General features: G+C 46.9%; 49 protein-coding genes, 6 pseudogenes, 1 riboswitch and 1 other annotated feature (1 of these 57 only partly in view). Of the genes and pseudogenes, 29 read left to right on the top strand and 26 right to left on the bottom strand.

The genetic code is table 11. The annotated features are described in order from the left end of the window. The 5 genes and pseudogenes from LBPC_RS00555 to LBPC_RS00530 form a co-directional block, all read right to left on the bottom strand. Positions 1–718: the start of a heavy metal translocating P-type ATPase gene (locus tag LBPC_RS00555; protein WP_003662151.1), read on the bottom strand. It extends 1142 nt beyond the left edge of the window; only the first 718 of its 1860 coding nucleotides appear in the window; the start codon lies at positions 716–718; its stop codon lies beyond the left edge, outside the window. Positions 719–1026: 308 nt separating this feature from the next. Further along, the gene (locus LBPC_RS00550) at positions 1027–2322 is read right to left on the bottom strand and encodes an adenylosuccinate synthase (protein ID WP_003662153.1); all 1296 of its coding nucleotides are present in this window, start codon (positions 2320–2322) and stop codon (positions 1027–1029) included. A gap of 229 nt (positions 2323–2551) precedes the next feature. Continuing rightward, positions 2552–3607, bottom strand: a complete 1056-nt coding sequence (locus LBPC_RS00545; protein ID WP_003662155.1) for an amidohydrolase family protein — start codon at positions 3605–3607, stop codon at positions 2552–2554. Positions 3608–3749: 142 nt separating this feature from the next. Further along, positions 3750–7308 (bottom strand): annotated as a pseudogene (locus LBPC_RS00540) (ABC transporter permease). Between the two features lie 10 nt (positions 7309–7318). Beyond that, positions 7319–8023 (bottom strand): ABC transporter ATP-binding protein, encoded by a 705-nt coding sequence (locus LBPC_RS00530; RefSeq protein ID WP_003562702.1) that lies wholly within the window; start codon positions 8021–8023, stop codon positions 7319–7321. 129 nt (positions 8024–8152) lie between these two features. On the opposite strand from LBPC_RS00530, the gene LBPC_RS00525 reads away from it, so the two are divergent. The 4 genes from LBPC_RS00525 to LBPC_RS00510 all read left to right on the top strand — a co-directional run bounded on the left by LBPC_RS00525 (position 8153) and on the right by LBPC_RS00510 (position 12874). Next, entirely contained in the window at positions 8153–8758 is a 606-nt protein-coding gene (locus LBPC_RS00525; protein ID WP_003662164.1) for a TetR/AcrR family transcriptional regulator, read from the top strand. 102 nt (positions 8759–8860) lie between these two features. After that, positions 8861–9730: a MurR/RpiR family transcriptional regulator gene (locus tag LBPC_RS00520; protein WP_016377027.1), complete on the top strand. Its 870-nt coding sequence runs from the start codon at positions 8861–8863 to the stop codon at positions 9728–9730. Between the two features lie 236 nt (positions 9731–9966). Continuing rightward, entirely contained in the window at positions 9967–10896 is a 930-nt protein-coding gene (murQ, locus tag LBPC_RS00515) for an N-acetylmuramic acid 6-phosphate etherase (protein WP_003662168.1), read from the top strand. Continuing rightward, a complete protein-coding gene (locus tag LBPC_RS00510) occupies positions 10883–12874 on the top strand; it encodes a glucose PTS transporter subunit IIA (RefSeq protein ID WP_003662170.1) in 1992 nt (663 codons plus the stop codon). The genes murQ and LBPC_RS00510 overlap by 14 nt, the downstream gene beginning before the upstream one ends. A gap of 466 nt (positions 12875–13340) precedes the next feature. Here the strand turns inward: LBPC_RS00510 and LBPC_RS00505 are convergent, their stop codons facing one another. The 12 genes from LBPC_RS00505 to LBPC_RS00450 form a co-directional block, all read right to left on the bottom strand. Beyond that, positions 13341–14504 (bottom strand): hypothetical protein, encoded by a 1164-nt coding sequence (locus LBPC_RS00505; RefSeq protein ID WP_003577321.1) that lies wholly within the window; start codon positions 14502–14504, stop codon positions 13341–13343. A 65-nt stretch (positions 14505–14569) separates the two neighbouring features. After that, the gene (gene dnaB, locus LBPC_RS00500; RefSeq protein WP_003562690.1) at positions 14570–15958 is read right to left on the bottom strand and encodes a replicative DNA helicase; all 1389 of its coding nucleotides are present in this window, start codon (positions 15956–15958) and stop codon (positions 14570–14572) included. Positions 15959–16200: 242 nt separating this feature from the next. Further along, positions 16201–16656: a 50S ribosomal protein L9 gene (rplI, locus tag LBPC_RS00495; protein WP_003562688.1), complete on the bottom strand. Its 456-nt coding sequence runs from the start codon at positions 16654–16656 to the stop codon at positions 16201–16203. A 15-nt stretch (positions 16657–16671) separates the two neighbouring features. Then, positions 16672–18678: a DHH family phosphoesterase gene (locus tag LBPC_RS00490; protein WP_003572989.1), complete on the bottom strand. Its 2007-nt coding sequence runs from the start codon at positions 18676–18678 to the stop codon at positions 16672–16674. Between the two features lie 311 nt (positions 18679–18989). Beyond that, the gene (locus LBPC_RS00485; RefSeq protein WP_003562682.1) at positions 18990–19289 is read right to left on the bottom strand and encodes a hypothetical protein; all 300 of its coding nucleotides are present in this window, start codon (positions 19287–19289) and stop codon (positions 18990–18992) included. Between the two features lie 86 nt (positions 19290–19375). After that, positions 19376–19963: a phospholipase A2 family protein gene (locus tag LBPC_RS00480; RefSeq protein WP_003662172.1), complete on the bottom strand. Its 588-nt coding sequence runs from the start codon at positions 19961–19963 to the stop codon at positions 19376–19378. A 422-nt stretch (positions 19964–20385) separates the two neighbouring features. Further along, positions 20386–21252, bottom strand: a complete 867-nt coding sequence (locus LBPC_RS00475) for a DMT family transporter (protein ID WP_003662174.1) — start codon at positions 21250–21252, stop codon at positions 20386–20388. Beyond that, on the bottom strand, positions 21245–21658 hold the full coding sequence (locus tag LBPC_RS00470; protein WP_003572982.1) for an NUDIX domain-containing protein: 414 nt from the start codon (positions 21656–21658) through the stop codon (positions 21245–21247). Before LBPC_RS00470 ends, LBPC_RS00475 begins: the two co-directional genes overlap by 8 nt. 287 nt (positions 21659–21945) lie before the next feature. Beyond that, positions 21946–22323: a hypothetical protein gene (locus LBPC_RS00465; RefSeq protein WP_003562673.1), complete on the bottom strand. Its 378-nt coding sequence runs from the start codon at positions 22321–22323 to the stop codon at positions 21946–21948. Positions 22324–22518: 195 nt separating this feature from the next. Further along, positions 22519–23577, bottom strand: coding sequence for an aspartate-semialdehyde dehydrogenase (locus LBPC_RS00460; protein WP_003662178.1), 1059 nt, complete (start codon positions 23575–23577; stop codon positions 22519–22521). A gap of 3 nt (positions 23578–23580) precedes the next feature. After that, positions 23581–24588, bottom strand: a complete 1008-nt coding sequence (gene dapF / locus LBPC_RS00455; protein WP_003662179.1) for a diaminopimelate epimerase — start codon at positions 24586–24588, stop codon at positions 23581–23583. 1 nt (position 24589) lies between these two features. After that, positions 24590–25969 (bottom strand): aspartate kinase, encoded by a 1380-nt coding sequence (locus LBPC_RS00450; RefSeq protein WP_016365269.1) that lies wholly within the window; start codon positions 25967–25969, stop codon positions 24590–24592. A 435-nt stretch (positions 25970–26404) separates the two neighbouring features. Further along, positions 26405–26584, top strand: a riboswitch (Lysine riboswitch). A gap of 98 nt (positions 26585–26682) precedes the next feature. On the opposite strand from LBPC_RS00450, the gene lysA reads away from it, so the two are divergent. From lysA to LBPC_RS00410, 8 genes are all read left to right on the top strand, one after another. After that, a complete protein-coding gene (gene lysA, locus LBPC_RS00445) occupies positions 26683–28029 on the top strand; it encodes a diaminopimelate decarboxylase (protein ID WP_003662183.1) in 1347 nt (448 codons plus the stop codon). 10 nt (positions 28030–28039) lie between these two features. Further along, a complete protein-coding gene (gene dapD, locus LBPC_RS00440; RefSeq protein ID WP_003572973.1) occupies positions 28040–28744 on the top strand; it encodes a 2,3,4,5-tetrahydropyridine-2,6-dicarboxylate N-acetyltransferase in 705 nt (234 codons plus the stop codon). 7 nt (positions 28745–28751) lie between these two features. Continuing rightward, positions 28752–29903 carry an N-acetyldiaminopimelate deacetylase gene (locus tag LBPC_RS00435; protein WP_003604079.1) on the top strand — a complete coding sequence of 384 codons (1152 nt, stop codon included), beginning with the start codon at positions 28752–28754 and terminating at the stop codon, positions 29901–29903. A gap of 160 nt (positions 29904–30063) precedes the next feature. Beyond that, the gene (locus LBPC_RS00430; RefSeq protein WP_041091311.1) at positions 30064–31482 is read left to right on the top strand and encodes an IS5-like element ISLrh3 family transposase; all 1419 of its coding nucleotides are present in this window, start codon (positions 30064–30066) and stop codon (positions 31480–31482) included. Positions 31483–31616: 134 nt separating this feature from the next. Then, on the top strand, positions 31617–32522 hold the full coding sequence (gene dapA / locus LBPC_RS00425; protein WP_003572968.1) for a 4-hydroxy-tetrahydrodipicolinate synthase: 906 nt from the start codon (positions 31617–31619) through the stop codon (positions 32520–32522). Next, positions 32519–33286, top strand: coding sequence for a 4-hydroxy-tetrahydrodipicolinate reductase (gene dapB / locus LBPC_RS00420; RefSeq protein ID WP_003662186.1), 768 nt, complete (start codon positions 32519–32521; stop codon positions 33284–33286). The genes dapA and dapB overlap by 4 nt, the downstream gene beginning before the upstream one ends. Before the next feature lie 149 nt (positions 33287–33435). After that, complete coding sequence (locus LBPC_RS00415) at positions 33436–33705, top strand: hypothetical protein (RefSeq protein WP_003597024.1); 270 nt, start codon at positions 33436–33438, stop codon at positions 33703–33705. Continuing rightward, the gene (locus tag LBPC_RS00410) at positions 33668–34066 is read left to right on the top strand and encodes a type II toxin-antitoxin system PemK/MazF family toxin (RefSeq protein WP_003662188.1); all 399 of its coding nucleotides are present in this window, start codon (positions 33668–33670) and stop codon (positions 34064–34066) included. Before LBPC_RS00415 ends, LBPC_RS00410 begins: the two co-directional genes overlap by 38 nt. A gap of 174 nt (positions 34067–34240) precedes the next feature. Here the strand turns inward: LBPC_RS00410 and LBPC_RS00405 are convergent, their stop codons facing one another. Further along, positions 34241–35128, bottom strand: coding sequence for a helix-turn-helix domain-containing protein (locus LBPC_RS00405; RefSeq protein ID WP_032775429.1), 888 nt, complete (start codon positions 35126–35128; stop codon positions 34241–34243). Between the two features lie 384 nt (positions 35129–35512). Here LBPC_RS00405 and LBPC_RS00400 point away from each other — a divergent pair, with 384 nt between their 5' ends. The 7 genes and pseudogenes from LBPC_RS00400 to LBPC_RS00370 all read left to right on the top strand — a co-directional run bounded on the left by LBPC_RS00400 (position 35513) and on the right by LBPC_RS00370 (position 40718). After that, positions 35513–35827: a hypothetical protein gene (locus tag LBPC_RS00400; RefSeq protein WP_003662190.1), complete on the top strand. Its 315-nt coding sequence runs from the start codon at positions 35513–35515 to the stop codon at positions 35825–35827. 78 nt (positions 35828–35905) lie between these two features. Then, a complete protein-coding gene (locus tag LBPC_RS00395) occupies positions 35906–36592 on the top strand; it encodes an ATP-binding cassette domain-containing protein (RefSeq protein ID WP_016383813.1) in 687 nt (228 codons plus the stop codon). After that, a pseudogene (locus tag LBPC_RS16230) lies at positions 36589–36867 on the top strand (ABC transporter); the annotation flags it as partial. The gene LBPC_RS00395 and the pseudogene LBPC_RS16230, both read left to right, overlap by 4 nt. 111 nt (positions 36868–36978) lie before the next feature. Further along, positions 36979–37899: an IS30 family transposase gene (locus LBPC_RS00385; protein WP_025375985.1), complete on the top strand. Its 921-nt coding sequence runs from the start codon at positions 36979–36981 to the stop codon at positions 37897–37899. Positions 37900–37904: 5 nt separating this feature from the next. Beyond that, positions 37905–38558: pseudogene (locus tag LBPC_RS00380) on the top strand (ABC transporter); the annotation flags it as partial. A 4-nt stretch (positions 38559–38562) separates the two neighbouring features. Further along, positions 38563–39795, top strand: coding sequence for a hypothetical protein (locus LBPC_RS00375; protein WP_003662202.1), 1233 nt, complete (start codon positions 38563–38565; stop codon positions 39793–39795). Between the two features lie 200 nt (positions 39796–39995). Further along, the gene (locus LBPC_RS00370; protein ID WP_003662204.1) at positions 39996–40718 is read left to right on the top strand and encodes a hypothetical protein; all 723 of its coding nucleotides are present in this window, start codon (positions 39996–39998) and stop codon (positions 40716–40718) included. On the opposite strand, the gene LBPC_RS00365 is transcribed toward LBPC_RS00370, so the two are convergent. Together LBPC_RS00365 and LBPC_RS00360 are read right to left on the bottom strand one after the other, a co-directional pair. Continuing rightward, on the bottom strand, positions 40702–41076 hold the full coding sequence (locus LBPC_RS00365; RefSeq protein WP_003577294.1) for a hypothetical protein: 375 nt from the start codon (positions 41074–41076) through the stop codon (positions 40702–40704). The two genes, LBPC_RS00370 and LBPC_RS00365, sit on opposite strands and share 17 nt — an antisense overlap. 121 nt (positions 41077–41197) lie before the next feature. After that, a complete protein-coding gene (locus LBPC_RS00360; protein ID WP_032781125.1) occupies positions 41198–41776 on the bottom strand; it encodes a TetR/AcrR family transcriptional regulator in 579 nt (192 codons plus the stop codon). Between the two features lie 158 nt (positions 41777–41934). Between LBPC_RS00360 and LBPC_RS00355 the strand changes: the two genes are divergently transcribed. After that, positions 41935–43764 carry an MFS transporter gene (locus LBPC_RS00355; RefSeq protein WP_016365985.1) on the top strand — a complete coding sequence of 610 codons (1830 nt, stop codon included), beginning with the start codon at positions 41935–41937 and terminating at the stop codon, positions 43762–43764. A gap of 116 nt (positions 43765–43880) precedes the next feature. Here LBPC_RS00355 and LBPC_RS00350 read toward each other — a convergent pair whose 3' ends face one another. Both LBPC_RS00350 and LBPC_RS00345 read right to left on the bottom strand, forming a co-directional pair. Next, positions 43881–44063: a hypothetical protein gene (locus LBPC_RS00350; RefSeq protein WP_003662210.1), complete on the bottom strand. Its 183-nt coding sequence runs from the start codon at positions 44061–44063 to the stop codon at positions 43881–43883. A gap of 637 nt (positions 44064–44700) precedes the next feature. Beyond that, positions 44701–45840: a hypothetical protein gene (locus LBPC_RS00345; RefSeq protein ID WP_025376335.1), complete on the bottom strand. Its 1140-nt coding sequence runs from the start codon at positions 45838–45840 to the stop codon at positions 44701–44703. 336 nt (positions 45841–46176) lie between these two features. Here LBPC_RS00345 and LBPC_RS00340 point away from each other — a divergent pair, with 336 nt between their 5' ends. The 8 genes and pseudogenes from LBPC_RS00340 to trpA all read left to right on the top strand — a co-directional run bounded on the left by LBPC_RS00340 (position 46177) and on the right by trpA (position 53090). Further along, positions 46177–46890 (top strand): uracil-DNA glycosylase family protein, encoded by a 714-nt coding sequence (locus LBPC_RS00340; RefSeq protein WP_003662216.1) that lies wholly within the window; start codon positions 46177–46179, stop codon positions 46888–46890. Positions 46891–47003: 113 nt separating this feature from the next. Next, positions 47004–47282, top strand: a binding site (T-box leader). 269 nt (positions 47283–47551) lie between these two features. Then, on the top strand, positions 47552–48577 hold the full coding sequence (gene trpD / locus LBPC_RS00335) for an anthranilate phosphoribosyltransferase (RefSeq protein WP_003572950.1): 1026 nt from the start codon (positions 47552–47554) through the stop codon (positions 48575–48577). Continuing rightward, positions 48574–48705: pseudogene (locus LBPC_RS16225) on the top strand (indole-3-glycerol phosphate synthase TrpC); the annotation flags it as partial. The gene trpD and the pseudogene LBPC_RS16225, both read left to right, overlap by 4 nt. 107 nt (positions 48706–48812) lie before the next feature. Then, complete coding sequence (locus LBPC_RS00330) at positions 48813–49811, top strand: IS30 family transposase (RefSeq protein ID WP_016377049.1); 999 nt, start codon at positions 48813–48815, stop codon at positions 49809–49811. Beyond that, positions 49810–50475: pseudogene (gene trpC, locus LBPC_RS00325) on the top strand (indole-3-glycerol phosphate synthase TrpC); the annotation flags it as partial. The gene LBPC_RS00330 and the pseudogene trpC, both read left to right, overlap by 2 nt. Before the next feature lie 27 nt (positions 50476–50502). After that, positions 50503–51102 carry a phosphoribosylanthranilate isomerase gene (locus tag LBPC_RS00320; protein ID WP_003662224.1) on the top strand — a complete coding sequence of 200 codons (600 nt, stop codon included), beginning with the start codon at positions 50503–50505 and terminating at the stop codon, positions 51100–51102. Continuing rightward, entirely contained in the window at positions 51086–52306 is a 1221-nt protein-coding gene (gene trpB, locus LBPC_RS00315; protein WP_003662226.1) for a tryptophan synthase subunit beta, read from the top strand. Before LBPC_RS00320 ends, trpB begins: the two co-directional genes overlap by 17 nt. After that, entirely contained in the window at positions 52299–53090 is a 792-nt protein-coding gene (trpA, locus tag LBPC_RS00310) for a tryptophan synthase subunit alpha (RefSeq protein ID WP_032781126.1), read from the top strand. Before trpB ends, trpA begins: the two co-directional genes overlap by 8 nt. A 614-nt stretch (positions 53091–53704) precedes the next feature. Here trpA and LBPC_RS00305 read toward each other — a convergent pair. The 4 genes and pseudogenes from LBPC_RS00305 to LBPC_RS00290 form a co-directional block, all read right to left on the bottom strand. After that, positions 53705–54364 carry a Crp/Fnr family transcriptional regulator gene (locus tag LBPC_RS00305; protein ID WP_003662235.1) on the bottom strand — a complete coding sequence of 220 codons (660 nt, stop codon included), beginning with the start codon at positions 54362–54364 and terminating at the stop codon, positions 53705–53707. Between the two features lie 48 nt (positions 54365–54412). Continuing rightward, positions 54413–54997 carry a ferritin family protein gene (locus LBPC_RS00300; protein ID WP_003662237.1) on the bottom strand — a complete coding sequence of 195 codons (585 nt, stop codon included), beginning with the start codon at positions 54995–54997 and terminating at the stop codon, positions 54413–54415. A gap of 147 nt (positions 54998–55144) precedes the next feature. Continuing rightward, positions 55145–55372, bottom strand: a complete 228-nt coding sequence (locus LBPC_RS00295) for a heavy-metal-associated domain-containing protein (protein WP_003592581.1) — start codon at positions 55370–55372, stop codon at positions 55145–55147. A gap of 19 nt (positions 55373–55391) precedes the next feature. Further along, positions 55392–57248: pseudogene (locus LBPC_RS00290) on the bottom strand (heavy metal translocating P-type ATPase). A gap of 36 nt (positions 57249–57284) precedes the next feature. On the opposite strand from LBPC_RS00290, the gene LBPC_RS00285 reads away from it, so the two are divergent. Further along, positions 57285–57470 carry a hypothetical protein gene (locus tag LBPC_RS00285; protein ID WP_003662242.1) on the top strand — a complete coding sequence of 62 codons (186 nt, stop codon included), beginning with the start codon at positions 57285–57287 and terminating at the stop codon, positions 57468–57470. The last annotated feature ends 201 nt before the right edge of the window (positions 57471–57671 follow it).

Genomic DNA, 57671 nt, shown 5'->3' with positions numbered 1-57671 from the left:
TCACGTAAATCGGCTCAAAACGTTGAATCACGCTGGCTGTTTTGGTTGGGGAGTCTTGGGCTGACTGCACCATCTGGACAATCTTAGCAAAAACCGTTTCATCACTTGACTTGGTAACCCGCATATCAAAGGTTGACTTGCCGTTGATGGTCCCACCAAAAACCTCATCGCCGGTTTGCTTTTCACGGGGAATGCTTTCACCACTGATCGCAGCTTCATTGAGACTAGCAGTGCCGGCAATAATAACGCCATCCGTTGGTACCTGAGCGCCATTCAGAATCTGTAATTGATCACCGATGTTTAATGCTGTCACTGGTACAACTTCTAATGCACCGGTGTAGGTATAGCGCCGCGCTTCTTGAGGCGCCATAGCCAGCAGTGCCGTAATTTCTTTGCGACTCTTGTTTTCAACGTACTCCTCCAAAAAATGCGCGCCAGCAAAAATCAGAATTAGCATCGCGGCCTCTTCAAAACTGCCAATCGCAATGGCGCCAAGTGCAGCCAGTGCCATGAGGAGATGAATATTTGGCGAAAAACGGCGCCGTTTTCTAGTTGCTTGAATCGTTGCCATGATACCTTCTGCAATCACTTGATAACCCGCAACAATCGCGGCAAAAACCAACAACGCCGCGCGAGCTATCGGTTGGGTGATGAGTAAGCCGCCAATGAAGGTGATGACGCCAAGCATATAAAAAATAATGGCCTTGTTTTTTTTCATCTTTGATCCCGCCCTTACATTTAATGTTCATATGAGCATATGTTCATATATCATCTTCAATATACCGACTTTAAGGGACGGTGTCAATCATGAAAATACCTTGATTGCGACAATCTCCAGCCAGATGGGGCTGGTAGAGCGGAGACGACGCTTCGAGCCTCCTCTGGCCGACACTTGCTCCGCCTTGGCACTGGGCTCTTTTAGAATCCAATGAATGATGTCCTAATTTGTCAAAAAAAGAGCCACCAGTGAATTTTCACCTAGCAGCTCTTAAAAAATCGCTATTGAATTATCAAATCGCGGTGAGTCTAGCGCGATACCTTATCCCAAACATTCTCAAGGACATTGGTTTGGTCACGGTCAGGGCCAACTGAGAATGTCAGCAGGTCAACACCAAGTAATTCTGTGATGCGTTCAACGTAACGCCGCGCATTTTCCGGAAGATCATCCAAAGTTTTGGCTTTGGTAATATCTTCTTGCCAACCTGGCAGTTCTTCATACACTGGCTTGCATTCACTGAGGAACTTGAGCGAAGCTGGGTAGTTTTCAACCCGTTCGCCATCGCGTTCGTAGGCAACACAGATTTTGACTTTGTCCAAACCGGTTAGCACATCAATTGAGTTGAGGCACAGATCCGTAATCCCGGCAACACGGCGAGAATGACGAACAACGACAGCATCGAACCAGCCAATCCGCCGAGGTCGGCCGGTTACAGTACCGAATTCGTGGCCAGCATTGCGAATGAAATCTCCGGTTTTATCGAGCAATTCAGTTGGGAACGGACCGTCGCCAACTCGGGATGTATAAGCTTTCGCAACCCCAACAACCCGATCAATCTTGGAGACACCAACGCCGGCACCAACCGTCACACCACCAGCAGGGTTCGATGACGTGACGAACGGATAGGTCCCTTGATCAATATCCAGCATAATCCCTTGCGCGCCTTCAAACAAAACGTGTTCACCTTTGTCAATCGCGTCGTTCAACACAATTGAGGTGTCGCAAACATACTGTTTCAATTGTTGGCCATATTGATAATATTCTTCAAAAATATCATCAAAATTCATCGGCGTACTATCATAAACTTTGACGAATTCTTCATTCTTAGCTTTCAAATTAGCTTTGAGGCGTTCTTCAAAGATTTCTTTGTCGAGCAAGTCAGCCATCCGAATGCCAACTCGAGCAGCCTTGTCCATATAGGCTGGGCCGATGCCGCGATTGGTCGTCCCAATCTTGTCGGCGCCCTTTGCTGCTTCCTGCAATTTATCTAATTTAATATGATAAGGCAAAATCACGTGAGCACGGTCTGAAATCCGCAGATTTTCGCCAGTCACGCCTTGTTCTGCGAGCCGGGCCAATTCACCGACCAAGCTCTTAGGATTCACAACAACACCATTACCGATCACCGATAACTGATGCGGGTAGAGTACCCCTGATGGTACGAGGCGCAGCTTATAAACCTCGCCATTTGCATGGATCGTATGGCCTGCATTGTCACCGCCTTGATAACGGCTGACCACCTTGGCGCCTTGGCTCAGGAAATCCGTAATCTTCCCTTTACCTTCGTCGCCCCATTGTGTACCGACAATAACTACAGTTCCCATTAACTGATCGCTCCTCACGGCTTAGTGCGGGCATTTTTACCCGCCATCTGGTAGTCTAACAGGATGACGCCTTGAAGACAAGCAAAATCCGAACTTTAAAATGACACGAAAAACATTTTCCACAAAAACACGAACGAAAATATTATAAATGCGCTTTTTATCGTCTCTACACGAAAGACCATGTCGCATTCGGCATGGTCTTTCTACAAAATCGTCGTATTGATTTTATTTAGCTTAATTCCAGCAGTCGCTTACCGTTATTAACCAGAATATCCTGAGCCATTTCCGGGCTTAGGATTTCGGCACCTGTCAGCATGTTGGATGACATCTTCAACACAGTTGGCAGCGGCCGAAGCTTTTTAAAGTGGTTGAAGAAACCGTCAAACCGTTGCAGTCGCGATACCCGCCGCGACATCTTGTCATGATACTCCCTTTCGTTAAACAACTTGATCATCTGACTTGCCAGCAATGGCGGTGTATAGGGAATGTCGCTGCCAAAAACGAGATGTTGTTCATCTGCTAGGGTCAACAGCATCGGTAGTTGGCGCGGAAAAACTGTCCCTGCCACATCAAAATAAACGTGCCGCAACGCCGCAAACATATCGCTGTTGTATTGCTGTTTGACAAATGCCGCGTCGCGATCGGCCAAGATGCTCAGAAACGCACCGGCATGAGGCACAATGAGTTTAATATCCGGATAACGGTCAAAAAAGTGATATCGCAGCAAGTTCATGAACGTCATCGTCGTGTCGATGAAGAAACCCATTAACGGAATTGGCATATCAATATTAACATTCATCGGTCCTTGTGCAGGGCGATTAGGATGCATTAACACAATGGCTTTTTCTTGATTCAATTTAGCATAAACAGGATCAAAAATTGGTGTGCCAAAGTAAAGCCCTCGACTATTCGTCGGAACTGTGAATCCCAAAGCCGAATGCGCCAATGCCACATCAATTTCGCTCACACTTTCTTGGGCATAGGGTAGCGGCAATGAGGCAAAGTAACCAAGTTGATCAGGATGGTCTTGGGTGACGCGCTCGCCAGTATCATTGGCATCCCTTGCGATTGCGATCGTCTCTTCCTTATCGCCAAAGTTGAAGTGCGGTGAAGAAAGCGACAGAATTGAGTAGCCAATATGATTCTTTTTCATAAAAGTGAGCGTGAGATGTTCATCCCAGCCTGGCGTGGGCCAACCATCCGGATCGCCAGGAATATGCTTTTTCAAAGCTTGCGCATATAACCGCGGTAAGAAGTGTGTGTGAAAATCAATAATTTCTGCCATAGCGTATTCTCCTCGTTCTCAATTCAACTTGAAGCAATCCTGCAAAAGCCATGTTGCTTTGACAAAAGTATGGCGGCCCTGTCAAAAACCAAGGCCGCCGCGCTTTTTTAAGACCGGTATGAAATAACTATATCAATCTAACTTAGTCTACTGACTTCAGCGCGGCCAACATATCAACCTTTTTCAAGGAACTGTTGACGAAGAAGCCAAGTGCAATGGTGATGATCGTAATGACCAATGTCGGCATGATGAAGGTTAGTGCGGACAACGCTGGGTTAAACATCACGTTATTCGGTGGTACAACTGTGATGATGTACTCATGCAGCAGTTCGCCCAATCCCCAGCCGACGAAAATGCCAAAGATGGACAGAAGAATTGTTTCTCGATAGATATACATGGTGACTTCTTGGTTATAAAAACCCAGCACCTTAATGGTTGAAAGTTCCCGCATTCGCTCGGCAACGTTGATATTGGTTAAATTATACAAAATAACCACCCCCAGCACTGCCGCTAAAACAATCAACACAATCATAATCGTATTCAGTGAATGAACAATCGTTGTAATTTGACTGCGTAACGCTGAGTTCTGCTGAATGCTTTCAACTCCGCCGGCTTGCATAAACTTAGCCGCTTCAGCCCGGGTATTGCTAATGGAACGGTTCTTCAAGGTCACCAACCGACCATTTGGCTTAAAGTCTGTGTTAAACGCTTTTTGATAGGCCGTTTTGTTCATGAACAGGAAGTGTCCCATATACATTTCAGTGATGCCCGTCACTTTGACTTGATGCTTGGTGCCGGTCGCATCTTTTACCGTGATGGTGCTTCCAATCTTAACGTTCAGAAGCGAAGCCAACCGCTCAGAAATCACTGCACCGTCATTTGATAATGTCAGTTTCGTTTGACCCTGACGCGTTGCTAACCGAATATAGTCGCTGAATCCGGTCTGGTCTTTAGGCACGATCATGGTAATATCCTGACGATCATTGTCTGTACCGGCATTCTTTGTAACAGTTTCATAATAGACTGACTTGGTGCGCTCAACTGCTTTTTCTTGAAACAGTTGATCAAGTTGTTGCTGCTGTTTATCGGTGATATTACTTTTTTGAGCGACAATCATGTCATATTTAATGATGTCGTTGAACTGGCGATCATTGACGCCGCTAATACTATGCTGCACGGCTAAACCAGCAAACAAAAGTGTCACCGACCCCGCCACACCAAAGATCGTCATAAACATCCGCTTTTTGTACCGGAAAATATTGCGAGCCGTTACCTTGTGGGTAAAGCTCAGGCGCCGCCAAATGAATGGGATTCTTTCCAAGAAAATCTTCGATCCGTTAGCTGGTGGCTTTGGCAACATGAGTTCAGCAGGCCGAGCATTTAGCTCTCGAGAAGCGACCCACCAAGCTGGCAATACCGCGCTGACCATCGCCAATAGCAACGCGACAGCACTAATACCCGGATAGAAATGCAACTCAATCGGCGGCACATTGATACCATTGTGATAAGCCTGATAGACAATCATTGGCAAGATAATGTGTCCTGCGGTAATGCCTAAAAGTGAACCGATTAAACTTGCAAGAAAACCGTACATTGTAAATTTATTGATGACATCACGACGCGTATAACCTAATGCAACTAAAGTGCCAGAGTTGATACGTTCCTCGTCCACAAACCGGGTCATGGTGGTGAAGGTGACTAATGCTGCCACAAAATACATAAAGAACGGGAAAATATTGGCCAACGAATCGACAATATTAGAGGTACTGTCGTAAACCGTGTAGCCCTGGCCGGTTGGTGTTTCTCTGCGTGTATCAACAGTATAGGTAGGCGCCTCCAGCTTGCTCAAGGCTTCCTTGGCATCCTCAAGTGTAACTGTGCCAGCTTGAATTTTCTTCTGGGCCGATGGTGACTGTTTATCATATGCGGCTTGCTTGGTTTTCAAGGTTGCTTCATTAGTTACAATCTCTTGATTGGCTGCATCAAGTTGTTGTTGACCAGATTGCTGAGTCGCTGCCAACTGTTGCTTGGCCTGTGCTAGCGCCGCCTGCTTAGAAGCATACTGCTCTTGACCTTGCTGCAGTTGAGCCTCCCCAGCATTGAACTCGCTGGACTTTTGCTGAAGTTGCTGATTAGCAGCTGTCCAAGCCGCAACATTTTGGTTATAGGTTTCCAAATTTTGATTGTAAGTCGCTAAACCACTGCTGTACTGGGCAGTACCTGATTGATAGGTGCTGATTTTCTTTGCCAGTTCTTGGCTGGCAGCTGTCCAATTTGCCATGTTTTGGTTGTATACAGCTAAGTTCTGGTTATAAGTTTTTAACCCGCCGTTATACTGCGCAACCCCCGCTTGATAACTGGCTTGCTGTTGTTGAAAAGCTGGATTCTCAGCAATTGCTGGGTTTTGTGCCAAAGCGGCATCAATCTTTTGTTTAGCAATCGTGAGCTGTTGTTGACTGGCATCAAGCTGCTGTTTGGCAGCGTTTAATTGCTGCTTGGCAGTCGTTAGATCTTGTTGTTTCGCGTTTAGTTGTTGCTGGCCGGTCGTCAGTTGTTGTTTAGCGGTAGCCAGTTGCTGTTGACTATTGTCTAGTTGCTGCTTGGCCGCATCCAATTGCTGTTTAGCCGCCACTAGTGCTTGATGCTTGTCATCTAATTGCTGCTGACCTGCTACTAACTGTTGCTTTGCCGTGGTCAATTGCTGTCGGCTCTGGCTCAACTGGGTCGATGCCTGCTGCAGTTGCGTTTCACCACTGGCAATTTGGGCTTGGCCATTTTTAACGCCAGCATCCAGTTCTTGCTGTTTTGCTGCGACTTGTTGTTTAGCCGTCGCCAGTTGTTGTGCCCCAGTCGTTAACTGCTCCTGAGCTGCATTCAATTGGGCTTTAGCATCATCAAGTTTTTTTCTGGCCGGCATCAATTTTGGCTTGATACTGTTTCTTAATGGCAGCTAATCGGGCTTGTGGTGCGTTCTGCAACAAGTGATTCAGTGCCGTCTTATGCGCTTGAATTCGGTCAGTGTACTGGCTCGAATACGGATCCAAGCCTTTTGTGTTGCGATAAGTTAACCGTGCCATCATATAAACATCTGAATCAAAATTATTGCTTGTAACGACACCATAACCCTTAAGATCACCACTGCCAGAGGTGCTATTGCCTTTATTGACCGACGAAATAATTTCCGGGGAATACACAAACCCAACAACTTTGAAACTTATTCTTTTCAAAACCTTACTGCCGGTTTGATCTGCCCTTTGCACAAACTTGATCGTGTCGCCAAGTTTGTACTTGCTTTTATAATTGGCATCAATCGCAATCTCATTGGTTGCTTTAGGCATACGTCCGGAATCCAACCGGTACTGCGAAATCTTAGTTGGTTTTGATAAGATTCGGAAGCTTGAATGGGTACCTTTAAGCGTCACGTCTTTGAGATAACCAAATTCGATTTGCTCTGTGCCAGAAGCACGCTGAATCGTCTTTTGATCATGTGCATCCAGACCATCTTCGCCGATAACTGTCAAATCTGCTAGATGATACTGTTTGAAATACGTTTCACCTGTCGCTCGCATATCGGGACCGGCAATCCACAAACCAACCAATGCAAAAGATCCGAGCATCATCAGTAACAGGATTGAGAAGAAACGCCCCCATGAAGTTGTAAACGACTTGCGGATGTCTTTCCAAAGTGTTTTCTTGCTCACCGCGCCTCACCTACCATTTCAGTTGTTCAACTGGGGTTGGCTGCTCATTTTGGTAATCAGCCTGAACCTTACCATCGTGAATCTCGATCACGTGATCCGCCATCGGCTTGATGAGCGAATTGTGAGTCACGATCATCACATTTTTATTCGTTTGATGGGAGAAGTCCTCAAACAATTTCAAAATACTTTTTCCAGTCTTATAATCCAGCGCGCCCGTTGGTTCATCCGCTAGCAGCAATGATGGATTCTTCGCAATCGCCCGGGCAATGGCCACTCGCTGTTGTTCGCCGCCGGATAGCTGCGCCGGGAAGTTATTGATCCGCTTACCTAATCCAACATCCACCATCGTCTGTTTCGGATCTAGCGCATCCGGGGCAATTTCGCTCGCTAGCTCTACATTCTCCAAAGCCGTTAAATTCGGTACTAGGTTATAAAACTGGAAAACAAAACCAATCTGATCACGGCGATAAGTTGTCAACTGGTGATCGTCATACTGCGCAATGTTGTGCCCATTAATCACGACCTGACCGCTGGTTGGGCGATCCATACCGCCGAGAATATTGAGCAAGGTTGATTTTCCAGCACCGGAAGCGCCTAAAATAACCGTGATTTCGCCAGGTTTGATGGTAAAAGAAACTTCGTGATTGGCATAAACAGTTTGCTCACCGCTACCATACTGACGCGTTTCATTTTTAACCGTGATGAAATTGTCCATTGTCATAACCTCCAAAATGATTTATCATGAACATCGTGTTAAGCATCTTTACGAGGAACATCATAAAACATACTTTTGGGAATAACTATGTGCAATTTTTTGAAAAGTGTTCAGTAAAGGAGCAAGCTCATGAAAAAAGCAGAACAGACTGCGCAGACGAAGCAAGCACTAACCGCGTCCTTAATCACAGTGGGCCGAAAAAAGACCCTAGCGAAGGTTTCAGTGGCTGACCTCACTAGGGCAAGCGGCATCAGCCGCGGTACTTTTTATTTGCATTATCTGGATAAAGACGATCTTGTTGCCAAAGTTGAAGCTTCGCTATTAGGCGATCTGGAACGCGGCCTAGACATTGGCATGGATACCGCGATGAATCCCAATGCTATCGTCTCTGGTAAGCAGTCGCCGCTGATGGTCAATATGGTGCATTTAATTAACCAGCGGCGCGATATTTGTCAATTCTTACTAAGTCCAGTTGGTGACCCGAGTTTACTTGGCCGCGTCGCCAAACTGTTACGTGATAAAATTCTCGGCCATCTCGCCGAATTAAAAGGCGAAGCCCATTTTATCCACGATATTCCTGATGCTTACGTCAGCCAGATCATCGTTTATGGCATCATTGACATCATTCAACTATGGCTTAATGAGCCGCAGCCGCGCTCTGAGGCTGAAATTGTTGACATTTTAATGAAAACCCGGTTTCTGTCCCCTTATCAATTACTGGCATTAGAGAAATAGATTGTGAAAATATGCCAGCCCAGTCTATCGCTGACAACCACCAGCCCATTGGTTTTCTCTGTCGACTAATTGGCATCCAATTTCCTCAAGGAGGCGCTTCAAATGAGTGTTAAAGGCAATTATCAAAGTACCCGCAGCGAGCTATCTGAAACCGAGAAGAAAATTGTTGATTATGTGATGGCACACAGTCAAGCAGTCTTAACGATGAGTGTGCATGATCTAGCTAAAGCAGCTGGTACCAGTCCGGCCTCCGTCAGTCGCGCCGCGCGTCGGCTGCAATTCAGTGGCTATAACGAGCTGAAAATGCAGTTAGCGGCTGATCTAAAAGGTGATACCAATCAATCGGATGATCAAGAAATTCAAAAAAACGCCACCCTGACAACGATCAAGCAAAAACTGCTCATAGATGCCAACCAATCTTTGCGTGAAACCGTCGACCAGATTAACGAAGCCAATGTCGACACAATTATCAACTTAATTCATCAAAGTGATCGTCTGCTTGTGTTTGGCGTGGGCGCTTCTTACTTAGCAGCGCAAAACATTGCCCAAAAATGGGGGCGGCTTGGCTATCCTTGTCATTTCAGTGATGACCTCAATTTGTTCTTGCCACTTGCAGCAACTGCAGATGTCGAACAGACACTTTGCTGGTTCATTTCGAATTCAGGTGAATCGCCAGAAGTCGTGTTAGCTGCCAAGTTGGCCAAAAAGGCTGGCTTGCAGGTGATTGTTACCACCAAACTCGGGAAAAATTCGCTCACCAAGTATGCTGATGTGAGCATTCAAACATCCCAACCGATGGAGGCCCGCAACCACTTCGCTGCTACCCAATCACTCCACACTCAGTTTATGCTCATCGATATTCTATACTATGCCTATGTCAGCCGATACTACGATGCAGCAAAAATAGCCACGGATCAATCAAAGGCTGCGGTGACTGCCTATCGTGAATTTTTACGTAACGGCTTTAAATGAGTCTTCGAAGCTTTCACATTTCAGACGCGTCTGCAGCTGACGTGTCTTTTTTCTAGCCTTTTTTGAAATTTTATTTCACATTTAAAAGAAAATAGTTGAAATAAAAGTGGATATCAGGTACGTTTTTATCAATAACGGGCTTCTATCAATTTTCCGACGACGCCTGCCCTTTAACTTGACGTAACGTTTATCAGCCAACTTGTCAGACTGATTTTCCAAAGAAAGAGGCTAAAAACATGGCAATTAATTTAGATCAAATGACGACGGAAACTCGAAATCAGAAAACAATGGCATTAGACACGATGACGGTCCATGACTTTGCCACCGTCATGAATGCCGAAGATCAAACCGTTGCCCAGTCAGTACAACAAGCACTACCAGCTATCGAAACGGCCATTCAGACGATCAGTCATTCACTCAAGAAAGATGGCCGCTTGTTTTATATCGGGGCAGGCACCAGTGGCCGACTGGGCGTTTTAGATGCAGCAGAATGCGTGCCGACCTTTGGCACTGATCCAGAAATGGTGCAGGGCCTAATTGCAGGCGGCATGAAAGCCATGACTGTCGCGGTTGAAGGCGCAGAGGATTCTAAAGAGCTCGGGAAAACGGATCTGCTGCAACGGCACCTATCCGCAGACGATACCGTTGTCGGGATTGCTGCCAGCGGCCGTACACCTTATGTCATCGGCGGTCTTGATTATGCGCAAGCTGTCGGTGCTGCAACCATCAGCCTCGCTTGCAACACCAACGCCGAAATCAGCCAGCACGCCCAGATCGCCATTGAAGTACCTGTTGGACCAGAAGTTTTGACCGGCTCAACTCGGCTCAAGGCTGGCACTGCCCAAAAATTGGTTTTGAATATGCTGTCAACTGGCGCCATGATCGGCCTTGGCAAAGTTTTCCAAAATCTCATGGTCGATGTGCTGCCGACGAATGAAAAACTCGTGGTTCGCAGCCAGCGCATCATTCAACAAGCCACTGGTTGCGATGCCGCCACTGCAGCAAAGGCATTTGAAGCAGCCGATCAGCACGTTAAATTAGCGATCGTCATGATTCTGACACAGCGATCAAGCACGGACGCTCAAAAACTACTGACACAAACGAACAGCTTCATTAGCCAAACTGTCACAGCAAGTTCGGAGGAGAAAACAGATGGCACAAGATAAGTATCAAGCGATGGGCGATGGTATCTACGCCCACGTCGGCGGACCGCAAAACGTGGCCAAATTGATCCACTGTATGACACGAGTCCGGCTGACGATCAAAGACGAGGCCAAAGTTGATCAAGCCGCACTTAAAAAAGTGCCTGGCGTGCTGGGTGTTGTCCAAGAAGAAACGCTCCAAGTCATTGTTGGTCCAGGGACTGTCAACAAAGTCGCACAAGCCATGGTTGATCGAGTAGGGGTTGCATTAGGTGACCCTTTCCCAGCCAACACGCAACCGCCTGCTGAATCGAATCAATCGGCAGTTGAAGCTAAAGCCGCAGAGGTTCGGGCAGCGCATAAAGCCAAGTTAAAGCAAACTTGGTGGCGGGCTGCTTTAAAACATATTTCCGCTATTTTCATTCCGCTAATTCCTACCTTCGTCGGTGCCGGCTTAATCTCCGGCGTTGCTGGTATTTTAGCCAATTTGTTAACCGCTGGCGATTTACCAACCAGCTGGGCGTCATTTATTACTGTCTTAAAAGTCATCAACGGCGGGCTCTTCACCTTTCTTAATATCTATGTTGGGATAAACGCCGCAACCGAGTTTGGCGCAACCGCTGGCCTTGGCGGCATCATCGGCGGCTTAGTCTATCTGCCTGGCGTTGTGGCCCCGATCACGATCAACAACGTCTTCACCCATCAACCGTTATCTCCTGGTCAAGGTGGCATCATCGGCGTCATTTTCGCCGTCTGGTTGTTGGCTGTGGTTGAAAAACGCCTGCATCGACTCATTCCGGATGCCATCGATATCATTTTCACGCCGATGCTCAGTCTCTTATCCATCGGGCTGCTGACCATTTTCTTCATCATGCCACTCGCCGGTTGGGTCTCAAGTTCATTGGTCGGCACGATTAACTGGACGTTACAAGTTGGCGGTGCCTTCTCAGGCGCTATCTTAGGCCTCGCCTTCTTGCCGATGGTCATGTTGGGATTACACCAGATTCTGACGCCTATTCATCTTGAAATAATCAAGAGCATTGGCTACACCGGCCTGCTGCCAATCTTGGCCATGGCTGGCGGCGGTCAAGTGGGTGCCGCCCTTGCACTATGGATCAAGTGTCGACAAAATCAACAGCTCGTCCGCTTGATAAAAGGCGCTCTACCAGTCGGCATCTTAGGGGTTGGTGAACCGTTGATCTATGGTGTCAGTCTGCCGCTGGGCCGGCCATTTGTGACTGCCTGTATTGGCGGTGGCATCGGCGGCGCCGTTATCGGCATGATCGGCCATATCGGTGCCATCACCATTGGTCCTTCCGGCGCAGCCCTGATTCCACTCATCGCCAATCACCAATGGCTGGGTTATGTTTTCGGCCTACTGGCTTCCTATGCAGGCGGTTTTCTGGCAACTTACTTCTTCGGTGTGCCAGAAAGCGCGATGGTGCCGACCAGCGCTGACGGCGCCATCATTGAACCGCTCGCAGTAAATACAGCAGCTGTTCCTGAAACCCCTTCCACTAGAGCAGCTAGCCCGGATGCGACTCAATTTGTGGCTCCTGCCGCTGGTCAACTTCAAGCCTTGTCCGAAGTGCCAGATGATGTCTTTTCTCAAAAAATGGTGGGGGATGGTTTTGCCATTGTCCCAAGTCATGGCACGGTTGTCGCACCTGTTGACGGTACCATCGTCAGCATCATGCCGACCAAACACGCCTGGACTATGACAACCGCAACCGGACTTGAAATTCTCGTCCACATGGGATTAGACACCGTCGCATTGAACGGTGACCCCTTCACTGTTCATGTGACAGAAAACGAAACCGTAAAGGCAGGTCAGCAAATTGCCGAAATGGATCTACCTGCCATCAAAACAGCTGGCAAAAGTACGACAATCATCACCGTCATCACCAACATGACCCATGTCGCCGCCATGACCAGCTTCACAGATCAATCGATCACTGCTGGCGAAGACGTCCTGCGCGTCACCAGTCAATCAGAAAGTTAGTATATGAAAGTCGACGGCAGATTGACTTAACCTTATATCTGAGTGATCGTGTGTGCCAACTAAAAAAATCGTTGTTAGAGAAAGCACAGTTTCTCTAGGAACGATTTTTTGCTTGCGGTTGATACACAATTCGTCTTTTGATAGATACCCTGATAGCATTTAAAAATCCCAGTGCCAAGGCGGAGCAATCGTAGGCCAGATCGGGCTCAGCCGTGCAAACAACACAGCGACGGTCTATGGAGCTGATGTTGTAGGCGACTTCGAGACCGGTTTTTGGGCTCGAAGCGTCGTCTCCGCTCTAGCTTCGCGTCGCAAGCCCCATCTGGCCGGAGATTGCGGAGTTTGGCACGGCAAAGGATTTTTTAGCCTGCCTTGTTTTCCCCGATTATTCGGAATTCAGCAAATCACAAGTCTTAGATGATGATTATGGTTCGACTGGGCGTCACATTGATCACCTTGCCGATAATTAGCGTCCAGCATTTTTCAATTGTGCCTCTTGCAAATACGCAAAGATGTGGCCAAAGGCAATTTCACGAATCTGACCATAGCGAATTTGCGCCGTTTCGCCATCATCTGGTCCGACTAGGTTTAAGTCAAAATCGGTTTCACCGACATTTTCCGGATAGCCCAGAAAATGTTCATCGCTGTCGGCTACTTTAATGCGCACCACCCGTTCAAACCCAGCGGCCTCTGAGATGATGGTCTGAATCAAGTCATCATTTGGATCGAACTCACGATCAGCATTCAACACTGGCTGCTGGCTGAAGTGATGGGTTTGATCCCATTTTTCGTAAAAGCTGATCGTTTGCAAATAATCCGAGGCCGTCGCTACATTTTGGATGCTTGGTAACGTCAGTAAAATGTAGCCACCAAACTGGCCGGCCATGTCTTTAAGACTCAACACCACAACCCGGTCGTTGACCGCTTTGACGCGACCCACAAAGAACTGGTCTTCCGGTCCCTTGGGTACGACTGAAATCAAGCGATTGTTCGCCAAGGCATTCTGAAACACGCCAGCCAGTTGACCGTCATTTTGGTACAGCTTGGTGGCCACGTGCTTTAGATGATCACGTTGCCGGACCAGTTCCGTTTCCAGTTTGAGATCAAGGCCATGGAATTCCATGACTAAAATATCCGAGAAATCAACCTGCAAGGCGCGCACATCGGTGTAGTTGAATTTGTTGAAGATCGCCATACTAAAGCGATCCTCAGCCACAGCTGTTACCTGCCCTTCAAGATAGGCATCATCATCGGCCACCACGACCATGACCATTTGACCATTCGCCTTAGCCTGCGTCGCCAGTTGCTGAATCAAGTTCTGTGTTGCATCGAACTGCAATGGCTTTTCTTGGCCTTGCAGCGTCAAAAAATGCTGGGCCTGTGCCAAGTTAATTCGAAAATTCATGCTATCGAGATCATCCCCGGCAAATTCAACCTGATCAATCGCAGAAAATGCGATCAAGGCACATCCATCGGCAATCCCTGAATCATTGTAGGTTCCCAGAACAACCGCATCATGACCTAACACCTGTACGTATCCGGTGTAAAAATCGTCGGTATCGCGCTGATACACATTGATCAGCAGGTGTTCATTGAGTGCTGTCATTAAACTCATCAAAATGGCATCCATGCGGCATCCCTCACTTTCTTGCGCTTAAATCTAAAAATAACTTTCTAATCTTTCTTGCTAATGGTTTATTGATCCGGACCATTATAGGCAATATTCGTAAACTTGTTATACGACTTCACAAACAACAACTTGACGGTACCACGCGGGCCTGAACGGTTTTTCTCAATGATGACTTCAACTTCACCAACATTATCATCCCCGTCATCATTGCCGCCTTGATCGTCGTCATCCTCATCGCCTTCTGCATCGCGGTAATAGTCATCACGATACAGGAAAGCCACAATATCGGCATCCTGTTCGATCGAACCGGATTCACGAATATCGCTCAACACCGGCCGCTTATCCTGTCGCTGTTCAACGCCACGACTCAGCTGGGACAACGCAATCACGGGTACATGCAATTCCTTCGCCAGTTTTTTCAGCTGCCGGGAAACAGCGCTGACTTCCTGTTGGCGGTTTTCTTGGCCAGAACCTTCAATCAACTGCAAATAATCAATGATAATCAGCCCTAAATCACCTTGCTCACGCGCTAGCCGCCGACACTTCGCGCGAATCTCCGCCATTCTGATGCCTGGCGTGTCATCCATATAGATCTTCGCCTTGCTCAAGCTACCCATGGCGATAATCAAGTTTTGCCATTCTTCTTCATTCAGCTGACCAGTTCGCAGGTGATTAGCATCAATACTACCTTCTGAACACAACATCCGGTTTACCAGCTGTTCAGCGCCCATTTCCAAACTGAAAATGGCGACACTTTTGTCTGTTTTCGTCCCAACATTTTGGGCAATGTTCAAAGCAAATGCGGTTTTCCCGACAGCAGGCCGCGCCGCTAAAATAATCATTTCGTCCTCATGCAGCCCCGTCGTGATTTTGTCCAAATCACGGAAACCGGTTGGCAACCCGGTGATTGCCTGATCATTTTGATACAACTGATCAATCTGCGCCATAGCCTGATTCAGCACATCTTTGATCTGTTTGAAGCCGGCCTGATTGCGGTTCTCCGAGACATCCATAATCTGGCGCTCGGCGTCTTCAACTAGCCCTTCAACATCGTCTTGTTCCGTATAGCTGCGACTGGCAATGTTTTGCGCCGTACTAATCAGTTTGCGTAACGTGCTCTTCTGCTGCACGATTTTGGCGTAGTATACCACGTTACTGGCAATAGGCGTCGCCGCAACCAAATCTGTAATATAACCAACCCCGCCAATATCGTCGAGGTTGTTATGATTGTCCAGATAATCCGACACCGTAACCGTATCAATCGCTGTGCCGTTATCCTGTAGATCGGTCATAGCTTGGAACAACAGCCTGTGTGCTTTCTTATAGAAGTCATCCGCCGTGACATACTCTTGTGCATCCGGCAATGTGTCAGCATTTAGAAAAATGCCGCCAAGGACGGCACGTTCTGCTTCGTCACTATGCGGCGGCTGCTGGTCAATTAATTGATTATCCATGCGCGTCCTCCTTCAGATTGATCGTCAAAAATTTTTTGTCGCTTATCCCTAACAGTCTACGTTAAACCCGCAGTCAAGACAAGCATCACCGCATACAGTCGAGCCACACAAACAATTTAACGAAAAGCAATGGTCACTGCTGTTCTCACCGGTGATTGACTCAGTCCACAACCCACTAATTTGGACCAGATGGACAAAAAGACGCGATCATCTGGTCGCGTCTTCTGGCAGAATAACTATTCTTATTTTTGTTCAATCACGTGTACCCGAATGCGGGCATCAATGCCAGGGAATAAATTAACCGTGACATTAGTGAAACCCAGTGAACGGATAGGCTGCTTCAGATCGATCTTACGTTTATCAACTTTGATCTGATATTGCTTATCCAAAGCCTGCGCGATCTGCTTGCTAGGAATCGAACCGAACAACCGGGAATCTTCACCGGCTTTGCTTTGGATCTGAACAACGGTTTTGTCGTCTTCGATCTTAGCCTTCATGGCCTCAGCCTCGGTTTTCTTTTCAGCTTCCTTCTTCTCTTCAAGCCGCTGCTGGCCGCGCAAAGCACTCATAGCCTGCGGTGTCGCTGCTTTAGCCAGCCCCTTGCGAATTAAAAAGTTTTCAGCATAGCCATCAGGTACTTCTTTCACCTGACCGCGATTGCCCTTGCCACGAACGTCTTGTGTAAAGATGACTTTCATCAAAATCCCTGCTTTCTATGCGTCTTCGTCTGCTTTCTTGATCTGAGCAAGCAGATCAGTCCGAACTTCGGCGATCGTTTTGCCCTTAATCTGGGTGGCTGCGTTACTCAAGTGACCGCCGCCGCCCATGGCTTCCATGATGACCTGCACGTTGACATCCCCAGTCGAGCGGGCGGAAATGCCGACATCACCGCTTGGGCGTTTTGTGATGACAAAACTGGCATCAACGCCATTGAGTGACAACATCGTATCAGCCGCTTGTGCTGCAATCACTGGGTCATAACGCTTATCCTCTTCCCCAGTACATAGTGCCATATTTGGCGCAATCATTTCAATTGTATCGATCAAATGATTCCGTTGGATGAAGCTGTCGATATTTTCCTTTAACAGGTTCTGAGCCAACATGCCATCAGCGCCCATGGAACGCAGATAGCTGGCAGCATCAAACGTCCGCGTGCCGGTGCGTAGGCTGAAGGACTTGGTATCCACCGTGATCCCTGCCAGCATCGCCGTTGCCTCAAGCTTATCAAGACTTGGCACATTTGTTGGCTGGTATTCAAACATCTCCGCAATCAGCTCACAAGTGGAGCTGGCGTACGGTTCGATATAAACCAGCATCGGGTTGTCCGGAAATTCTTCGCCGCGTCGATGGTGATCGATGATAACCGTTCTTGCCGCCAACCGTTTGTACAAGTCAGGCGCCGCTGAGATCGACGGCTTGCTGTGATCGACCAAGATCAGCAGGCTCTGATCCGTCGCTTGCGACAGCGCTGCTTCCGGCGTCACAATGGCATTAGCAACTTCAGGATCTTGACCCACTTGGCCCATGAGGCGTTCAACATCGGAGTGCAGATGGTCAGGGTCAATCACAATGTAACACTCTTTGCCATTCATCTGCGCAATCCGGCGAATCCCCATCGAGGCGCCAACTGCATCCATATCCGGCCGCTTATGGCCGACAACAAAGACCTTGTCCGTCTGCTTAAACAATTCTTGCAAGGCCTGCGCAACCATGCGCGCCCGCACACGCGTCCGCTTTTCCATTGGATTCGTCTTGCCGCCATAGAAACGGGCTTCGTGGCCTTTGGCGCGGACCACCACCTGATCGCCGCCACGACCAAGCGCCAGATCCAAGTTACTCTGCGAAGTCACCGCCAACTGAGCCAAGTCTTCATCGCCATATGCGATCCCCAGCGACAGCGTCAATGGATAATTCTGTTTCGAGGTTTCTTCCCGAATCACATCTAGAATCTTGAACTTGTCACGTTCAACATCCTTCAGCGACTTGGCATAAGCCAGCAGGAAAAAGCGATCGTTGTCAATCCGCTTCAAGAACATGCCAAATTGATTGGCCCAATCCGTCAGCTGATTCGTGACGTAACTATTTAAATTAGTAATGACCTGATCATCCATGGTTTGTGTGATCTCGTCATAGTTATCAATGAAGATCTGGCCAATGGCGATCTTCTCGTCTTCTGCCCGCTCTTCAATTTCAGCATATCGAGTCACGTCCATCAGATAGACAACCCCGATACTCTTTTGCACGATAATCTCAAACTGATGCTGGCCCCAAGTCACCATTTTCGTTTCATTGGTGTTCTCGTTGCTGCGAATCAACTCCGCCAATTCCGCATCAACATGTTCCAACGGCTGACCAAGAACGTCAGTGTCGCCAAAATACTTCTGCAGGAATGGGTTCGTCCATTCAATATTGAGATTCTCGTCATAAATCAGGATCCCAATCGGCATTTTGATCAGCGCTTCTTGTTCGCCGCGCTTGATCCGATAACTGAGGTCCGAAATATACTGATTGGTATTCTTGGCAATGGTTTCTAGGGCATAAAAAATCGTGGCCACTAGACTAATCAAAATCAGCAGCATCAACAAAGCCAACCACGGACGGATCAGTGCTCCCATCAGAATACCGATCACCGCCAGCACGACCATCGCAATAGCTGCATATCGCATTCGCATGTCTTCAAGAAACTCCGGCATACGAATCCGCTCAAACAATTTCTTCATATAGAAAAACTCGCTTTCACTTAGCGCAGATACTTAAGGATTTCTTTAGCTATTCTACCATACTGTGCAATTAGATTCTGCGAGTGACCTAGCCCTTGCTTGATAGCATCACGTTTACAAAATAGTGGCAACAAGGCCGGTCTATGAAGTGGCTTGCCATGCCATACGCCACAATCTTTAAACTTAACCAGACTATTTATGGAAACATAAAAAGAATGATTTGCCTAAACATGGCAAATCATTCTCACTAGTCTGTTTGGTAACGTCGCATTATAGCCCAGGCCCTTCACCGTTATTCCTAGGTGGGAAAATCACGGAAATAGCGCAAAGCCAATGAAAAATGAGGCAATGAAAAAAATGGCTACTCCAACAACCAATGTGTAACTACCGAGGATAATGTTAAAGCTCCAGCCAAGGGCGGACTTTTCTAATAAAAGGTAAATTTGCCAGCAGATAATCAGCAAGGCAATCACTAATAGCCCAATAAACCCAGTGCCAAGCTCGATTCCAACGAAGTTCTTTTTCCCAGAGAAAGTTATGATGGTCATTAAGGCAAATATAACAGTCAAGATACCGCCATTACCAATGACCATTTTCGCTTTAGTCTTCATTTTTCAGTTCTCCATTAAAAGCGCCTTTGGCAGATCCCTTTAGATAAAACGAAAGCCTTCTTCTAACCCTTATTCATGATTGATTTTCAACCACCAAACAACTTATATGCCGCAACGGCAACAATGTGCTTGTAATCAAAAAGCGATGTCTTCTGCATAATTGTCAATAAGCGTTGACGAAATTCCTGATTACACTTTTCATTGTTCCCGCCCCACGCATAACATGTATCATGTGCTTGGCATGCACCATCAAGATAATCAATCGGCGCTTTGCCGTTGTTGCCTTTACCGCAATAATTTCCATACACCAACAAATTAAACCTAGCCATTGAGAGCAGCATGCCTTTTTCTGGACCATCATTTTTAAGACTGCGAGCCCATTTATTTATTTCTGCGCCAATTTTTAGGACAACGGGATCAACATTGTCATGCATGGCAGCATCATAGTCAAAACTTGTGATACCATCAACATTCTTTAAGTACGGATCGATCATTTTTAATTGTTCACTTGTTTCTCTGTTGATTTCAGTGTCATTAAACTCAGTCTTAGTCGTTGCGTGGACCTCAACCCCACTACTAAATTGAAAAAATAGTGTCATACTGATCAGGGCAAAAACGACTGCGGCACTTCTTCTGACTATAACAAACCTTTTTGAACGTCTAGAAAATTTCATATTTCCCTCCAATGTTTTCTGACTTTATCATTGCCAACACCCACAAGCGAGTGTTTACACCAATTATTATACATAAGAGTCTACTAAAAACGAAGCATTTTATTATCTATAAGATATCATAATATGGGCAATGCTGTTATATCGATATATTTTGAGATGGTTATCAGCCAAGTGATTTTGATGGTTCTAAAATATTTATCTCTATCCTAAAAGGAAAACAAGCGCCACTACCAAGCAACTTCAGCTCTTGGCAATAGCACCTGTTATTAGCGAATATATGCAGCAACTTTTTGTTTCAGTTTTCGCATCAACAAAGAAATGATTTATTGAACAATAAAAAGAAAGCATTCTTGCGCCATACTTTAATAAATCTATTTTGTATGCCATTTATACTTTCGCTGAACCTATAAGAAACATTCGTCTCAATCAACGCCAACCTTCTTCATCGGCAACGACATCCAAACAATCGAAAGAATGATACAGAAACCGCCAAGCAGAAACGCTGGCGTCATTTGAATTGTGAAGAACGGCAATGAATACACTAAGACAAAAATAGGATTCAATGCCCGAATAAGATTAGCATCGCGAAATGAAATCAACTTCAGGCCGCGATAAAAGAGTAGCAGTCCCAAAAAACCAGAGCAGAAGGCTGAGATGGCGACCGCACCTATGCCAAGGTTCGGCGCGAGGGATAATTGTCCGCTTCCGAATAAAAAACCGCCTAGAATGACGACGGCGGTGCCTTGGTTATATAAGAGTAGTATCTTCTCGTCTATGTTGATAAGAGCTTTTTTGGCTAAGGTGTTGGTCAGGGCAAAGCTAAACGTGTAGCCAAGCGCACAAGCCAGACCCAGTATGTTATTAACATCGCCGGAAAAGTCAGATACCAAAGCTGTGCCAATCATACATAAGACGATCGGAACAATCTCTTTTCGATCAAATCGTTCACGTAGCAGAAGCACTGAAAGCAATATCGCAAAGACAATGTAAAACCTGCCGACCAACCCGACGCTGACCGGATCAAGGAAGAAAAGGCTCATATATTGCAAAAATATGCCTAAACAATTCGTCAAACCCAACGTCCAAATAATCGGCTGCTTAATCCAAACTAATTTTGTTTTGGTAAAGGCGATCGTGACCAAAGTCAGGATCAATGATACAAGCGCATTGTAGAAACTTGCAGCTAATGGCGAGAGCGTGATCATCGAGAACTTGTTCATGACCGGTGTCACAGCCATCACGGCTACCGATAAAATATTCAGCAGAAACCCGTGTTGGCGGCTACTCATCTGGCCACCCAATATGTTGAAAAATCTGGGCGTAAATATCATCATGAAAAGAACGCTCAGCATCCGGGACAGGCTTAAACCATACTTGCCGATCATCAATCTCAGAGGACGCAGGAATAGCTTGCAAACGTTCAACTTTAGCACTAACCACTGCTGTTGTGTGTCCAGTAGGTAAAACATAGTAGCCCAATGGCACAATCGCACTGGCCTGAACAACAGCACCTGATTCTTCATACGATTCGCGGACAGCTGCTTGCACCATCGTCTCGCCCGGTTCTAACTTGCCACCAGTCAATTCCCAACGGCGCTTTGAGTTATGAACCCAGATAATACCGGCGTTAAAGAATTGAATGATTAGAACTGAATCAACTTTTTTATGAGTGAGACCAAAATGAACCTTTACCACAGGATACCCCCCCTTTGCTTATCTCGCATTTCAAACATCCTCTAGAAGTAGATAAAACTATGATGCGTCATCTCTAGCTTAGAAGCCTCACTCACGTATGAGGTGATGAGACTAGTCCATCAAGAGAGCTTTGATTGTATAGTGCCTGCTAGTGCTACGTCAACTATTATTACCATAAATATATTCATACATCTGATAAGGAAATAAAAAGCCGTGATGAACCTTTTTCATATAAAAGATTCATCACGGTTATTTAAATTAGATGAAGGTATTGATTTTAAAACAAATCACTCCCGCGTCAAGTCACTGCCCTTAACCCAGCCATGTCCATTCACATAGAAAAAGGTCTGTGCAGCAGCGCCTTGCATCTTAGCTTTTACTTTGATTTTGCGGGTAACGCGATAGTCCTTGTGGTTAGCCAGTGTCCCGACCTTTTCAAAGCTGGCCGTTGGTGCATCGGCGGCGAAAGTTCCTTTATAGGCAGCAGCGGTTGATTTTGTTCGATAGGTTCGAGTTTTGTCGAAGATGACTAACCCGTCGCCTTTGATCGTGTAGGTCACACTGTGTTGATCCATATTCGCCTGCGTCATATCAGCCGCAATCGTACTGCTGGCGGCAAAGAGTGACAGACCCACCAGTGCGATGACAAAACGATGCTTTTTCATTTGACAACTGCTCCTTTGTTTTTTAACTATTATAGTTATTTAATCTGGACGGTCAATCTTTGCGTACCAACCTTAAGCTTCTCGCAATAAATGTGGGCGTTATTTTTGGATAATCTCAAAGCAACAAAAAAGCTGGCATCGTCGTTGTTCAGAACCTCCTGAACAATGATGATACCGGCTTTTTCACCGAATGATTTACTTAGGTTGAATGAGACCCATGGCATCCATCGTTTCAGCAATCTGCATGGAATTCCAAGCAGCGCCTTTCAATAGATTGTCGGAAACATTCCACATATGGAAGAATCGTGGGTTTTCGGCATCTGGCCGAATGCGGCCAACGAAAACATCTTTGCTGCCAACAGCGTTCATCGCTTGCGGATACACTTGTTTGCTTGGGTCGTCTTGAACAACGACACCGGGAGCATGCGCCAATGCCTCGCGAATATCATCGGCAGTTGCCTTGTCGTCTTCGACTTCGAAGTACACTTCTTCAGAGTGGGCAATCGGCACCGGAATTCGAACACAGGTTGCGGTCACTTTGATGGCATCGCTGTTCATATCCCCAGCCATGATTTTCTTAGTTTCGTGGATCATTTTCCATTCTTCATGGCTATAGCCGTCTGGTTCGAAAACATCGATCTGCGGCAAGGCATTGAAGGCGATCGGATAATGTTTCTTGTCACCTGCCGTTGGTAAAATCTGCGGGTCAAGCGGTTTGTCGTCCAATGCAGCGCGAGTTTCATCAAGCAATTCATTCACAGCTGATTGCCCAGCGCCAGAAACAGCCTGATAGGTCGAAACGACCACTTGTTTAAGACCAAAAGCTTTTCGAATCGGTTCAAGCGCAGTGACCATTTGAATCGTCGAACAGTTTGGATTTGCAATGATCCCACTGTGTTGCCGCAACGCTTCCGGATTCACTTCTGGGACAACCAGCGGAATTTCTGGTTCCATTCGAAAAGCACTCGTATTATCAACCACGATCGCCCCGGCTTTAACCGCGGCTGGTGCAAATCGCTTGGAAACTGAACCGCCAGCAGAAAATAAGGCGATATCAATGCCCTTGAATGAATCATCGGTCGTCTCATGGACGGTCAGCGTCCCATCACGGTAAGGGACTTGCTTTCCTTCTGAGCGCTTGCTGGCAAGTGCCAAGACAGACGCAATCGGCAGTTTACTTTCTGCCACCATTTTTAACATTCGGGTGCCAACAGCTCCAGTTGCCCCAACAACTGCTACGTGATAACCACTCATGATCTAAACTCCTTCTGTCAATGTGTTTGCTAACTTCCGATGCGGCAGTGCGTCAATAAAGCGTTCATACTCAGCCTGTTCGCCAGTCGCTTTAATCTTGGCTTGTTGCCAGTCGCCTGCGAGTAACGCCGTGTCTGGCAAGGTAATCGTCGCCGTGACCGTTGCATTCCCGATCAATTCAATCCAGTAACGCTCGCCGTCATGATGGACAATTGTTTTGACCATTCCTCCTGGATTATACACGGTATTGACCCGATCAAAAGCAGCTTCCTCTGGATGCGTCAAAATAAAAGCCAAGGTCGTTGCTGACATGCCTGTGCCACATGCATTGGTGAACCCGACTCCTCGCTCATACGTCCGGGCAAATAAGGTATCCTTATCTAAGATTTCGGCAAAAGTCACGTTGACCCCTTCCGGAAAATACGGATTTTTTGCATTCAGCATCTTGCCAATCCGCTCAAGATCGGGACCGGCTAATTCCTCAGGTGAGACGAAAGCAATTAGGTGCGGGTTGGGCACAGCAATGGCGGTGAATTTCAAGCTCGGATGAATCGCTGGCAAAACAGTATCCACAATTCGGTCAACGCCAAGATTGGCAAACGGCAAGTCCTGAGGCGCAAAACTAACCGGCGAAATTTCCACTGAGTAGGCCGGTACGCCTTCTGCCAGTTGCGGCTGACGAGCAACGGCAAGATCAGCAAAATCCGTGTGCACCTTGAATGTCGCTTGCCCAGTTTTTTCACTCAGATAACGGGCAACCGTGCGCAGACCGTTACCACACAATTTAGCAAAACTACCATCAGTGTTGACCACCGTCATTTTGCCAGCCGTTCCCGGCGCCGCCGTGACGGCCAAGACCCCGTCCGCACCGCCAAGCAACCCTGTTTCAGCGTTCGTTAGCTGTTGGGTCACGGTTGCTAATTGGGTGTTTGTCAACGGCTGAGTTAACTGCGTTTCATCGAAAAGAAAGAAACTATTTTCGGAACCATGAACCTTTTGCAAAGTCACCATGTTAGTGCACCTCCAAACGTTGATTAATCGGTATAAAAAAAGCATTGTAGATCGTTTTAACAGCGCGATTGGCCGACTCACGTGAGGTTCCCAGCATCAGAGAAATCTGAGAGGCCCCCTCATTAATCATTGAGACATGAACGCCGGCGGTTGCGAGCGGTTGTAGAATGGTTTGAATCAATCCGATTCGTTGCGCCATCCCTTCACCAACGACCATGATGATCGCATAGTCATCAATCCACTTCAGCACATCTGGATGAACCGCCGCTTGAATCTCGGCACAAATTGTCTTGCGTTTGGCCTCAGTTAGCTGGCGATCATCTAAAATAATGGTTAGATCATCAATTCCGCTGGGCATGTGCTCATAACTAATGCCGTTGTGGGCTAACACCTGAAGAATCTTCAGAGTGAAGCCAACTTCCTTATTCAACAGATATCGATGCAGGTAGATCGCCCCAAAATGTTGGGAACTTACAATCCCGGTAATGGCATGCTTCGGGACAAAATGCTGTTCTGGGACGATCATTGTCCCTGGAGCAGCAGGATGATTGGTATTTTTAAGATTAATCGGTACCTGCCCAGCAATCGCTGGCAGAATTGCTTCATCATGAAAAACACCAAAGCCGCCATAAGACAGCTCTCGCATTTCCCGATAGGTCATTTCACGAATCATTTGCGGATTCGCCACCACCCGTGGGTCAGCAGCCGCTACGCCATCGACATCGGTAAAGTTTTCATATAAATCGGCATGAAAACCGTTAGCCAAAATCGCTCCCGTGATATCGGAGCCACCACGAGAAAAGGTGGCAATATCGTCATCGCTGGTATAGCCATAAAATCCCGGTACAACCAAAACCCCGATTGGTCGTCGAAATGTAGCGAGGTTGCGATAGGTTTCACGTGAAACTTCGGCATCATTGGGATGATCTGTGACCACAATTCCTAACGACTTCGGTTCGCCATAGGTAGCTTCAATCCCCTCATGATTCAACACCGCGGTCATTAAAAACGCGTTCAACTTTTCACCGCGCGCCTTAAAGCCTGCCATTAAATAATCATTGTTCTTGAAAGTCAACTTTGGTAACTGGTCTAGCTCTTCTTCAATCGTGGCCATGATCGATGCTTCGAGCTCAAAATCATCGGCGATTGCCTGATATCGAGCAACGATTTCTGCAACAATGGCAGCCACAGCTTCATGCCGCATCACTGCCTGTGCATACTGAATCAATAAATCGGTCACCTTGGTGTCTCCCGGGTGCCGTTTACCTGGCGCACTCGTCACGATCACCTGCCGAGCTGGGTTAGCCTTCATGATCGCCACGACCTTGGCGAATTGTGAACCATTTGCTAGCGATGAACCGCCAAATTTTACGACACGCACGATAAACTGCCTCCTAGACGTCACGACAAATGAGAACTTTGTCATTTTATCCTGTACTTTAACAGACTCTCCCAGAAACACAAGCCCCAGCATGTCGCTAACATGACACGTTTTCGGGTTACTGCATAGAGACAATGTTTTTAAATTTGTTTTTAATGACCTGAGTTCACAGTCACCATTCTCTGTCACCGCAGGGCCAGCTCGGACTATCGGACAAATGCCAACTATAGGAGAACTAAAAGCCTCAAAGACAGACCTATCTCACTTAAAGCGCGCGAACAGGCCCAGAAGCCTGCACATAAGGACCTCAAGCATCACTGGCCAAGACCCAGCCATTGAGGCTTGAGGCCGCTTATGCTCCGGTTTCTAAGCGGGCCTGTTCGCGCTCTCTCATTATTTATTTGACGTCCACGTCTTTTTATTATAGGCTGGTGACAAACAGATAGAGGTTGCAACCAACATGAGTAGCTTGATCGAGCGGGATCCTTCGTGATGACATCAAGCCAAAGGGGCGGTTGCCGAAATGGGCGCGCCGGGATCGGCAAGCCTGTTGGGCCAGGATTGAACAAATCCTGTACTGTCGCTTAGAAACCTAAGCGGGGCGCTATCATTCAAGTAGATTGCAAGTTGGGATCTTTTTGTTTGACGCGTGGCCAAACAAAAGGATCCCTTTTCGTTTGCCATCGCCCTGCCAAATTCGGGAGGATGAACTTATGGATTTTGCCACAAATCATGAAGGCCAGTTAACCATCGGCGGGGTCGCTGCCAGCCAGTTGGCCCGAACATTTCAAACCCCACTTTATGTGTACGATGTTGGCGCCATTCGCCAGCAAATTCGCGCATTTAAACGTGTTTTTGAAGAAGCAGATGTGTCATATGCCGTCAGTTATGCCTCCAAAGCCTTTGCGACCATTGCGATGTACGAAGTCGCCAAGTCAGAAGGCGCGCACGTTGACGTGGTGTCCGGCGGTGAACTTTACACCGCTCAGGCAGCCGACTTTCCAACGGCGGCGGTCAGTTTTCATGGCAACAACAAAAGCAAAGCTGAACTGACACAAGCATTGGATGCCGGGGTTGGCACCATCATTGTGGACAATTTTCACGAACTGGATCTCCTTGATGACCTTTTAGGTGCCACCGTTGGTCAACAGGACGTTTTAATCCGTGTCGCCCCTGGTATCAGCGCGCACACACATGCCTATGACCAGACAGGCCAAACCGACAGTAAATTCGGTTTCGATCTCGCTAGTGGTCAAGCAGATGAAGCCGCCAAGCGCATTTTAGCCGACGATCATCTCAACCTGCTTGGCATCCACGCCCACATTGGCTCCCAGATCTTTGAAGTGGCAGGCTTCGAAGCCGTTACCCAAAAGCTGCTGCATGTCCTTAATAACTGGCATCAGCAATTCGGCTTCATCCCCAAAGTCCTGAACGTTGGCGGCGGCTTCGGCATTGCTTATACCAAGCAAGACGATCCGCTGCCACCAGAAGCCTTTGTTAAGGCAATTCTGGCAACCTTGAAATCACAAAGTCAAACGCTTAACTGGCCGTTACCAGCCATCTGGATTGAACCCGGCCGTTCGATTGTCGGGCCGGCCGGCTACAGTCTCTATACCGTTGGCAGCCGTAAAGATGTCCCGGGATTGCGGCCATACGTTGCCGTTGACGGCGGCATGGGCGACAATATTCGTCCCGCCTTGTATCAAGCAACCTACACGGCCGTTTTAGCCGACCAGCCAAATGCTGCGCCAGCTGAACATGTCCACTTGGTCGGCAAGTATTGCGAATCCGGCGATATTTTGATCGATGATGCACCGCTGCCCACCACCACATCAGGCGATGTCGTTGTTGTTTTTGACACTGGCGCATACGGCTACTCAATGGCATCCAACTACAATCGCAATCCGCGACCCGCCGTTGTTTTCGTGGAAAATGGCCAAGCCCAGTTGGTCGTGACCCGCGAAACCGATGCTGATCTCATTAAAAATGACTTACATTACGCCGCACCAACTGAGCAGCCTGCTCCAGCTCAAACCGACGCCACTGCCGCAACCAAATAGGAGGCCGATTATGGCACAGTTAGATACTCAAAAAATTATTTCCACCATCGCTAATAGCAAAAAAACCACCCCAGTTAAGGTTTATCTCAAGGGCAAACTAAGCGAGCTGCATTTCCCCAAAAGCGTTCATGCTTTCATCGGTAAACATACCGGCACCGTGATTGGCGACTGGGCAGAAATTAAACCCATTTTGAAAAAAGCCAAGTTAGATGACTATTATGTTGAAACCGCCGGCCGCAACACCGGGGTTCCATTGCTGGATATCAAGGCGGCTAATGCGCGCATTGAACCTGGCGCCATTATTCGTGATCAGGTGCTTATTGGCGACAATGCGGTGATCATGATGGGCGCGATTATCAACATTGGTGCAGAAATCGGTGCTGGCACCATGATTGACATGGGAGCGGTCCTTGGTGGCCGGGCAATCGTCGGCAAGCACTGCCATATCGGCGCTGGCACCGTGCTCGCCGGGGTTGTGGAGCCACCTTCAGCTAAGCCCGTCACGATTGGTGATCACGTCATGATCGGCGCCAATGCCGTTGTCCTCGAAGGCACCACAGTCGGTGAAGGCGCGGTTATTGCTGCTGGCGCGGTTGTCATTAACGATGTTCCCGCGCACACCGTAGTCGCTGGTGTTCCTGCGAAAGTCATCAAACAAGTGAATGACCAAACCGAAGCCAAAACCGTCCTACTCGACGAACTCAGAAAGCTGTGACTTATTAATGAAGGAAGCTGACCTCATCACCCTTCGCCGCCAACTCCATCAAATCCCCGAACTAGCCTTGCAGGAAAAAGAAACGCACGCCTTATTGCTAAAAACCATTCAAGGGCTGCCCCAAACATATCTCACCATCCGCACCTTGCCAGACCTGCCAACCGCTTTACTCGTCAAGGTCCAAGGGCGCGATCCGCAGCGTACGATTGGCTATCGGACCGATATCGATGCGTTACCGGTTACCGAAAAAACCGGGTTGCCATTTGCCTCTAAGCATTCCGGCATCGCGCACGCTTGCGGACATGATATCCACATGACTGTCGCCCTCGGCATCCTCAGTTATTTTGCTGAACATCAACCAAAAGATAACCTCATCTTTTTCTTCCAACCAGCCGAGGAAAGTAAAAATGGCGGCAAGCTCGCCTACGATATGGGCGCATTCACCGGCGATTGGCACATTGATGAGTTTTATGGCCTGCATGATCGCCCAGATCTACCGGCTGGGACGATCAGCACACGCCTCGGCACCCTTTTTGCCGGCACAACCGAAATCAACGTTGACCTCATCGGCAAAAGCGGTCATGCTGCCTTGCCGCAAAATGCCAATGACATGATCGTCGCGGCGGCAAGCTTCATCAGTCAGATTCAAACGGTCGTTGCCCGTAATGTCGGACCAACCGACAGCGCCGTGATTACTTTTGGCTTGATGCGCGCAGGTACGATCCGCAATGTCATTGCTGGCAGGGCGCATCTCGAAGGCACTTTACGCGGTTTCACCCAGCAGCAGATTGACTTTCTGCAACAACGAATCCGTGACATCGGTCAAGGCATTGCCGCCAGTTTTAACTGCCAAGTCAAAGTTGCCTTGAACCAAGGCGGCTACTATCCCGTTGAAAATAATGACAAACTCACCAAAGACTTTATTCAAGTGATGAAAGATGATCCTGACGTGACATTTGTTGATACAAAGCCTGTCATGACAGGTGAGGATTTTGGCTACCTATTAAATAAGATTCCTGGCACCATGTTCTGGCTAGGCGTCAATGACCCTGACTCACAACTACATGCAGCCGACTTTTCACCTGACGAAGCCGCACTCGTGCCCGGTGTCACCGCCGTTGTGCACTTTCTTGAACATCGAATGCTTGAAAAAGTGTAAGCCAGCACAAATTATCATTAGTAGTTAGTGGCTGGTGAAAGCAGCATAACTGCAAGCTTTATTGGCATCAAAGAATAGTAAAGATTATAATTAGTGCAAAGTAAACATGGGCTAACCCCTGTTTTCCTTGCACTTTTTATTTTTCCTGGAGGAAACCATCATGGCTTATCGACATCGTGCTACCCAATTGTCATTTCAATCCTTTAACAACGGCCTTGGTGTGCCACTTTCTTCCGACAATGAGTGGGTTCAATTAGCCGACATGCTCCCGTGGCAACAGCTCGATGAAGCCTATCAACTTCTTTTTACTGAGATGGGTGGGCGCGCTGCTAAACCCTTTCGTCTGCTTTACGGTGCCAGTTTGATCAAGCAAGCAGAACATCTAACCGACCGTTCGGTCGTTACCGCTATTCGTGATACCCCGGCTTACCAGTACTTTATCGGGCTAGACACCTACACAACCGACCTGCCGTTCAACCACTCAACCTTGGTTTATTTTAGACGACGCATGGGTCAAATAACGGAACTAGTGCGAAATATCATCAGTGATACCTTGCGCGAACAAATCCAAAGTTTATTGCCAGATGATGAGCTCCGTGTCTTGATCACAGACGCTACTGCGGTGCCAATTGAAATTCGTTTTCCACAAGATACTTCGCTGCTAAATCAAGCTCGGCTCAATCTAGAAGAAATGTTATTAGACATGGCTCATCAGTTGCAAATCAAGCCTCCACGAACCTACAAACGTGAAGCAAAAGCTAAGTGGACCGCTTTTGCTAGAAAACCGCGGCGTTGGGCTAAGGAAACACGCAAGCAGATCAAAGTACAGCTCCAGTATGTCCGACGTGATCTACGTTATATCGATGTGCTGTTGGCCCACGGTGCCTCTCTTAACGAAAGGCAAACCAAACGATTGGCTGTGATTCGTGAACTTCTTGACCAGCAAATGTTCATGTATGAAAATCGGACCCATCGGGTCCCAGGACGGATTGTTAGCTTGGCACAACCGTGGATTCGCCCGATTAACCGTGGTAAAGCCAAACAACGAACCGAATTTGGTCCCAAGATTGATGCTTCAATTGCCGATGGCATGATCGATATCGAACGATTTGATTTTAAGGCGTTCAATGAAAGCCAAGATTTAGCAACAACCATCGATCATTATTTCGACGTGCATGGTTATTATCCCGATGAAATCTTAGCTGACACACTTTATCGTACCCGCGAGAATCGTCAGCTCTGTCAACGACTAGGCATTAGGTTGTCGGGACCACGTTTAGGACGTAAGCCTAAAAAGATGGATGCTAAGCAGCGGCAAGTTGATCGTGACGCAGAGAAGCGGCGCGGGAAAATTGAACGCGGTTTTGCCTTCATGAAAGGCCCTTTGGGCCTTTCATTGGTGCGGACTAAAACGGTAGCCAGCATCGCAGTGACGATTGATATTGCGATCAATCTAGCCAATCTAAAGATGCTATTAAGGCTTTTTAATGGACCAATTTTGATTTTTGTAAAATATAAGCAGGAATCCATCTTAATTCACTATCAAATTCACGTTTCAGGTAGCCGGAATGTTACCTAATTCACCAGCCACTAGTTACATTAAGACAGAGCGCGAACTGGCGCGGGTAGAAACCGGAACATAAGTGGCCATTGCGGCCAAGGTCCTTATGTGTAGGTTTCTGGACTGGGTAGCGCGTTTATAGGAGGGTCATCATGCAAAAAGCAGAACTGATCACCGCGATTGTGACGCCATTCAATGATCGCGACGAAATTGACTATGGCGTCATGCAGCGACTTGTCGATCATTTAATCGCAGAAGGTACTGACGGTTTTGTCGTCGGTGCTACCACCGGCGAGGGACCAACACTCAGTCATCCAGAAAAAATCACGCTTTATACCCGCTTCGCCGATATGGTTCATGGCCGCGCACTTGTGATTGCTAATTCTGGTTCTAACAACACCAAAGAAACCGCCGCCTTCACTCATGAAGTTGGCGGCATTGCCGGTATTGATGCCACCTTGGTTGTTGTCCCTTATTACAACAAGCCAGATCAAAACGGTATGATCGCCCATTACACAGCCGTTGCTGCAGCGGCGCAGAAGCCGATCGTCATTTACAACATTCCAGGCCGCACCGGTGTTGATATGTTACCAGCAACCGTTGCGACACTGGCGCAAAATCCCATGATTCAAGGCATCAAGCAATGCGGCAGCCTCCCTGCCTTGAGTGACATCATTGACCGTACCAAGCACGACGCTTTCAACGTTTGGACAGGCGAAGACGCTCAGGCACTCAACATCAAGACACTCGGTGGGATGGGAGTCATTTCCGTTGCAGCCCATCTTTACGCCCACAGTATCCGTGAAATGTACGCCGCACTCGATCGTGGCGACATCACCACAGTCGCCGCCTTGCAACGTCAACTGTTGCCAAAAATGGCGGCTCTATTCCATTTCCCATCCCCTGCGCCAACCAAAGCTGCACTCAATGCGCTAGGCTTTCAAGTCGGCAGCCCACGTTTGCCGTTACTACCCCTGAACGCCAGCCAACAGCAGGAACTCGCCCATCTACTGGGCGTGCCAGAACTATCAGCCATTGAAGCGGAGGTGCTCGCATGATTCAGGTTCTTGTTGCCGGTTTTCGTGGTGCCATGGGTCAGAAAACAGTCAAAATGGTTCAGTCACATCAAGACTTCGCATTAAGTGCCGTTTTCGACCCTAAAATCACCGATCTTAATCCAGAAAGTTACAACTTGCCTGCCAACGTGCAAGTACTCAACACCTATGACCAGCTTCATGCACACGTGGCAGATGTCTGGGTCGACTTCACCAATCCCAGCGCCGTTGCTGCCAACATTGAAGCTGCCATCAATGCCGGCATCCATCCAATCGTCGGCACCAGCGGCATGGACCCTGCCAATCAGGAACGACTGATCAAACTTGCTAACGCCAAACATCTTGGTGGCTTGATCGCCCCGAACTTCGGCCTCTCAGCCGTTCTTTTGATGAAATTTGCGCAAGCAGCTGCTGCCTACTTCCCTGATGCCGAGATCATCGAAATGCATCATCAGGACAAAGCCGATGCCCCTTCTGGCACCGCCATCGCCACCGCCCACAAAATCGCCGCCGGACGTACCCAAAAGCCATTGCCAACCATCGACAATGACGCCCGCGGCCAACGTGTCGATGACGTCCCGATCCACGCCGTTCGCCTACCCGGCTACATTGCCCACGAACAAGTCCTCTTCGGCGGCCCTGGTGAAGCCCTCACCATCCGCCAAGACTCCTTCGAGCGCCAAAGCTTCATGCAAGGCGTCGCAGTCGCGATTAGTAAGGTACAAACGGCTGATGAATTGGTTGTTGGGTTGGAGAACTTTTTATAGAAAAGACGCGCACATCAGCGCGTTTTTTTATTTCTGTATGGCCAATCGTTCGTGTCTGGATTTTTGATAAATCACCAAATCAGTAACCATGGTTAATCGTAAGGTCATTTACACGTCCGTATATACTTGTACTTACGGGAGGGATCTTAATGGATACAAAGAAGCGTCATGATCGCGTACTAGGTCGTTTTACCACTAGACGATCTGGCAACTCGCTAAGTTTAACAGTACCTGCCGATGCTGGCGTTAACGAGGGGCAAGAATACCTTTTACTGGTTGATGATGAGGGTACGTTAAAGTATGAGCCACAACGAATTAACCCGTGGCACACGAAAGCTATTCAAAAGATTGATTTTAAAGCAATGAAAAAAGAGATCGGAATTGTTTCTGAAGAGTCATCAAGAGGTAAAGAAGTATGACCAGAACACGCCAAAACAAGGTGACATTGTTTTCGTTGATGCTGAACCGCATTTAGGTAAAGAATACGGAGGTCACAATTTCAATAACGGCAACATTCGGCGACCACTCATTGTTCTATCAAATGACGATTATAACGAGGCAACAGGAATGGTCATTGGTATGTTCATGACTTCATCAGATAACTTCATGAACGAAATGTTAAAACCTTTTGCTGACTTCGAGAGCTGCGTTAAAGGGAATATCGTCCTTTGGCAGTTACCAACTTATGATGCCGCCGCTTGCCATCTTGAAGTAGTGGGCCATGCCAAGTCCTCTTTGGTGAAAGAGCTTAAGCAGGCTGCCACTGATCTCTTTAACTAGCGAAAGGTTTTTCAAGTAGCTGATTTCATCATGAACAACTCACACTCGGATCAGAAACACAGCGCAACTTCAGTGCCAACATGAAGTTGCGCTTTTTGCATTCTCTTGCACAAGTAATTCAAGCTAGAGGGCATGCGCAACATTTTTATACAACGTAACACTTCTGGGAAACCGTTACACGCCACTTTCGGGTGACAAGATGACATCAATGTCAACATCCAGTGCCTTTAAGGCGTCAATATTTTTGTCAAAGAGTGTTTCATCAACCATCTGTGTGCCCAAAAGAAAGGTTCTGAAACGATCGATATTTTGCAAATCTTTTGGGTCCTGCCGATACTTCAAAAGTAATTTCAAAAAAACAACATGATGTCGCACATAAAGAACGTAATGATCTAATTTTGATAAATCAAGAGACTCGGTAAGGTATGTGGCCGAAGCCAAATCGTTTTGACTCAAAAACGAGGCAGAAACGTTATACAAGATATTGACGAGTAAATCGTCATAGGTGGGCAAGTGAAATTCATCAAAAGATGTCAGCATCTTTTTCCAAAGCCGCAAATTGACTGAAGCAGGTAGTGATTGGGCAAGATTGCCAAAAACAATATATTCGAAACTGAACCATTTACCAGATTGAAGAGGATAATCCTGTACATAGTCACAGTCTTCATTTGAGAGAAGAAGATTTTCTCCCGATAATTCATTCAAGCAGCTTTGAACAATAAGGATGATTAAACGAACGGGGAGAGTCATAGCGTTTGAACGCTTAAAAACGGCTAAAAAATGTTTTAACCCATCAATATCCAGTTTGTCATAGTGTTCAGAAATTTTCTTGAGAATACTGTTGATTGAACTATCTTGATCATCAACAAGCAAGCAAAACTCTTCAGGTGTTGTGAACGTTGGTTCGAGGATCTGAAGCAGGTTACGAAGTGTAATGTCGTCATGATCTCGTTCAAAATGAGAAATAGTGGATTGGTGCAAGTTTCCGCGTATTTCCTCTATTCGTAAATTTCTTCGTTTGCGTATTTCACGAAAGTATGAACCGATGTTAGGGTCTTGCATCATTCATCACAGCCTCTCTATGGATTGAAAGAAAATGTGTATACGCTTTAATATGACAAATGTCATATTAAAGCGCTGCGAATTTATAATGGGGTATATTTACATTAATACTAACACAGGGAGGTAATGGCGATGACTACAACGCTCATGATAAGTGCCTTTATCTTGGTACAAGGAATTAGAATCATTGTGAGAGTATGAACTTAAAAAACAGACGCCTCCAATTTTCTCGATTTTACTAAAGTGCAGAAACCATACTGGCTAATAAATTAGTAATGGGAAAACATCAATATCAAATTTCAATTTATTTGATTCTAGTTGGTGTTAACAATAGCGTATCCCCCACAGTTACTTGCTATTTCTTATTGTTAGGAGGATATAATCATGGATCTTGGGAAAAGTATTAAACACGCAATGATTGCTTTAATGACAACGACTGCACTGGCAGGCGCAGGGGCAGCCGTTTTCTCAGCAACACCTCAAATCGCCCAAGCAACGGAAACAGCAACTATTTCTCCAACAAAGGCGAGAGTCACAAACTATATCAAGAATTTCTATCAACGTTATCCTGATCAAAACACGTCCTTCGCGGCGGTTGTCAATGGTACTTACATGCATGGTGTACTATACCTTGATCGGGTTCAAGGACTTACGGGTGGGAATTACTCTGGCGTATATTCAGGTTACATTTATGCCTAAGATATCTCTGTTTTAGATCTTGAGTGGGGAATGAGCTACTGTTAACATCAAGCAGAGTTGTGTTTGGAGGGGATTCCAGTGATTCTAGACATCAGGGATTTATCGTTTAAATTCCATGGCAGAACGATTTTTGAAAATACTACTATGGCGATAAAAAGTGACGGTATTTATGGCCTAGTTGCGCCTAACGGTTATGGCAAAACGACCCTACTAAATTTGCTCACAGGTTTGCTACATCCTCAAAAAGGGATCATTCGCTTGTTGGATAAATCAATAAATCGTCAATTAGTCTTTGAAAAAGTTGCTTATCTTCAAGATAATTCAGTCCTTTATCCATATTTGACGGGACAGCAACATTTAGATTTTTTGACGGCGGTTCATCGACTTGATCGACAGGCAGTTGCGACTATCGCTGGGCAATTACAGGCAGTCGATTTTCTGAACCAACGGGTGAGCAAGTATTCGTTAGGTATGAAGCAACGATTGTTGTTGATCATGGCGCTGGTTGTTAAACCGACAATCCTCTTACTCGATGAGCCATTGAATGGATTGGATCCAACTAGTCTTCAACTTGTTCGCGACGCCTTACTTGATCTTGCCCAACAAGACGTGACGGTTTTAATTTCATCGCATAATTTGGACGAATTAATGAAAGTTACTCAGCACTACTTCTTCATCACAGGACATCAGATTCATGAAGAAGTACTGGGTCCGCATGATTCAGCAGAAGCGCGCTACAATGCGCTGTTCGCACCAACAGTATGAAGCAAGCGCTCTTTGTTTTAGAGTGGCGGCGTTTGGCGGCAAGCTTTGTCCTGAGCTTGGCGCTCGGCCTTGCCGTCATCGGTGCGATTGCTTTCTTTTTAATAAGCAGCGTTCGCCAGCAGCAAACCCATGAAGCGATACGCGCTCAGATGACGGCGAAACAAACCGCGTTGCATCAAGCCAATGGCAGTTGGATCTACGTTGCCAATCATCCAAATGAAACAAATCCGGTCAGCGTGGCACAAGCAAGGCAAAAAGTGCAGCATGCCAAGCAACCCTAGATTGCATAATTAAAGTTACCACCCAGAAAATGTGAAAAAAGACCTGTCCGTTCTTGCTAAAATGGTGTTTGCATAACATACCATCTAGAGAGAAGGACAGGTCCCATGGCCATTATAACCTTAATTGAACGATCTCAGATAGAACTGATGCAACACAACACGATTCAATACATCGCCGCGACCTTAGGCCGCTCTCGTATTTCTATTAGGCATGAGCTTCACCGTTGCCCTGAAGGTGATTACTGCGCCATTATAGCTCAGGATCATGCCGATACTTGTCGGCATCGTTGTGGTCGGCACTCGATTTTAACGCCTAAGTTGAAGCGGATGGTAACTGAGAAGCTAAACCTAGGTTGGTCCCCTGAAATGGTCGGTTATGCCGTTCACTGTGCGCCACACACGATTTACCACTGGATTTATCAAAGACAAGTCGATTTTCAGCCAAGCCAACTCTTTGATCACGGTAAACGTCATAAAAGAAGACAAGACCTTCGGTCGCGCTATAACCAAGCAGTAGGCACCTCAATTGAGATTCGCAGTGAGTCAGCTAATCGGCGAACCGAAAAAGGACATTTAGAGATGGATACAGTTCGCGGTGGTCGCGGGTCAAAGGCTGCTGTTTTGACCATTGTCGATCGGGTGACACGTTTAATGGCGACAACTAAGCTTGAAAACTTATCACAAAATGCTGTTCTCAAGGGATTTGCAAGACTGATGGTGGACTTTCCGGGTCCGGTTCGATCAGTGACGGTTGATCACGGTAAAGAGTTTTCCTGCGATCAGGCGCTTACAAAGCGCTATCGGATACCGGTTTACTTTTGCCACGCCTATCACCCGAATGAACGGGGCACAAATGAACGGTTCAATCGAGAACTTCGCTACTATTTCCCGAAGGGAACACAGTTTGATCAGGTTTCAGAGACCGATATTCAACAAGCCACAGCGCTTATCAATAACAAACCTAGAAAATGTCTCCGTTGGCAAACCCCAGTTCAAGCAGTGAGCAAGCCTCTTTCTAGGTGGTAACTTTATTATTGCAATCTAGGCAACTGACGAGTTTATATGAGCAGCAAAAGCAGGCTTTTTCCCAAGGTGATAATCGAAACTATTTAAAGACCAGCTTAAAAGTGTTTGATCAAGAAAAGATTCTCAAGAAACTGAGTCCAGATGATTTTAGCACCAATCTTATTGCCAATCATCACCAAGCATCCCTTTTTCGAAAACTATTAACCACTCATCAGGGTTATGAAATTAATGGCAGTTCTACTTTACCAGCAGTTTTCTTAACGGACTTCAGTGTCCTGTTGAGCCATTGGTCGGTCATTCTATTGATGGTGATGATTTTGTCAACAACTTGGACCTTATCTTGGTTCGGCAAGCAACACGAGTGGGTTATGTTAAATCAGCCCAACAGTTGGATATGGCTTGGTATGAACTTTCTGGTTGCCTTACTCACATGGTTCATGATGCTGGGTATCGCATTAAGTTTAAGCTTGCTTATTAGCAAGATCTGGGGTCAACCATTTATCAGCGGTCATCATGGCTGGCAAAATACCGCTACTAATATCACGCAATCTTTAAAGGCGCTCTTTCAAGAAAACTTGCTTGGATCAGTTGTCCGCTTTGGCCTTATTTATTTTATTTGGCAAATTCTCTGTCTGTTTGCCGCCCAAATCCGGAGGTGATCTGATGCTTTTTCACTATCTAAAGTTTGAATTTACCAAGCGCAATCGTCGTTGGTGGATTTGGCTGTTTATTGCCGTTTTGACGGGTGTTGGCATTCTCGGTAACTTTCAACAACAGGCTGCCCAAAATGAATTTGTTCAAAAGTATCGCCAAGCGTTAATTCAGCAAGGGGCTGATCAGGCGGACGGACCGGCAACATTGAAAACCGAGTTCAAAAAACTTAATGGACCACAAGCCGCCTATAACCAATGGTTCGCGGCAGAATTGCCAATTATCAGTGGTAAGGAGCCTGCTACCAAAGAAAACGAAGGTGCCAATTACCGAATTGCGATCCTAAACGGCACAGCAAAACCAGATTATCTGGATGCGATCAATCGAACCTATCAGCAAAATGAAATCCTCGCACAGCACAAGATAACTGCATACTATCCGCAAGGGCTGTTATTTACGGATCAAGAATTACAAGCGATGCCAGATGAGACCGAGAAGCTTGTGCGTGAGTGGTTCCCTACTTTTTATGTCCGCGGCTTTGACTATTTACAATATCTTTTCCAGCAAAACGTGCCATTTTACCTTCTACTCATCGGCATCATTGTCTCAGGTGGTTTTTTTGCCAAAGAGTTGGCTCATAAACGCGCCCATTCAAATTGGTTACAGCTACAAGGTGAAGGTCTGGTCAAACAGATGATGGTGCAGTTTTTAACGATCAGTTTGACCTTAGCCGAGATTGTTTTTCTACCGCTGTCGTTAACAACATTAGTTACCGGTTTGCTACGCGGTTTTGGCAGCTGGGAATTTCCCGTCCTGAATAACACCTATCAGGATGCTTTCAACAGCTTTTCTGAAACTTTTACAACTAGGGGACAACTATTGATTCGCTCTGCAGGCCTCTTGTTGCTTCTGATTGCACTGGTTGCAGCGTTTAATATTGCCGTGGCACTCATCTCCAAAAACGCTTGGTTAACGACAAGTATTGTGTTAATCGTGGTGGCTAGCGCATTGCTGATCCCGCCAATTAGCTGGTTGCCACTGAGTTTCTTTCATGTGTGGGGCATTGCGAATGGCACGATTGCCCAGTCCGTGGACTTGCCGGGATTACAACTGGGACAAGGAGCTTTGGTCATCGCGATTTGGTCAGGTATCTTGTTGCTTGTTGAGGTAATCAGTTCATTTAATTTTGCGAGTTGGTATCCATTCAGAGATTCAACTAAAAGCAGTCGTGTTGAACGGGTCTGATCGCTATTTTTCTGGAACGTACTAGACTGTTGCTTTCATGACGTCTAGTACGTTTTTTTGACGGTGGCACATATTTGAACCATTCAAGAAAACGTAATTTCCTTATGATATAGTTATTAATAATTAATCCAGTCGCTGTATAACCTTTGCACACCCTCTGTTTATCGTTAAAACCCACAAAAATCGAGGAGGCCTCCGTCGTGAAAAAACGCGTGTTAGTTCTGCTAATTAGCTTTTTAACCGTCTTCGTTTTAGTGCCGCGACAATCAGCCTTATCCAAGACTAATACGGATGAAACGAAACCGTCTATCGTGAAAAAAGTAAAGGTAACGACTGGCAATAACGGCCTTAAACTTAGCTTTCATGCCCAGCCAAATACCAGCTATACATTGAAAGATTTGAATAACAATCAATTGGCTGCTGGGATGGTTAAAAAGGGCACGGTGAGCTTAAACCGACTGCGACCCACCTCAACAAAATTGATTTTGAAAACTTCACGTCACCGCCATACTAGCAAAAAGATCATTCCTCTACCTGAATCATACGAAATTCCGCGCCGATCAGTTTATCGAAAACCAGTTGCTATTGGTAGCAAGGTAACTTATTACGGCGCTAACAGCCAACTGCTATTTACGATTCAAACCAAGTATCTACCTAACACACCTCAAAATAAGACCGGCATTTCGCTCACTTTCCATAACTATCATTACGCCATTCCGCTGGCGTTTTCCCCAACAAATTTCACTGCCTATTCAGACAATCAACAAGTCGCGCTACAGCCGCAGTCACCGCTTCCGATGATCAAGTCGAATGAAGAGAAAACTATCAACTTTTTGATTGATGTTCCTCGAGAAAAGGCCATTCAAAATGGTTTCACGTTTGACAACTCTGACTTAACGTTACCAATTAATTTTTATCTTTAATAACCCTTTTCACCCAAATGAAAAGCCCGGCCGTTATCGCCTGCAACAGTAGCCCAAAAACTTGGGTCAATACAGACCAGCCATAAACAGTAAATGGTTTAAAGTAGGTTGAGAATGGCAGGTTGCCAGCATATAACGTCAGTAGATTTAGAAGCAATGATAAAAACTGGGAGAAAAACAGTATGCGCCACATCTTCTTTGTCTCCTCCCTCATAATTAAGCATATTGATAGAGATATGCTTAATTGCAACAAAAAGTATATCAATACAGGGCCGTCAGAAATATACTGGTAATCTAACAACAGTGCGATACCGGCATACGGAAGTGCATTTAGAATGAGGCAAATGAGAGCTTTCATGAGTTTGTTGGACTCCTTCAACTTTGTGTGTTTTTCATATTAGCTTAATTTGTATGCCCATCATACTGTCCACAAAGACTTATACGCAATTAGTTCAGCTATTAAACTATTGGTTAAGTACTTAATTCGTCCCACCAATGCTCCGCGCCAATTGTCCAAAACCAGCCAGCGCCCCCTTTTGCACCTGTTCTGGCAATTCTGGCTCATCCTGCGCCAGCCAGACGCGCAGAATATTCGTGAAGCCACCGAGGGCAAAGGCCATGATGTAGTTCACTTCCTGATCGGTACCGGCGACATGCCAAGGCGCAGGAAACGCGCGGTAGTGAGCAACCGCGTCTTGCAGCCAAACCCCGTTCAAACGATCAAACAGACCTTGTCGAATCAATAAGCGAACAAGGTCTTTTTGCTGCCACCAGAAGTTGAAGAAATTTGCCATGGTTGTTTCAAAACTAATCGGTTCCTGATCGCGGGTGGCTTTTTGCAAACTTTCAAAATAGCCTTCCGTCAATTGGGCACAGAGATAATCGATTAAGTCATCTTTGGTTTTAAATGCCCGATAAAAAGTCTTTCGTGAAAGATCTGCTGTCTGCACGATTTCCGTGATTGAGATATCAGCCACATCTTCGCGTTGCATCAACTCAATCAAGGCATCAACCAACCACTGTCTAGACTGCGCCGCCATTCGTTGTTTACCGTTCATCGCTCGCATCCCCTTATCTGACACAAATACTGCCAATTTGTAGCACTTGTCTGCAACCTATTGCCGCTTCTCCTAAGCCCCAGTATACTCAAAGTGCTCTCGAAAGTCACACGTGTGTCACATAGACACAAACGTATCAGATGAAAGGACTGGATGCTATGACGCGTTTTACCAAAGCACTTTGTTTCATTGGCCTGACGATCGCGATGTTCATGGGAACCCTCGACACCACGATCGTCAATATTGCGATTCCAAAAATCATGACGGATCTCAATGGCTCGCTTGCTAATACGAGTTGGGTCATGACGATTTACACCTTAGCCATGTCGGTCTTCATGATTACCGCTTCGAAAATTGCTGACCGGTTTGGCCGCAAGAAAATCATGTTACTTGGTCTCCTTCTCTTTGGCGGCTTCTCCGCTGTTTGTATGACGGCGACTTCTCTGTCCATGCTCATCACCTTCCGTTTCTTCCAAGGTCTCGGTGGCGCGATCATCACCCCAATTGTCTTGCCTATGGGAATTGAGGTCTTCGGTAAAGAGAAAATCAACCGCGTTGCTTCCGTTGTCGGAGCAGTCACGGCACTAGCAGCGGCTGGCGGCCCGCCAATTGGTGGTATCATTCTGCAAGTCGCTTCTTGGCGCTGGATTTTCGGCATCAATGTTCCTTTAGCCATCCTTGCCTTCGTGCTCATTGCCGTTTGCGCAAAAGAATCCTATGATGAATCCCTCGCTGGCGGTATCGATTTTCCGGGGCTTGTCTTTCTAACGGCCGCGCTTGGCGGTGTCACATTTGGCCTGTTGGAAGGTCGCCAATACGGCTGGACATCCTTGCTGATTCTGACCAGTTTAATCGGCGGTGTCCTCGCCCTCATTGCGTTCATCGCCACCGAAAAGCGCGTGAAGAACCCGCTGTTGGAGCTAGAGCTTTTCCGTGAAAAAACGTTGAGTGCCTCTAGCATTGTTTACTTCATGACCGGCTTTGCGTTAGTAGCACCGAGTCTGATTCTGAACTATTTCCTCCAAAATGTATTAGGCGATAGTCCTTTGCATGCCGCACTCATCATCATTCCAGTTTCCCTAACGATCATGATTGCCATGCCACTTGGCACCAAACTACTCGATAAAACCGGTGCTATTCCCGTTACCTTAGCCGGCATGCTGCTCATGGCTGCCAGCCTTTTCCTGCTGTCGCTCATCAAAACAGAAACCGCAACCGCCTTAATCGTGGTGCTGCTCGTCATTAACGGTTTCGGTTTTGGCTTCGCTTCAGTCTCAATGGTCGCCTCGGTCCGTTATCTACCCAAAAATAAAAGTGGGATTGGTTCCGGGATTGTCAACGCGGCCCGGCAAATTGGTACCTGTTTAGGTATTGCGATTCTGGTCACCGTATTGGATACCAATATCGACACAGCAAAAACGCAGATTCATCATGCTGGCGACCAAATCATAGCGGCAAAAACCTTGTCGCCACATGTCAAAACAGTTGCTCACCAGCAGCTCGCTGCGGTCTTTGCCGGATCATCAACCCCGACAAAGCACCAACAGAAAAAGATGAGGCAAACCATCTCAGAAGCAGCCAAAGTTAAAACTAATCTACCAAAGCCCGCTGCTGGCAGTGATCTTCGCAAGTTGTATGATGCCAGTGCAGGCTTACAACAAGGCAGTAACAAGTTGGCAAACGGCTCGGAAGCACTGGCAAAAGCGGCTCAACAAACCCGTTCACCGCTTGCCACCAGTATCGTGCAACTAAGCACGGGTGCTGCGACCATGGCGCAAGGACAAGCTGCCTTTTTGACCGGCATCAAACAAGTCGCCCAGAAACAAACCCTGCAAACCGCTTTTCACGACATTACCCAACGCAAAAACACCCGCTTAGCTCAGGCTTTTAGTCACACGTACCTGATTGGCGCTTTGATTGTCCTATGTCTATCACCAGTGGCTTTTTGGACGGATCGGCTGCATATCGACACATTGCGAAGCGAATAACCACCTTTAGACATTTCTCATCCTTGAGGAGAAATCAAAAAAAGCCATCCTTCTTCGGGTGGCTTTTCTCAGGTAAACCTAACGAGTGGTTGTAAATCCGTACGACGAAATAGTTGTTAATCTGCAGAATGCTTATGCTTCTTCCGGCGCTTTCCGAACCCATAGTCTACAATAAGGACACCAATAGCGCCACCAACAAAGATCCACCATCTGAATGGCATTTTTAACCAAACAGAGACAACATATGCCAATACCAAGACAACGCCAAACGTTAAGAAGAAATTCCGCCAATATTTCATGTCTTCCCTCCGTTCATCGTTTTAACTGTTATCCAGATCAGGCCTTAAAAGTTGATGATCCCGTTATTTGGGTACGCATCGTGCTGATCCCACCACTTTGCGATAAAGCCCTCCGGAGAGGTTAAAGAAACTGCACTAGAAACAACCAGCGTTATTAACGCTGCCCTCAGTTTCATGTTTGTTCCTTCAAACATAGAAGCAGATTCACAAGTTTTCTCGTTATTCTTACGCTATAACAATACACCCAAGCATCTATTCAAGCCAACTGAAATGCGTTTACATTCTCGTCACCAACAGATCACGATCCGTTACTTATTTCACAATATGTTTGTATGTGAGGAATGTCAGACGATTGGAATAAAATCGTTGCATAAAATTTGGTCCATGCTAGGCTCATGTGGACACTTTAACCCTATTACTTTTCATACTCCAATCTTACCGAAGTTTTGACAGGATCAAAAGTTTCCAATCTCAGCTGTCGCAAGGCTTCCACAGAGCTAAAAACTTATACTCCCTTATACATTCAAAAAACATCAGCAATGCAGTTGACCTGCGGACCGCACACTGCCTGCTGATGTTTTTTGAGTATGGACCAATTTTTATTTTTGACTGGGGCGAGTAAAGTTGTGAGTCATGCTCAATTGTGATTTAAGTCTGGTCCAACACTAATTTTGCCATCCTGAATCGACACTGATTCTGCTCCCGTTGCGCCGCCTTCATAATTTACCGTTGCATAGTTGATGCTACGAGTCAGTGCCACAGAATAAGTGTCAGTCCCGTGCGGTAATAAATAAGCTGCGACTTCGTCTGTATGGCGCTGGTCTAATAACCGAAAAACCTCAAAAACTTGATCAGGAATCTGGCTTTGCGCTGCCTTTTTCGTAAAAATGGTCACACCGTTAGTATTCACACGCGCCATCTTTGTCTTTGATAGGAATAGATACATATTGTCATACAAGTCACCTGCTACCAACGATTGCTGGGTCAACTTAGCATCTTGCTTGACCAATTGTGTCTGTCGCAGGGAGTACGCCGTGTTTCGATATAACTTTTCTCCTTGCAAGTGACTTAGATTTTCAACTTTGCCGCGAACATACGACTTGTTCTGAATGGTCACCAATTGATTATCTCGCACGGTAGCCTGATCGCCTGCAGCGCTTTGCCAAGTGCCGGCCACTTCACTGAAAGTCAGCTGCTTAGTTGTCCCGTACTTGATTTTCCGCGAGTAAACATTGCCGCGATTGACGGTACTAGCATTACCCCCTGTCGTGTAAGCCATGATCACTTCATACAAATGATCGCCTTCAATGAGATAGCCATCATTACTAGGAAAAGTGTGACCATCCGCTTGTTGTGTATAGACCAAATCCGTTAATGCTTTAATCTGTTTGGTTGCCCCCATCGCTTTAAGCGTCGCATTCACTTGCTTCACTGTGACGAAGCGGAGTGTCTTAGGCTGTGCTTCATTTTTCTGAATAGCCTTTTTGATCGTGGCATAATCGCTCTGTTTGAAAGTAGCGACACTGTAAAATTTACCGGCATTCGTGATAGCAGGTGACAACTTGTTGTCCGGTTTTACTTGCTCGTTTTTCAAACTCCCCTGACTCGTTACCGTGGCAGAAACCGCCTCAGTTTCGCGCCACACTTGATCCTTTTGGTTTAAAACGGTCACTGTATGCTGCTTAACCTTGCTCACAACGTTACTCGGTTGACAAGCAGCCAGTAAGCTCAAACATCCGAGCACCAACACTGCCACGCTCAACTTTTTGTTCATCATCATTTCTCCTTCTCCACGTCTAGGTGCTGCTGCTATTGTTACTGAGTCTAAGCTTCTATTATTCTCGGAACAAGGCAGCGCTAACTCATTAAAGCCTAAAAGTGACTGCATGGTTTGGCGCCTTTATTAGTGGTCCAGTTACCTTAGCATGACATCCATAGTCAAAAAACATTTAAGAAATTACCCAACTATTATAAGATAGTGAGAAGCATTGAAACTTGTTAACCATAAAAGCGGCCGGGCCGACCATTAGGAACCAAGCGCCTATCAGGCCTAAAATATCGAGCAAAACTATGCGCCACATGCAGCTGAGAATAGCAGGAAGGCCGGTGTAAAATGTATCGCACGAATTTTGCAGACAAGGTATTGAAATTCACTAATGATCTCTCATCCGTATCAATTGATTTACCTGACAAATTTAAGCTCATCAATCCTTATAGTGGCAAACAACAAGCTGCTGTTTGCAAGATAACGACAGCGTTTTATCAAAAATACTTTGATGATACGAAGCCTCGGCGATTAATTTTGGGAAGTTCCCCTGCACGAAGAGGAACAGCTATGACTGGCGTACCTTTTGAAGACGCAAAACATCTTCAAACTGAAACCGGTATTCTGATTGATCAATTTTATATTAACCAGTCATCATCAAAATTTTTATATGACGTCATGACCAAATATGGCGGCAGCAAAAAATTCTACAATGCTTTTTATCTAGGGTTTGTCTGTCCACTCGGCTTGGCTAGCATCAATGCCAAGGGAAATGAAGTTAATTGTAATTACTATGAAAATAAAAAAGTACAGAACCTTTTGCTTCCGTTTATTGTGCACTCACTGCGCCGCCAAATCGACTTTGGCATAGATACATCAGTATGCTACTGCATCGGAAGCGGCGAAAATTATAAGGTGCTGGTGAACATTAATCATCAGTATCATTTTTTTGAAACAATCGTGCCGTTAGAACATCCTCGTTTTATCACACAGTATCACCCAAAAGACCACGATAAGTACCTAGGAAAATATCTTAATGCCCTACATCACGAGTCATGTTAATTGCCAACTTTGCGAACCTGTTCAAACATCTTTACAAAAGTACGCATTAAAATTGTTGACATTTTTCAGGAGAGCCTCTAATATTCAAACCAATCATTAATAATTCGTCCATGAACAAACCGATGATGTGGAGATCAAGATCATTGTGCGCGCAAAGAGAGTTGCCGGTGCTGAGAGTGCAATCGAACGCAGATGATTAAATGGACCACGGAGGGTTCTCCGAAAGACTTCAAGTACGGAGAAACGTAGAGGCATACGTCAGTTGTCGGAGAGATGTTGGTCTCTCGCTAAGCGTGATTAAATGGGGATTTTTAGACAAATCAGATGCTATTATTTGTTGAAGTCTCGAATTAATCGAACTAAGGTGGCACCGCGGAAAATCCGTCCTTAACTTTTCAAAGTTATGGGCGGATTTTTTTGTGAGCGTGAGCCGGCGTGCTTAGGAACCGGAGTGTAAGCGGCTTGAAGCGTGATGGTCGGTCTTTGATCATTGCAATTCAGGTCCTTACACGCAGGTTTCTGCGCCAGCGAACGCGTTATCGAAGGAGGTCTTGGGTATGAATCAGACAAACGAGATTAAACGATGGCGATTTTTATATAGCTTTCAATCACTTAAAACTCACAACAATCCCTGTCAAAACACAATTTGGAGGCATTCATCATGATTAAACAAGCCATTGAAAAAGTCGTGAACCACGAAAACCTAACGTTTGAAGAAAGCGAAGCCGTTTTGGATGAAATCATGAACGGTGAAGCATCTGAGGTGCAAACTGCCAGCTTACTGACCGCGTTAACCGCCAAGAATCCAACGATTGATGAAATCGCCGGTGCAGCTGCTTCCATGAGAAGCCACGCGCTTGCTTTTCCCGAAACCAAGGATGTGCTTGAAATTGTTGGTACTGGTGGTGATCATGCCAACACGTTCAACATTTCCACAACCAGCGCGATTGTCGTCGCGGCAACTGGTACCCAAGTGGCTAAACATGGTAATCGCGCCGCTTCATCGAAAAGCGGGGCCGCCGATGTTCTTGAGGCTTTAGGGTTGGACATCAATGAAACACCCGCTGTCAGTTATGAAAGCCTGCAAGAAAACAATTTGGCCTTTCTATTCGCACAGGAATATCACAAATCAATGAAGTACGTTGCCCCTGTTAGAAAGCAACTTGGCTTCCGCACCATTTTCAACATCCTCGGGCCACTGGCAAATCCGGCACACCCAACTCACCAACTACTTGGGGTTTACGATGAAACCTTGCTTGAGCCATTAGCCAATGTCTTGAAAAAGCTCGGCGTCACCAACGCGATGGTCGTTCACGGCCGCGATGGTCTTGATGAGATGACCACCGCCGATGAAACCGCGGTGGTTGAATTGCAGGATGATCACTTAACGAAATACACAGTGACACCTGAGCAATTTGGCTTGAAACGTCGTCAGCGGGCTGATCTGGTTGGCGGCACACCTGAGGCCAATGCCAACATTACCCGGCGTATTTTAGCCGGCGATCACGGACCGCAACGCGACATCGTGTTGTTGAATGCCGGTGCAGCGCTTCACGTGGCTCATCCCGACTTATCCATTCAAGCAGGGATTGATTTAGCCGCTAAAACGATCGACGATGGCAAAGCCTTTGAAGAACTCAATCGCCTACTGGCTTTCTCCGACAAGCGTAAGGACGTGGTGGCATGATCTTAGACGATTTGGTGACTGTGACCAAAATTCGTTTAGCGCGTCACCAACGCCAACAGTCACTTGCTGATTTAAAACAAACCGTGGCCAAAATGCCGCGCAATCACAAGCCGGATTTTCTAACACGACGGATTTACAATTCAAGTGCAACAAATTAGTCAAATAGAAAAGACTCATAGCCTGAGTCCTTGTAAAATGGAATCACCACAAGACCAACTACAAGGAGAACTCGACTATGAGTCCGTACACCCATCTTACCTTAAAAGACCGTGAATCGATACTGCTTGGTATCTCTACAGGCAAAACTCTTGATACCATCGCCAAAGAGATAGGTCGTTCCAAGAGTACAGTCAGCCGTGAAATTGCACGTAACGGCGGCTGGCGGAACTATTCGGCAGCCACCGCTCAGGACCGCTACCGGCGGGTTCGCTTGGCTAGCAGGCGTCCTCGGATCCTCGATCGACCGGGGACTCGTGACGCTGTCATTCGATATATCACGGTGCTACATTGGTCGCCTGAGCAGATTGCCGGTCGCTTGTCACTAGAAGGCAGTCCTATTCGCATCAGCTATTCGACTATCTACAGAGGTATCTACCTAGATAATCTCGGTGTTCCATTGAAGAGCCATGGTGCTCGCGGGCTACCAAGGCTGCTTCGACACCGAGGCAAGACGCGCAAAATCAAAGGCACCATAAATGAACGCCGGGGGCGCTTCAATGACGTGCCATCAATTCACGACCGACCCCGGTCGGCAGAAAATCGCAGCTGGTTTGGTCACTGGGAAGGCGATACAGTACGCGGTAAAACAGGACACTCTGCATTAGTAACATTAGTTGACCGTAAATCACGCTATCTGCTTTCGAAGCGAACGGCCAACGCAAAAGCTGACACTGTTAGAGACGTCATGATTGAGCTGCTTGGTGCCTTACCAGCTAACCGAGTAAGAACAGTGACTCCTGACCGTGGAAGGGAGTTTGCCCGGTACAGGGAGCTGGCAGAACGTCTGAATACAAAGGTCTTCTTTCCTGACCCACACGCGCCTCAACAACGAGGAACTAACGAAAACACCAACGGACTGATTAGAGAATACTTTCCCAAGAACACAGACCTAGACCTTCAGAGCGACCAGGAAATTGAGACTTACATTGAACAACTGAATAATCGACCACGCAAGGTCTTAGGCTGGAAGACGCCATCAGAAGTCTTCATGGGTAAAAAGTTGCACTTGAGTTGACAATTCGTCACGCTTAAAACAACCTGGCCTACACGTGATCGCTGAGGTCAAAAAGGCCTCGCCATCAAAGGGGACAATTGTCACAGATTTCCCCTACTTGGCGATCGCCAAAGCGTACGATCAAGCCGGTGCCGATGCTATCTCGGTCTTGACCGAACCCGATTATTTCAACGGCCACCTTCATTATCTAAAGGAGATCAGCCAACAAGTGTCGGTGCCAACGCTTCGAAAAGATTTTACGATTGATCCTTATATGATCTACGAGGCTAAGGCAAACGGGGCTGTCATTATTTTACTGATTGTTGCGATCCTAACCGATCAGCAATTGCGCGATTATCGCCAACTGGCTGAAAAGCTCGGTATGCACGCAATTGTCGAGGCCTATACAGCCGCTGAGGTCACACGGGCACTACAGTCAGGTGCAAAGATAATCGGCATTAACAACCGGAATCTCAAAGACTTTCGAGTTGATTTCAACAATAGTTTGAAATTAAGAGCCATGGTGCCCGACAACATCCCCGTCGTTGCGGAAAGCGGCATTAAGACGCAGGAAGACGTTGAAAAACTGGCAGCAGCTGGCTTCAATGCCATTCTCATCGGTGAAACACTCATGCGATCTAACCAAAAGAGACAATTAATTGCAGCATTTAAAGAAAGAGCGTGAACTGGCGCGGTTAAGGAGGTTCCCAAAATGGTACTCGTTAAAATCTGTGGTCTCATGCATTCGGAAGATATTTTGGCAGTCAATACTGCTGGGGCTGACTTTGCCGGCTTTGTCTTCGCTCCCGGGCGGCATCAAATATCGCTTGAGCAAGCATTATCCCTAAAACAGTTGCTTCATCCTAAGATCAAGACCGTTGGCGTTTTCGTCAACGAGCCAGTCGCCGAAATTCTGGCTATCTATCAAGCAGGTGCCATTGATGTTGCTCAGCTTCATGGGAAAAGCACCCCAGCCGAAATCACGCAACTTCAACGAGCCGGTTTAAAAGTGATCCAGGTCTTTGAACGCCAGGCCATTGATCTAACCTCAATGGCTGATTATTTAATGGTCGATAGCGGCAAGGGCAGCGGGCAACTACTTAACTTAAAAGCTATCCCCCACATCAGCCGACCCCTCATTTTGGCTGGCGGTCTAACGCCACTGAATGTGCGCCAAGCGGTTCAACTCGTTCAGCCCACGATGGTCGACGTCTCCAGCGGGGTTGAAACCAACGGCCATAAAGATGCTGATAAAATCACCCAATTCATTCAACAAGCAAAAGAGGAAGCCATCTATGAAGACACTAAATGAAACAACCCAACAGCCAACACGCGCCGGTCGTTATGGAAAAGACTTTGGCGGCCAGTATATTCCTGAAACCCTCATGACCGAGCTTGAAAAAGTCACTAAGGCTTTTAATGACTTAAAAGATAATCCTGAATTCAAAGCAGAATTAAATGATCTATTGGTTAATTACGCCAATCGCCCCTCGTTGCTTTATTATGCCAAGAACATGACCGAAGACCTTGGTGGCGCCAAAATCTACTTAAAACGAGAAGATCTAAATCATACCGGTGCACATAAGATCAATAATGTCATCGGTCAGGCCTTGCTTGCCAAACATTTAGGCAAAAAGCGCCTGATTGCCGAAACCGGCGCGCGTCAACATGGTGTCGCTACCGCCACCATTGCCGCACTCATGGGGATGGACTGTGAAATTTTCATGGGTAAAGAAGACACTGACCGCCAAAAGTTAAACGTTTATCGCATGGAACTTCTCGGCGCAAAGGTTCATCCAGTCACAAGCGGATCAATGGTTTTAAAAGACGCGGTTAACGCCACACTGCAAGAATGGGCGAGTCGCAGTGATGACACTTTCTACGTGCTAGGTTCCGCAGTCGGCCCGGCGCCGTTCCCCGAAATGGTAAAACATTTTCAAAGTGTTATTTCAACGGAATCAAAACAGCAACTTCAGGCCAAAGAAGCTCAGCTGCCAGACATGGTCGTTGCCTGTGTAGGTGGTGGCAGTAACGCCATTGGAAGTTTTGCCGCTTATATTGATGATCCTTCTGTTCAATTAGTCGGCGTTGAAGCAGCCGGTAAAGGCGTTGATACCGACAGAACCGCCGCAACCATCGAACGCGGCTCCGTTGGCATTTTCCACGGCATGAAGTCCTTATTCATGCAAAATGAAGACGGCCAGATTGATCCGGTATATTCCATTTCTGTTGGCCTTGATTACCCCGGCGTTGGCCCCGAGCATGCCGCTCTCGTTCAGGAAGGCCGGGCGCAATACGTTGGCATTACCGACGACGAAGCAGTTGAAGCCTTTACCTACATTGCGAAACAAGAAGGCATTGTTGCCGCGATTGAAAGCTGTCACGCCATCGCCTACGTTGAAAAGATTGCCCCACAGATGGCAAAAGATCAAATCATTATCTGTACCTTGTCCGGACGTGGCGATAAGGACGTCGCAAGCATTGCCAAATACAAAGGAGTCGATGTTGATGAGTAAGTTAGCAGATGTTTTTAAAAATCATAAAGTCTTTATCCCCTTCATCGTCGCTGATGATCCCGATTTTGAAACCACCGTCAAAAACGTGGTCGCACTTGCCAAAGGTGGCGCCGATATTGTGGAGTTAGGCATCCCTTTTTCCGATCCAGTCGCCGACGGTCCCGTGATTCAAGCCGCCGACCTAAGAGCATTCGCCGCCAACGTTCGCACCAAAACGGTCTTTGACATTGTGGAGGCTGCCCGCAAAGAAACCGCGGTGCCAATCGTCTTAACTTACTTGAACATTGTCTTCAAATACGGCTACGAAGCCTTCTTAAAACGCTGTGCGGATTTAAATGTCGCCGGCTTGGTGATCCCAGATCTGCCGTATGAAAGTCGCGATGAAATTGTGCCAATTGCCGAAAAATACGGTATCGATATTATTCCGTTAATCACGCCAACTTCCGGTCATCGAATTGAAAAAATCGCCAAAAGTGCCTCAGGATTTATCTATGTCGTTTCCTCAATGGGCATTACTGGCGAACGCGATGAATTCTTTGCTGGCTTAAAGGCATTAGTCGCAGAAATTAAGCAGTATACCAACGTTCCAACCGCTATCGGTTTCGGCATTCACACGCCTGAACAAGCACAAATAATGGCAGGCATCGCCGATGGTGTCATCATCGGCAGCGCCATCGTTGATCTTGTCGCGAAGGAAAAACAACAGGCACCGGCTGCGATTGAAAAGTTTACTAAGCAGATCCGAGTGGCCGTTGATGCTAAAAAGCAATTTTGGGTGAAATAATCGTGTGACCAAGATCAGCATTGTTCACATATAACTTCATTAAAGTAAGTATGTTGACGCCTTGTTAGCATCTTGTGTATAATTAAGTCGTTGAAAAGAGGCCATCGGGTGGCGGCCCGATGACCTCAACGCGGTTCAGATGACTATTTGGGTAAAAGCTAATCCTTGCGGTTAGCTTTTTTGATTATCGCATACGCTTTGGCGATACTGGTAACCAGTATGCTTAGCGCGATGATAACCGACGCCACATCCAGCGCGGCGAACCCCTTTCGTCTCCTGATTTTAGCATGGCCCTCACCTCCGCGTCTCAAGAATGTTGAGGGGTGTGTGCCATCCAATCCGCTAGACGAAGAAAACAGGGTAATTAGTCCTCTCTCTAAGCCTACGGTCTGTCTATGGATTTAAATGTATGTGGTCAATAAGTATTCTTTGATTGAAAGTTGCGTTTGCTGGCTTTCTTAAAAAACGAAAAATTGTTTTGATTAAATTTTGTTCAGTGACGATTTATTTATATGTCGCTTCTTGCAAAACAAAGAAAAAGCCACGAATCGTGCAATTAGTTTAGATTGCATGATTCGTGGCTTTTTGTATTTAAAAAACATCACTCGGCAACCTCACCAAGCAAAATCTTCCATATCCTCAGCATTCAGAATTCTTACCTGCTTACCTGAACGTTCAATGAGTTTTTCCTCGGCGAGTCGTTTCAAAGTGCGCGAGACCGTTTCCGGCGTTGTTCCGAGATAATCGGCCAATTGTGTCCATGCCATCGGGACCGTGACGGTGTCTTGGCCCGCCGCGGTACGCAAGTCCAGTAGGTAGTGGGTGAGCCGAACGTTGATCGAATCGTTACCCAAATAGCCGGCCTGTTTTTCCAGCGCCTGCATTTTACGGGCGTTTTCAGTCAGGAGTTGGAGACTGATTTGCGGCTGCTTGAGAAGCAATTGTTGAAAGTCAGTGGCACTGATGGTGCAGACAGTTGCCGCCGTCAGGGTTTCGGTATAGACATTCGGATTAGCGATATTGAGTAAGCCGGCTTCACCTTCATACTCACCAATACCATCAACCCGTAGTAGCTGTTCCTTGCCATTGGTGGCCAACTGGTAAGTTTTGAGTTTGCCGTGCGCAACCACCAACAAATGGGCCGCCGTATCAGGGCTGATCAAAACAGTTCCTTTTTCAACCTGGCGTTCGTGCGTCAACGCGTCAATGGCGGCACGCGCCTCATCATTTAAATTTTTGAATAACGGCACTACCGCCGTACAACTATGCGCCATGTTGCCGCCTCCTAAACGCGCCTGCTCACGCTCTGTCAACAAGCTTGATCAATCGTCATCTTCATCCTCGTCAAGCAATGCCCGCCCCGCCGTCACTTGGCGGCCAAGTCGAGTTTGCAAGCGCAGAATGCTTTGTTCATGCCAGCGCTGCAATTGTAACATATCTGCTGCCAATACAGCCTTGTTCTCCTTGTTGGCCAGCGGAATCGCCCGACTGACAAACAACTGGCAGGTATCGATATCATTGACAACGGCGTCCAATTTCATATCATTCGTCCAAAAACGAAACGCCGGGTCTTCCTTGATCATCGTGTATTCACCAAACTCCGCTGTCGTTGTCGGAAAATCTTCGCCTTGGGCAGCTAAATCAGCCACAAGGTCGTCAAAATGGTCTTGTGCTTGTTGCATTAGCTGATCTAACAGTTGCCGATCGATTTCACTGGCCACACCTCGTAAGGTCACCCGAAACTGCGTCAGCTTGCGGATCAGCACCTGCAAGTTCGCCAACACGTGGCCACTCATCGCACCAGCAGTTGGCACATGATGGTCATGGTCAGCCTGTTTAGCAGCAGCTGCTTGTTGTTCTTTAACTTGATCAGCGGTAATACTTTTCATTCCTGTCGTTACACTCATGTTCTTCTCCTCTTAACCGCGCTTATTTATTTTTAAAAGCGTTCTATAGCATCGAAACCTCCTCCATAAGGACCTTGTGGGTAATTGGCTCAGCCACCACACCCAAGGCTGCTTATGCTCCGGTTTCTAACCGCGCCAGTTCTCGCTCTATGCTTCTTGACTGCGCACGTTCACAACGGTATAACCCAAGTCCGTGATCGTCTTTTTCAAAACATCGGCGTTGGTCACGCTTGGATCAATCTGAGCCTTGACCTTGCTACTGTTAAACAAGGCTTTCACTGTTTTGACACCGGCTTGCTGGCCTAATGCGCCTTCAATTTTCTGCAAGCAACTTGGGCAGGTTAAACCATCTAATTGATAAACTAATTTTGTCATGTTAAAAATCCTTTCTTGTTTATTTACCTTCATTATTAACAGTTTGTGCTGCGGCGTCCTTGATCGTCGTCAAGTTTTGTAACTTCCGGGGGGTGTGCCGTAACCGTAAGGCATTCGCGATGACCAACAGAATCTAAATTTCGTGGAACAGCATCCCGCTGGCCATATCAACTAACCCAATGAGCAAGCCGCTTAACAGTAAAGCAACAGTTCCGATCGCAATGACAAGATTCTGTTTAATATTGTTGTCCATCCGTTTAGCCAGATCGAAAAGAACGCCGAGATTCGTCAGGCGACTGCTGGTTAAAATGACATCAGCAGTATCAATGGCCACATCCATCCCTGAGCCCATGGCTACCCCAACATCTGCTTGCGCCAGTGCAGGCCCGTCGTTGATCCCGTCACCGACAAACATCACCTTTTCACCGCGCGCTTGCGCCGTTTTGATCGCCGTGACCTTGTCGACTGGCAATAAGCCGCCGTGGGTCTGGCTCAGTGGCAAATCCGCCATCATGTGTTCAACCGCCGCCTGCGAGTCGCCTGAAAGCACAACCGTCTTTTTACCGTTATCTTGAAGAGTCGCCAACATGCCTGGGGTATCGGTCCGCAACTGATCGCGTAAGCCGTAAACTGCAGCAAGTTTGCCGTCAATCGTCGCCACGACCAACGAAGCACCGCTTTTAATTACGTTTTGAATAGCGGCTTGCTGAGCGGTGGTCAGTGGCTGCGTCAGACTCTTTTGGTTCCCAATACTAACGGTATGGCCAGCCACTTGCGCCTGCACGCCAATGCCCCGCGTGACTTTCACGTCGGTCATAGCCGGTGTTGTTTGCGGCTTTAGGTAGGCGACCAATGCCTGCCCCAACGGATGCGCCGTTGCTTGCTCGACCGCCGCCACCAGCTCGGCAACTTTGGCGTCATCGTTCGCCCAATATTGTGCCGTTGCAACGCTGATTTTGCCTTGGGTTAAGGTGCCGGTTTTATCAAACATAACCGTGTCAATCTGATCCAATTTGGTGGCCACATCCCCGCCTTTGATCAAAATGCCGTGCTTCGCGCCAAAGCCTAAGCCGACAACATTGCTGACGGGGGCGCCAATCACCAATGCACCCGGGCAGCCTAATACCAAAATCGTAATGGCTAGTCGGACATTTTGGCTGATCAAACCAACGAGCAAAGCAATGATCAATACCAGCGGCGTATACCACCGCGCAAACTTCTGGATAAAAGTGGCGACTGGTGACTGTGCGTCCTGAGCATCTTCAATCAAATCAATGATCTGTTGATAAACCGTGTTGTAGCCGGTTTTCTCAACTTCAATAGCCACCGTACCATCACTCACCTGCGTGCCGGAATAAACCGTTGCGCCGGCCTGCTTGCTTTTTGCATCCGGCTCACCAGTGATCGCGGCTTCAACAACATTCGCCTGCCCACTGATCACTTTGCCATCAGCTGGCACCGTTTCGCCGGCCAGTACACGGACTTGATCACCAACCGCCAAGTCACCAACCGGAATCATGGTGCCATCCAGTCGCCGCGCGGTTTTCGGTGCCGCAGCCGCCAAGCCTTGAATCGCCGAACGCGTCTTCGCCAAACTGCGCTGCTCTAACCAGTCACCGAATAAAAATAGAAAACTGACCACAGCACTTTCAACCGGCTCACCAATCAACACCGCGCCAACCAGGGCAATCGTCACCAGCAACTCAATACTAATCTGCTTATACCGTAGCGCCGCCAATGCATTGATCGCAATCGGCAAGCCCGCCACCAAACTCGCCAACACCAGCACCCATGCCTGACTAAAAATCAGACCGCCTGCTGTCAGCACACCGCCAGCAATCATCGCTTCTTGTTTATGCGTCTGAATAAAATGCATCGCTAATCCCTCCATTTGAGACCAGTGTACCGAGGGATGAAGAATGCTGCCTTGACGGTGATCAACTTTATGGATTTGCCACACGATTATTCTGCAACCAGCATGTTTATGACGAAAAAAGCTGAAAACACGACGTTTATTTTTAAACTGACGAAGCATCATCAGTTTCAGTTACAATTAATTTGCTTGGTCTTGAAGGCATCTTGGTTGTTGGGGGCTTAATCGCTGTCCTATCGAATTTCCTGTAAGGTTTCATTGGTATACATAATAGATATTTGAGTAGTGGTCTTCTAGTATGACCAATCCTCAGCCATGATGATGCGTTAATTGGAAGATAATACTAAAATGAATCGCGATAAAAAAGTTTGGGGTGCATTGCTGATAGTGCTCTTTAACCGTAGCATCTTCAGATATATCGAAGCC

The sequence above is a fragment of the Lacticaseibacillus paracasei subsp. paracasei genome, assembly GCF_000829035.1.
GTDB lineage: Bacteria > Bacillota > Bacilli > Lactobacillales > Lactobacillaceae > Lacticaseibacillus > Lacticaseibacillus paracasei.
This window is presented reverse-complemented; position numbering and strand designations above follow the sequence as displayed.

What these genes read in the sequence shown, in the direction of transcription:
- LBPC_RS00550 (WP_003662153.1), bottom strand. Translation starts at nt 2,322, where the DNA reads ATGGGAACTGTAGTTATTGTCGGTACACAATGGGGCGACGAAGGTAAA.
- LBPC_RS00545 (WP_003662155.1), bottom strand. Translation starts at nt 3,607, where the DNA reads ATGGCAGAAATTATTGATTTTCACACACACTTCTTACCGCGGTTATAT.
- LBPC_RS00530 (WP_003562702.1), bottom strand. Translation starts at nt 8,023, where the DNA reads ATGGACAATTTCATCACGGTTAAAAATGAAACGCGTCAGTATGGTAGC.
- LBPC_RS00525 (WP_003662164.1), top strand. Translation starts at nt 8,153, where the DNA reads ATGAAAAAAGCAGAACAGACTGCGCAGACGAAGCAAGCACTAACCGCG.
- LBPC_RS00520 (WP_016377027.1), top strand. Translation starts at nt 8,861, where the DNA reads ATGAGTGTTAAAGGCAATTATCAAAGTACCCGCAGCGAGCTATCTGAA.
- murQ (WP_003662168.1), top strand. Translation starts at nt 9,967, where the DNA reads ATGGCAATTAATTTAGATCAAATGACGACGGAAACTCGAAATCAGAAA.
- LBPC_RS00510 (WP_003662170.1), top strand. Translation starts at nt 10,883, where the DNA reads ATGGCACAAGATAAGTATCAAGCGATGGGCGATGGTATCTACGCCCAC.
- LBPC_RS00505 (WP_003577321.1), bottom strand. Translation starts at nt 14,504, where the DNA reads ATGGATGCCATTTTGATGAGTTTAATGACAGCACTCAATGAACACCTG.
- dnaB (WP_003562690.1), bottom strand. Translation starts at nt 15,958, where the DNA reads ATGGATAATCAATTAATTGACCAGCAGCCGCCGCATAGTGACGAAGCA.
- rplI (WP_003562688.1), bottom strand. Translation starts at nt 16,656, where the DNA reads ATGAAAGTCATCTTTACACAAGACGTTCGTGGCAAGGGCAATCGCGGT.
- LBPC_RS00490 (WP_003572989.1), bottom strand. Translation starts at nt 18,678, where the DNA reads ATGAAGAAATTGTTTGAGCGGATTCGTATGCCGGAGTTTCTTGAAGAC.
- LBPC_RS00485 (WP_003562682.1), bottom strand. Translation starts at nt 19,289, where the DNA reads ATGAAGACTAAAGCGAAAATGGTCATTGGTAATGGCGGTATCTTGACT.
- LBPC_RS00480 (WP_003662172.1), bottom strand. Translation starts at nt 19,963, where the DNA reads ATGAAATTTTCTAGACGTTCAAAAAGGTTTGTTATAGTCAGAAGAAGT.
- LBPC_RS00475 (WP_003662174.1), bottom strand. Translation starts at nt 21,252, where the DNA reads ATGAGTAGCCGCCAACACGGGTTTCTGCTGAATATTTTATCGGTAGCC.
- LBPC_RS00465 (WP_003562673.1), bottom strand. Translation starts at nt 22,323, where the DNA reads ATGAAAAAGCATCGTTTTGTCATCGCACTGGTGGGTCTGTCACTCTTT.
- LBPC_RS00460 (WP_003662178.1), bottom strand. Translation starts at nt 23,577, where the DNA reads ATGAGTGGTTATCACGTAGCAGTTGTTGGGGCAACTGGAGCTGTTGGC.
- dapF (WP_003662179.1), bottom strand. Translation starts at nt 24,588, where the DNA reads ATGGTGACTTTGCAAAAGGTTCATGGTTCCGAAAATAGTTTCTTTCTT.
- lysA (WP_003662183.1), top strand. Translation starts at nt 26,683, where the DNA reads ATGGATTTTGCCACAAATCATGAAGGCCAGTTAACCATCGGCGGGGTC.
- dapD (WP_003572973.1), top strand. Translation starts at nt 28,040, where the DNA reads ATGGCACAGTTAGATACTCAAAAAATTATTTCCACCATCGCTAATAGC.
- LBPC_RS00435 (WP_003604079.1), top strand. Translation starts at nt 28,752, where the DNA reads ATGAAGGAAGCTGACCTCATCACCCTTCGCCGCCAACTCCATCAAATC.
- LBPC_RS00430 (WP_041091311.1), top strand. Translation starts at nt 30,064, where the DNA reads ATGGCTTATCGACATCGTGCTACCCAATTGTCATTTCAATCCTTTAAC.
- dapA (WP_003572968.1), top strand. Translation starts at nt 31,617, where the DNA reads ATGCAAAAAGCAGAACTGATCACCGCGATTGTGACGCCATTCAATGAT.
- dapB (WP_003662186.1), top strand. Translation starts at nt 32,519, where the DNA reads ATGATTCAGGTTCTTGTTGCCGGTTTTCGTGGTGCCATGGGTCAGAAA.
- LBPC_RS00415 (WP_003597024.1), top strand. Translation starts at nt 33,436, where the DNA reads ATGGATACAAAGAAGCGTCATGATCGCGTACTAGGTCGTTTTACCACT.
- LBPC_RS00405 (WP_032775429.1), bottom strand. Translation starts at nt 35,128, where the DNA reads ATGCAAGACCCTAACATCGGTTCATACTTTCGTGAAATACGCAAACGA.
- LBPC_RS00400 (WP_003662190.1), top strand. Translation starts at nt 35,513, where the DNA reads ATGGATCTTGGGAAAAGTATTAAACACGCAATGATTGCTTTAATGACA.
- LBPC_RS00385 (WP_025375985.1), top strand. Translation starts at nt 36,979, where the DNA reads ATGGCCATTATAACCTTAATTGAACGATCTCAGATAGAACTGATGCAA.
- LBPC_RS00375 (WP_003662202.1), top strand. Translation starts at nt 38,563, where the DNA reads ATGCTTTTTCACTATCTAAAGTTTGAATTTACCAAGCGCAATCGTCGT.
- LBPC_RS00365 (WP_003577294.1), bottom strand. Translation starts at nt 41,076, where the DNA reads ATGAAAGCTCTCATTTGCCTCATTCTAAATGCACTTCCGTATGCCGGT.
- LBPC_RS00360 (WP_032781125.1), bottom strand. Translation starts at nt 41,776, where the DNA reads ATGAACGGTAAACAACGAATGGCGGCGCAGTCTAGACAGTGGTTGGTT.
- LBPC_RS00355 (WP_016365985.1), top strand. Translation starts at nt 41,935, where the DNA reads ATGACGCGTTTTACCAAAGCACTTTGTTTCATTGGCCTGACGATCGCG.
- LBPC_RS00350 (WP_003662210.1), bottom strand. Translation starts at nt 44,063, where the DNA reads ATGAAATATTGGCGGAATTTCTTCTTAACGTTTGGCGTTGTCTTGGTA.
- LBPC_RS00345 (WP_025376335.1), bottom strand. Translation starts at nt 45,840, where the DNA reads ATGATGAACAAAAAGTTGAGCGTGGCAGTGTTGGTGCTCGGATGTTTG.
- LBPC_RS00340 (WP_003662216.1), top strand. Translation starts at nt 46,177, where the DNA reads ATGTATCGCACGAATTTTGCAGACAAGGTATTGAAATTCACTAATGAT.
- trpD (WP_003572950.1), top strand. Translation starts at nt 47,552, where the DNA reads ATGATTAAACAAGCCATTGAAAAAGTCGTGAACCACGAAAACCTAACG.
- LBPC_RS00330 (WP_016377049.1), top strand. Translation starts at nt 48,813, where the DNA reads ATGAGTCCGTACACCCATCTTACCTTAAAAGACCGTGAATCGATACTG.
- LBPC_RS00320 (WP_003662224.1), top strand. Translation starts at nt 50,503, where the DNA reads ATGGTACTCGTTAAAATCTGTGGTCTCATGCATTCGGAAGATATTTTG.
- trpB (WP_003662226.1), top strand. Translation starts at nt 51,086, where the DNA reads ATGAAGACACTAAATGAAACAACCCAACAGCCAACACGCGCCGGTCGT.
- trpA (WP_032781126.1), top strand. Translation starts at nt 52,299, where the DNA reads ATGAGTAAGTTAGCAGATGTTTTTAAAAATCATAAAGTCTTTATCCCC.
- LBPC_RS00305 (WP_003662235.1), bottom strand. Translation starts at nt 54,364, where the DNA reads ATGGCGCATAGTTGTACGGCGGTAGTGCCGTTATTCAAAAATTTAAAT.
- LBPC_RS00300 (WP_003662237.1), bottom strand. Translation starts at nt 54,997, where the DNA reads ATGAGTGTAACGACAGGAATGAAAAGTATTACCGCTGATCAAGTTAAA.
- LBPC_RS00295 (WP_003592581.1), bottom strand. Translation starts at nt 55,372, where the DNA reads ATGACAAAATTAGTTTATCAATTAGATGGTTTAACCTGCCCAAGTTGC.
- LBPC_RS00285 (WP_003662242.1), top strand. Translation starts at nt 57,285, where the DNA reads ATGAAGAATGCTGCCTTGACGGTGATCAACTTTATGGATTTGCCACAC.